The organism is Niastella sp. sgz303648 (genome assembly GCF_059587045.1).
This window is the reverse complement of the sequence record NZ_JCAPSW010000024.1, coordinates 1-57,671: the sequence shown is the minus strand read 5'-3', so window position 1 is coordinate 57,671 and position 57,671 is coordinate 1. Positions and strand designations below refer to the sequence as shown.

Below are 57,671 nucleotides of genomic sequence, written 5' to 3'. Positions count from 1 at the left end.
AAGGCATTGAATCGGCGTGTTTCAGAAACTGGTTGTAATCATTGTGCAACGTACCGGTAACAGCCGTTTCTCCTTTTTCGGTGATATTTTGTTCTTGTGCCCTTAAATTTTCCTCAAATGATTTCCGGGCCGAATCGCGTTGCTTTTCCCAGGTGGTAAGTGCATCGAGCATCTTACGGCCGTATTCAACGCTTTTATAGTTATCTTTCAAAACATCCTGCGATTCGATGCTGATTTTGTTAAAATAATAAAATCCTACGCCGCCAACAAGCAGCAGCAATGCAAACAAAAAAACAACACCCAGGGCTACTTTCGATTTAAGCTTTAATGCCATTACGATAAAATAATAATATCAATATCTTTTTCAGACAAAGTTTTTAACAGCTGATTAAACAAATTGGTACTCAATATAACCTGAAATAAGTTCAGATGCGGCTTGCCAATACAAATAGTGGTGATCTTTTTTTCGATAGCCGTTTGAATGATTTCCTGTGAAATGCTTTTGCTTTTCACCTGCAACACTTCGGCCCCCAATTCGGTAGCCAGCTTCAGGTTATTGATAAGATGGCGTTGTGCAGCCAGCGGAATTTTATCCAGCTCTTCTTTGGGGGTTTGCACATACAACACATACCAGTCGGCATTATAATACGATGCCAGCCGGCCCGTTTTTCGAATAATGCGCTGCGCCGCTTCGTGCGACGATGAAATGCAGGCCAGAAACCGTTCGTGCTGCCAGGTTTTGTTTTTAGTTACCGTGTAATCAACTTTTCGCTCAACCTGGCCAGCTACTTCTTTTAAAGCCAGCTCGCGCAACTGCAAAATTTTCTCGGGCTGAAAAAAGTTGGTCAGCGCCTGCTGCACTTTATTGTGGTCGTAAATTTTTCCTTCCTGTAAGCGGGTGATCAGCTCCTTGGCAGTAAGGTCGATATTCACCACTTCATCGGCCATTTGCAACAACTTATCGGGCACCCGTTCTTTTACTTCTACACCGGTGATCTGCTTTACATCTTCGTTAATGCTTTCAATATGCTGAATGTTTACGGCAGTGATCACATCTATGCCCGCATCAAGAATATCCACCACATCCTGCCAGCGTTTTTCATTTTTACTGCCGGGTATATTGCTATGCGCCAGTTCATCAACAATAACTACTTCGGGGTGCAACAATAAAATCGCCTGCACATCCAGTTCATCCAGCTGCTTGCCTTTATAAAACACCTGGCGGCGCGGGATCAGCGGCAATCCCTCAATAAGCGCATGTGTTTCTTTTCGGTTATGGGTTTCAACATACCCAACTTTAATATTTATGCCTTTGCGAAGCATATCATGCGCTTCCTGCAACATGCGGTATGTTTTTCCCACACCGGCGCTCATGCCAATGTAGATCTTCAGCTTTCCGCGAACCGACTTATTAGCCAGATCAAGGAAATGCTGCACCTGTTCATCTTTATCGTTGGGCGTGCTCATATGAATTTTAAAAACTCACTGCTGCTGAAAAAGTAACAGCGGTATTATTGGCGGTAAAGTTTTCGTTATTCTTTACAAAAATTTCGTCTTTACTGTTCAGCATTCTTCCTTCGAGGCGGAATGCGACGTTCTTTGCCGGCAGGTAATCAATGTTGGCTGAAAAACCTGAAGTTTTAAAACCATTTGGTGTGCCGGTGCTGATGATTACTCCATGTTCATCGCTGTAATATTCACCTCTTACTGCAATAGCCCAATGATCGGCCGGCGTATACCGCAAAATAGCCACGGGTGAATACCAAACATTATAGTCACTGCTGCCTTTGTGTTTTTGCTCCTGTCCGATATCAAAACCAAGGGTCAGTCCAAACCGGTCGGTCAACTGAAGGATCCCATATAAGTTATGAAAATATCTCCAAAGTCTTGCCGTATCCGGTTTATCACTACCTAAAAAGGTGCTGTAATTCAAAGAAACTTTATCTGATGGTTTAAACTGAATTTGCGTACCCCAGCTCATTAATGAATTACCGGCCACCCGCTGAATGCGTTGCCAGCCATTCAATGCCATAGCGCTGAACACCCATTTATTGTTATCGGTTGAATAAGTGAGTTTGGCGCCGCTTTCAAAGTAAGGCGAATTTTCGGCCAGTATGCTTCTGGTTACGTTCCAGCAATCTTTGCTGATGGCGCTTTCAAAACCTATATGCGATGGCATAATACCCATATCGATCCATATATTCTTTTTGCTGCTTAATTTATAGCCTACGTTTGCTTCAAACACATTTTTCAAAACACCAGGTTCAGCCGCATAGTTTGCATTTATATACGTTCCTGCAGCCAAAGCAATATTGGCCCGTACCCGTTCTGCCGTGTAACTGCCTTTTACATAAGCAAGGTTTACATTGAACTCATTGCTGCGGTTATGACTATAAATAAAACCGGGTCTGTTGTTCTTCTGTGGTTTGTTAAAATCATAGCTGTAATACCCTTCTGCATATCCGCTAACAGTTAATTGTCCTTTATCTTTCTGTTGTTCTGTAGTGTCCTGTGCCATACAGGTAGCTGCCAATAACACAGCTATGCCTGTTATAATTTTTTTCATCGTTGTTACTTATGTCAGTTGTTATCAGAATATTCGCAGTAGCCGTGCCACGGTTTAAAACCGTAGCACGGCTTGCCAATTGTCAATTGCCTACTGCCTATTTCAACGCATCCAGCGCCACATTCAATTTCAATACATTTATTTTTGAAGGTCCTAATATGCCCAGCAGGGGTTTATCAGTATGTTCTTCCACCAGTGATTTTACTTTTTCTTCCGGTAAACTGCGTATGGCGGCAACACGCTTTACCTGTATGTAAGCCGATGCCGGTGATATATCAGGATCTAAGCCACTACCCGAAGCGGTAACCAGTTCTGCCGGTATCTGTTCTTTTTTAATACCGGGATTATGCACCAGAAAGGTATCAATTCTATCCTGAACTGTTTTTAAATAATCAGGATTCGAAGGCCCTTTGTTCGAACCGGCCGAACCGGCTGCATTATAATCCACCGCCGATGGACGGCTCCAGAAATATTTGTCATCGGTAAATTTTTGTCCAACGTTGGCATAACCAACCACTTTACCATTTACTGCAATGGTTTCGCCTTTGCCGCCACCCGGCGCCAGTTTTGCCACCAGGGCAATGAATAAGGGAAATATGCCGGCACAAATTACCAGCAATATCAGGGTAAGCTTCAGCGATATAGAAAAGTTCTTCATTGTAAAAATCATTTAATGCAATTACATAAATAATGCTAACAGCATATCGATCAGTTTTATACCAATAAACGGAACAACAACGCCCCCAACTCCATATATCAGCAGGTTCCTTCGCAGCAGCGCGCTGGCGCCGATTGGTTTATACGCTACCCCTTTTAATGCAAGCGGAATAAGCATCGGAATAATAATAGCGTTGAATATGATGGCAGATAGTATAGCCGATTCAGGGCTTTTCAATCCCATTATATTCAAATGCTGCAAAGCAGGTATAGAAGCAATAAACAGGGCCGGAACAATAGCAAAATATTTGGCCACATCATTCGCAATAGAAAATGTGGTGAGGGTTCCGCGGGTAATCAGCAACTGCTTGCCTATTTCCACTACTTCGATCAGCTTGGTAGGATCGTTATCGAGGTCAACCATGTTGCCGGCCTCTTTGGCCGCCTGTGTGCCGCTGTTCATGGCCACGCCTACATCGGCTTGTGCAAGGGCCGGCGCATCGTTGGTACCATCGCCCATCATGGCAACCAGTTTACCGGTAGCCTGCTCCTTACGGATGTAGTTCATTTTATCTTCGGGCTTTGCTTCGGCAATAAAATCATCTACTCCGGCTTTGTTGGCAATATATTTCGCCGTGAGCGGATTATCACCGGTGACCATAACCGTTTTTACACCCATTTTACGCAAACGTTCAAAACGTTCCTGTATACCGGGTTTGATGATATCCTGCAACTCAATCACTCCTTTCACTTCATTATTGCGGGCCACTACTAAGGGGGTACCGCCATCGTTGGCGATTATTGTTACCCGTTCTTCTGTTTCTTTGGGAACTATGTTGCCGGCGGTTTTTGCCATAGTGCGAATGGCATCAAAAGCGCCTTTGCGGATCTTTGTACCATCGGCCAGGTTTACGCCGCTGCTTCTTGTTTCGGCAGTGAACTTTACAAAAGTGGTCCCACTGTCTGACCCCAATTTTGGAATTTTAGCCCCTTTTGTTTGTGACAGTTCAATAATTGATTTTCCTTCCGGGGTATCATCGGCCAGCGAGCCGTACACGACCAGGTCGATGAATTCTTTTTCACCAACACCGGGAGCAGGGTAAAAATTGGTGGCCTTACGGTTGCCGATTGTAATGGTACCTGTTTTATCGAGCAGCAACACATCCACATCACCGGCTGTTTCAACGGCTTTACCACTTTTTGAAATTACATTGGCCCGTAGCGCTCTGTCCATACCCGCAATACCAATGGCTGATAATAAACCACCGATTGTAGTTGGAATGAGACATACAAACAGCGATATGAATGCCGCAATGGTGATGGGTGTATTAGCATAGTCTGCAAAAGGTTTCAGCGTTACGCACACGATAATAAATATGAGTGTAAAAGCAGCCAGCAGAATGGTAAGCGCAATTTCATTGGGCGTTTTTTGCCGGCTGGCGCCTTCTACCAGTGCGATCATTTTATCTAAAAACGTTTCACCGGGTTGTGTGGTTACCTGTACCACAATACGGTCGCTCAATACTTTTGTACCACCTGTTACCGACGATTTATCACCGCCTGCTTCCCGTATCACAGGGGCCGATTCACCGGTAATGGCCGATTCATCGATGGTGGCGATACCTTCTGTAATTTCACCATCCATTGGTATTACATCGCCGGGTTCGCATACAAAGTGATCGCCTAAACGCAGTTGGGAAGAGGGCACAACCCTGATTTCCTGTGTAAAGATTTCACCGGGCGCAATCACTTTTTTTGCAGGTGTTTCTTCTCTGGTTTTACGTAGGCTTTCAGCCTGCGCCTTTCCTCTTGCTTCTGCAAGGGCTTCGGCAAAGTTTGCAAACAGCACAGTGATCAGCAGAATGGCAAATACCACTATATTATACCACAAAGCGCCCTGTGTTGCATCGTGCGTAATAAGCTGGTATAATACCACGGCCAGCATTACAAAAGTGCCGATCTCGACTGTAAACATCACCGGGTTCTTTACCATCAACCGGGGACTCAACTTTACAAATGATTGTTTGATGGCTGTGTTCACCAAAGCCGGTTCAAACAATTTTATTTCGCGTTTTCTTTTTGACATATAAATTATTTTTTACCTATTCACCATTCACCATTGACTAAAATACTCTGCCAGCGGGCCTAATGCCAGTGCCGGAAAATAGGATAAGGCATTTACGATAATGATTACCGCCAGCGTCATGCCGCCGAATGTGAGCGAATCGGTGCGTAACGTACCGGCCGATTCGGGTATGTATTTTTTATTGGCCAGCAGGCCGGCAATTGCAATGGGACCGATGATTGGTAAAAATCTTCCAAGGATCAATACAATGCCGGTGGTTACATTCCAGAAAATATTGTTATCGCCCAGGCCTTCAAACCCGCTACCATTGTTGGCATTGGATGAAGTGAATTCGTACAGCATTTCAGAAAAACCATGGTACGAAGGATTGTTTAACCAGGCAGAAGGTTTAACTGACCACGCAAGGTCGGGATGGTGCGCCACAAAATAAGCTGCGAGCGCGGTACCGCTTTTTATTAAGAAAGCAGATAACAATGTAATCAATGCTGCTATTTTTACTTCGCGCGCTTCAACTTTATGCCCCATAAATTCGGGTGTACGGCCTACCATCAATCCCGAAATAAAAACAGCGATGATGATAAAAATATAATAGTTCAGCAAGCCCACTCCTACTCCACCATACAATGCATTGATCATCATATCGAGGATGGCCACACCGCCTGATATGAGTGTAAGACTATCATGCATACCATTTACCGAACCGTTCGAAGTAGAAGTGGTGGCAATACTCCAGTATGCAGTAGCCGCAGATCCCAGGCGCACTTCCTTGCCTTCCATACTTCCGATATGTTGTGCAATGCCCATTTGATCGATAGCCGGGTTGCCCTTTGTTTCAAAATACAGGTTGATGCATACAAACGTTACAAACAAAAAGGTCATTACACCGAAGATCACATACGCCAGTTTTTTACGGTTGATGTAATAGCCCAGTGTAAATATTAATGCTATCGGAATAAGGGCAATGGCAATGGATTCGATTATATTGGTAAAGTAATTAGGGTTCTCCAGCGGATGCGCCGAATTGGCGCCAAACCATCCGCCTCCGTTTGTACCTAACTGTTTAATGGCGATCATGCCTGCAGCCGGACCGCGCGATACCTGAACCGTATCGCCCTGCAGCGTGGTGATGGTGTCTTTGCCATCAAAGCTTGCAGGCGAACCATTAAAAGCCAGTACAATGCCCATTACTATTGAAAATGGCAATAAAATTCGGGTAATTGATTTCACCATGATGCTCCAGAAATTGCCGAGGTTGCTGGTTGTTTTTTCTTTTAATCCGTTAAACAAAGCAACCAGTGCAGCAATACCTGTTGCAGCACTTACAAATTGTAAAAAGGTAACAACAAACAACTGGGTGAAATAGGTTAAGCCCGATTCTCCTGAATAGTGCTGCAAATTACAGTTCACCAAAAAGCTGATGGCTGTATTAAAAGCGAGGTCGGGTGTTTGACCAGGGTTGCCATCGGGGTTCATGGGCAATTTATCCTGAAATATCAGTACAAAAAAAGCATAAACGAACCACAGCAGGTTAATGCTGAGCATAGCTTTTAAAAACTGCTTCCAGTTCATGCTTTCTTTGGGATCAACTCCACTAATGCGGAAAATCAGCCGCTCAAGCGGGTTCATAAAATCGGTGATGGTGCGTTCACCCTTAAATACTTTGGCCATGTATTTACCCAGCGGAACTGCTAATAGTACCGTAAGCAGAAACATAACCAATACACCAAATAATTCTGTATTCATGTTAGTAATGTTGCCGGTTAAAATTTTTCGGGTTTAATTAATACGTATATCAAGTATCCAAAAACCCCTATCGATAAAATGAATAATGCGTTTATCATGCTTATATATTTTCAAAAAAGTCAATTGATTTAAAGAACAGGTAAAAACAAACGAGTCCGGATACGAAGAGAATCAGCGTTAGCATTGTTTTATGTTTTGTTTTAATGATGGGTTACTCAAAAATTTTTCTTTTGAAATGGCCAACTGTATGCCGGTAAACAAGGCGAACTATAACAAGAGAGCAAGTTGTTAATTAACACAGAGTTATGATTTCGTAGCGAACAGATGCCTGGCGCTTGAAAAAATGAAACCCTTCCATTTTGGAAGGGTTGTTTATCAGAATGAAAGCCTTACGTGGTTAAACTGATTTTATTTTTATGTCAAACTCAATATTCAATACCTGTTTTACCGGCTTTTTAGCAGGAACCATATTAAAATAAGATTGAGGTGTTTCCTGTTATTTATTAAAGCTATTCACAGAATACACGTGCGCTTTATATAGCACATAAGACAAAGCCATTAGCAATAAAATCACCAGAAACACCATAGCCACATTTTTGAGTGTTGGCTTCATAGTAAATTATTATCAGATTAATGTAATCGCAAACCAGCTAAAAATGCTGCGCCTCACCCTTGTGACAACGCAGCTCCAACTAAAACTTAAAATCTATAAAAAGTTCGAACAGGTTTGTTGCTACCAAACAATATCAAACAGCATGCCCCCGGTTTTTACGGTTCATTGCACTCATCATAACCTGCTGACAGAAAATATTTTGAAGCCGGATTGTAATTAATTGCCTGAAAAATCAACTAATGAAAAGCCTTTCAAAATGAAAAGATGCATATCAAAATGAAATTAATAGCCTATGTATTAATGAAAGGAATAATTTAGCATCTTTATTAACAGGCTTTGATTTTTACTTCTGATTTATAAAAAAGAATCAAATGAGTTCATCATCACCGGCTCTGTTTCATAAACGGATTACAGCAGCAGGAATTTTAATTGCCACCGGTATTGTATTTGGCGACATTGGTACTTCTCCATTATATACGCTCAATGCGGTTTTTCATGGAAGAGTGATAACTAAGGATGTGGCATTGGGCGCATTGTCGGCCATCTTCTGGACCTTATTTTTTCAAACCACGCTTAAATATGTGATCATCACCCTGCAGGCCGATAACAAAGGCGAAGGGGGCATATTTTCATTATATGCATTGATACGAAGATTCTGGGGGCCCTGGTTACTGATACCAGCCATGGCCGGCGGCGCTTTTTTAATGGCAGATGGAATTATTACTCCACCCATTTCCGTAGCATCGGCTATTGAAGGCCTTGAAAAAGTAGCGCCGCACATCAACACGGTTCCCATTGTTATTGCCATTCTTATTCTGTTGTTCATTTTTCAGCAATTTGGTACCGATAAAATCGGAAAGGTGTTTGGTCCGGTTATGGTCATCTGGTTTACGTTCATTGGCGTACTGGGAATAATGGCCATGAGCCATGAACCCGGTGTATTAAAAGCCCTGAACCCCTGGTATGCCTATGTAATGTTGAAACAAGTACCGGGCGGCTTCTGGTTGCTGGGAAGTATCTTTTTGTGTACTACCGGTGCCGAAGCACTGTACAGCGATATGGGTCACTGCGGAAGAAATAACATTCGCGTTAGCTGGATTTATATTAAGATAATGCTGATCTTAAGTTACGCAGGACAAACCGCGTGGTTGTTACAACATACCGGTGAAAAGATCGGTAATATCAGTCCGTTTTATCATATTGTTCCCGATGCTATTTATATACCGTCATTGGTTATATCAACCCTTGCAACTATCATAGCCAGCCAGGCATTGATCAGCGGTTGCTTTACGCTGGTAAATGAAGCCATCAGATTGGATATATGGCCACGACACCGCGTGTTGTTTCCCGGAAATATAAAGGGACAAATTTATATCCCCTTTGTAAACTGGTTACTGATGGCCGGTTGCATTGGCATGGTATTGTATTTTAGAGAATCAACCAAAATGGAAGCGGCCTTTGGATTAAGCGTTACGCTAACCATGTTAATGAGTACGGTGCTCATTAATTTTTACCTGCATGCCAAACGCGTACCCGCAGTATGGATAGCGCTGGCTACCGGTTTGTTCCTGATCATTGAGGTGTCGTTTTTGACGGCCAATTTGCAAAAGATAAAGGAAGGCGGCTGGATTACCCTGCTGATCGGTTCTATATTATTTGCCATTATGTTCGTGTGGCGTAAAGGCCGTGCCATATTGATCTCGCTTAAAAAGCTGGTGCCCATCGGGGAATATATACCTTTATTAAAAAGGCTGAGTATCGACGAAAAAATTCCAAAGTACGCTACCAATCTCGTATTCCTTACAAGCTCAGGGTCGCCGCGTAAAGTTGAAAGAACAGCCATTGATTCAATTTTATCACGGTCGCCGAAGCGGGCCGACATCTATTGGTTTGTGCATGTAAATGTTTTGGACGAGCCCTATGCCATGAGCTATCACGTAGATACGATTGTAAAGAACGATGTGTATTTTGTTGAATTCAATCTTGGCTTTCGCATTGAGCCGCGCATCGGTTATTATTTTAAACAGGTAGCGAATGACCTGGTGAAATCAAATGAAGTTGATGTTTCGGAAAGATGTGAACAATATTACCAGGAAAGTAAAATAGGTGATTTCCGTTTTCTGGTGATGGACTCGTTTCTTTCGTTCGAAAACGATATGCCTTTCTGGAAAAACGTTCTGATGAAAAGTTATTTCAACCTGAAATATTTGAGTGTAAAAGAAACTGTGAATTTTGGTTTAGACCCGAGCAATGTTACTGTTGAAAAATATCCCATTATTGTAAACCCCGTCACCCATCCGCCGCTGACGAGGCAGTAGTTAACTAATTTTATATTCCTCCATTTTTCTATACAGTGTAGTAAGACCAATGCCCAGCATTACAGCGGCTTTGGTCTTATTACCTTTTGTATACAGTAACACTTTTTGAATATGATTTTTTTCAACGCTGGCCAATGTAAGGCTGGCAGATTGTTTATCCTGTTTTTGAATTTCATAAGGCAAATGTTCAGGCAATACAACATCTTCGGCTAAGATGGTAGCCCGTTCCATCACATTCCGCAACTCACGGATATTACCCTTCCATACATGTTGCTGCAGTAGTTGCAATGCCTCTTTACTTATATGCAAAGCCTGTTTATTTTCTCTGGCTGCATAAGTCGCCAGAAAATGTTTGGCCAGAACAGGAATATCTTCAACATGATCGCGCAAAGCCGGCAACTGAATGGCAAATACATTTAAGCGATAATAAAGGTCTTCTCTGAAACTCCCTTCTTCCGCCGCTTTGGCCAGGTTTCTGTTGGTGGCGGCAATTATGCGCACGTTTACCTTTGTGGTTTTAACATCGCCCAGTTTAATGAATTCACCGTTTTCGATTACCCGTAATAATTTTGCTTGCAGGTCGATATTCATTTCACCAATCTCATCAAGAAATAAGGTGCCCCCATCGGCCAGTTCAACAAGGCCTTTTTTATCTTTTACCGCACCGGTATAGGCGCCTGCTTTATGACCAAACAATTCGCCTTCGAGCAGTTCTTTGGCAAAGGCGCTGCAGTTAATGGCAATGATCGGCTGATTGCTTCTTTTGCTATGGGCATGAATAGCGTTGGCAAACACTTCTTTTCCGGTTCCTGTTTCGCCTAAAAGCAATACGTTGGCCTCGGTGGGAGCAATCTTTTGCGCCAGCTGAACAGCCGTTTTGATCAAAGCGCTATCGCCAATTATATCTGAAAAGTTGTAGGCGCCTTTATCTTTTATTTTTATAGCAGATCTTTTTTGGGCAACAGCCTTTTCCATGGCCTGGTACAAGAGGGGAACAATGCGATCGTTGTCGTTACCCTTGGTTATATAATCAAAGGCTCCGTTTTTTATGGCCTGAACGCCATCAGGGATGTTTCCAAATGCCGTTAACAGAATGATCTCGATCAGTGGGAATCTTTCCTTTACTTCCTTTACAAACTTAACACCATCGCCATCGGGCAATTTTACATCGCACAAAACCACATCAATTTCTTTTTGTATAAGGACTGTCAGTGCACTTTTAAGCGTACCCGCCTGCTCTACCCTAAACCCCTCCAGTGAAATAATACGGCTTATTAATTTCCGAAGTTGTTCTTCATCATCTATAATTAAAATATTGCCTGGCATAGTATGGTTTGATAAAGCAAAGGTAACATGCTATTCCAAACATACAATCTTTTACCTTTTCCTATTTAACCTTAGCCTTTGCCACCATTTCGACCAGCTTTTCAAAATCATCCTGGTCTAAAAAAATATAAGAGTCGTTATCATACTTTTCCAGTTTCAAAAAATAGTTCCATTCATCTTTGTTCTGATAGGCGCCGGCCTGAAAACCATCTCTGCTGGTAAACTGGTATTCTACATAATTGTCGGATGGTTTTAACGATTTCAATAAATACTTTCCCGATTTCAAAAATCCATCTATTTCATCGGCATCCAAAAAGCAAACTTTCTCTGAGTGTCCGGAAGTTTTTAACTTAATCCCCGAAATGGTTACCCCGGTAAGTACATCGGTCAGCTTTAAAGTTTGTACCTCTACTTTTTTTACAAATCCCAGCGTAGCGAAATCTTTCTTTATGAGACTGCCTTTTTTCAGTGAAAAATTTTCAATCTTCGATTTTTCCTGAATTTGTTTTGTTTCTTTGGAAGCCTGTGCATAGGTGAAAGCAGGAACGAGGAAAAAGAAAAGCAATTTTGAAATGGTGTACATGAAAGGGATACAACAATTAGCTTTCATACGTGAAAGGTTTTAAGAGTTAACAATAAACTAAGAGGAATCCCTTATGATGAGGTTGGAGAGGCGAAAGGTACGAAAGAGTTTTATCATACACAATAAATGATAACATGTGTGATCGTACAATCACAAACGCATATGTATGCTTAACAGCATTGAAATCAGCAGTGAAATAAAATTAGTTGGCAGACGAATGGAGATGTCTCTAACTGATAACAAAACACGTGAAATTGTGGCCAGTCCTAAATAACAGCCTGCTTACATGCATCCATAATAAACGCAGCAATTTCTTCGGGGAAAGACACCATAGGCGCATGGCCGGATGACAGCGTAATTATATTCCTTGCATTTATTCTTTCGGCCATGATCTGTTGCAATCCGGGATCAATCATCCTGTCATTTATTGATAACTGGTACCAGCAGGGCAAATTCTTCCAGCCTGCATTCGTAATTTTATCAGAAAAGCACTTGATAGTGATCGGTTTTTGTACTGCAGCCATAACAGTTGCCTTTTTAGGATCAACATCCTGACAAAAATTAGCAGCAAATTTTTCTTTATCAAACCACAGCGTGCCATATTTATCGGGGTGTATGGCCATAAATCCGGGTGCAGGCTTTGTTCGCTGCGACAGGTCGGTTAAACTTTCCCCTTCATCCGGTGCAAAAGCAGCTATATAAACAAGCGCCACCACATTGGGGCATTTGCCGGCTGCTTCTGTAATAACAGCGCCGCCATACGAATGTCCAACCAAAATTACAGCTCCCTCCTGCCCTTCCACGAGGCGCCTTGTTACTTCCACATCTTCGGCCAAACCTGTTAGCGGATGTTGAGTAGCTGAAGTATTAAAATTTGCGTTGTTCAATATACTTATCACTTCAGCCCATGATGAGCCATCGGCCCAGGCGCCATGCACCAAAACCACATTAATTTTGTTTGCCATAAAGGTTATTATACAATTTGAATACTTTTTTGGTTTCAATAAAACTTTAAACTTTACCCGAAAACAAGTTTCATCATTTCAACGTATTTTGCAACCGGTATGTTAATACAAAGTTGATTGCCTCAATCAACCGCTTCAATAGATAAACTATAGATAAAGCTGTTTGTATTATCAGTATTTACCCTTATAACATGCATTACTAAAAAATATATTTTGTTAAGCATGCATGTGCCGGGTTCGATTTTCAGTAATTTTAGTAAAAGTCCTACCCTCCGTTTCGTTCGCTTGCCTGAATGAGAAACCTATTTTCATCGTTTTTTATTTATTAGATAATTTTTTTGTGCATGGCAAAAGCAACCACTTTCTGCTTATTCCTATTGCTTTTTTTTATTGCAAAATCACAGGAGCAACAGGCCCTATCTGCACAGGAAATTAAACAGGCATTAGCCGGAAAATTAACCGACACCAAACGTTGTTTTCTTTTGCTTGACCTGGCGTTGAACTATGTATACAAACCGGGCGACGCCACCAATGATCTCGACAGCGCTTTGCTGCTGACAAAAAATGCAGAAACGATCAACTTAACATTGCATGACAGGCATATTGAAGCCAAAACTTATTTTGTTTATTCCAATGCGTTGCGCGAGAAAGGTGATACGCTGAATGGTCACAAATACATCAACAGATCGGTAGAGATTTATAAAAAGTTAGCTATTCCGGCCGAACTGGCCGAGGCATATCTTGAATCAGCCGGTTATGTTCCAACAACAACCATTGAAGATATAAGTAATAAAAAGCCATTTTACGAAAACGCCCTTCCGCTTTTTAAACAGGCCGGTAACAAACAAAGACAAGCAGATGTTTTGAAAGACATTGCCGATTTTAACCAGTTACTGGGAAATTATGGGTTGGCCATTGTTCAGCTAAACGAGGCCCTGGCTTTATATAGCGCCATTGGCCATAAATCACTGCATGGCGTATACGATCTTATGGGCATCGTATCAACCGCTATGGGCGATTTTCCCAATGCTGTAAAATATGGATTATTAGCCGTAAGAACAGCCGAAAACCAGGGAGATACCTCCATGCAGTTATGCACCATTTACAGCCGGCTGGCAGTGGCCTACAGAAACTGGGACAAACCGGTTGAAGCGGACCTTTATCAGAAAAAAGCTTTTGACATAGCTGTTAAATATCGCAATTCAGATGGCATTCTGGTTACCATGATCAACCTGTGCAGTTCATTGTGCAAACAAAAAAAGTGGAAAGCCTCGCTTGAATTGTTGCAACAGGCTGCACCTTATATCAGGTTAACCAATGCATACGACAGCATATACCTGTTTGTAACCTATCATTTTACCTATGTGGCTGCACAAAATTACCAGCAGGCAAAAGAATATACCAACAGGCTAACAGCCATTATCCCAACCATTTCCCCCAATGCCCCCATACTTGCATCTGTATATGGATCACTGATAAGGTATTTTATAGGCACTCATGAATATGAAACAGCCAAAAAGTATGCAATATCCTACACAAAATTCGCGGCTCAAAGCAAAAGCTCCCGGATTATTGCGACTGCCTATGAAAGCAGTTCCAGGGTCGATTCGGCCATGGGCAATTTTAGTGCTGCCCTCAGAAATTACCAGCAATTCAAACGAATAACCGATTCATCCTTTAACGAAACCAAAGCATTTCAGCTATCGCAAATGCAGGTGGCTTTTGAAACAGAAAAAAAGGACAATGACATTAAGCTGCTTAAACAAAAAGATGAACTCCAAAAAGCACAGCTACATCAGTCAAAGCTTACCAATAACATAATTATTGCAGGCATTTTTATGCTGGCAACGCTGCTCGCGCTGCTTTTTAACCGGTACCGCATCAAACAACGCAGTAATAAGCAACTCGAAACAAAGCAGCAGGAAATAAATGAAAAAAATAACGCACTGGAAAACCTGGTAAAAGACAAAGACGAACTGATCGGTGAAAAAGATATTTTACTCGAAGAAAAAGAATGGCTGCTGAAAGAAATTCATCACCGGGTAAAAAACAATTTGCAGATCGTGATCAGTTTGCTGAATACCCAATCGAAGTATTTAGACAGCCGGGAGGCCGTAGAAGCCATCAGCGAAAGCAGGCACCGGATGCAGGCCATGTCGCTCATTCACCAAAAGCTTTATCAAAGCGAGCAAACAGCCTTTGTAAATATGCCAATATATATCAGGGAACTGGCCGATTACCTCGAAGCCAGCTTCAACATCGGCCAAAAAATTCATTTTGAACTGGCCATTGATAATATTGACCTTGATATTGCCCAGTCTATTCCCGCAGGATTGATCTTAAATGAAGCCATTACGAACTCAATCAAATATGCATTTTCGAATGGCTCCGCCGGCACCATTACTATTTCTATGAAAATGAAGGGAGATGATATTTTACTCACCATTAGTGATAATGGTAAAGGCCTGCCTCCCGAATTTGATATAATGGCAGCCAATACCATGGGCATGCGCCTGATGAAAGGACTGGCAAAGCAGGTTAACGGAACTTTGCATATTGAAAACAAACAGGGCGTAGTTATTACCATCGCCTTTAAAACCGACAACCACCTGAAATCAATATCGGCCAAACAATCACACAAACAGATTGAAGCAGTATCGTAACATGAATAAGAATATTTTAATAGTAGAAGATGAATTTATAGTAGCCGACGACCTGCAATTAACTCTGCAACAGGCGGGGTATAATGTGTGCGGCATTGCCGCTTCGGTAATCGAAGCAAGGGAAATCATTCAGGACAAAAAACCCGAACTGGTACTGCTGGATATACATTTAAAAGGAAAGTTGAATGGCATTGAGCTTGCCAAAGAACTGAAAGAACAAAATATTGCATTCGTATACCTGTCGGCCAATTCAAACCAGCCCATACTCGAAGCAGCCAAAGCAACGGAGCCTTACGGATTTCTGGTAAAACCATTCAGGGAAAAAGATCTGCTGGTAGCCATTGACATTGCCTTTTATCGCCATGAACATAGTCTTGAAGCAAAGTGGCGCAGAGAAATGCAGCTGCAGAAAGAGCTGGCCGATATTCCCGATAGCGGAACTGATAGCCGGCAAACATTTTTAAATATGGCCAGGGTATTACAACGCTATATACCTTTTGACCTTATTGCAGGTCATTGCAAAACAGCCAATAACCCGGGCACGCGTTTTATTGCTTTATTAAGGATCGGCTTCGACGAATACCAGCCTGTAGGATTTCAGGAACTGGCTGTAATTTCAAACAAAAAAAAGGAAGAGATCCAATCAATCTGTATGCATACGCCCATGGCTGTTGCAGCAGGCCGGTACAACGAAAATGATTTTCAGCAATTGACTGTTACCCATCCGTTGCATGCTTTACTGGCAAAGGCATTTGGCACTGCAAGCGCCATGGAGCTTCCCCTGTTAACATCAAACAGTACTGTTACTTCATTAAGCATTTACGGAAAAAAGGCAAACGGCTATAGTACCGAACAATTCGACTGGCTTTCGCGGTTACACAGGCCTTTAACCGCCATTGCCAACAGCATCAGCGCAGCGCTTCATGAAACGGATTCAGACAAATATTCGACACTTTATAAAGAACCTAAAACCGATAAGTGTTTTGAAGGTATCATAGGTAACAGCTCTTCTTTACTAAACATACTTAACCTCGCATCGCAGGTAGCCCCTTTGGATACATCGGTACTAATACTCGGCGAAAGCGGCACCGGTAAAGAAAAGATCGCGGAATGCATTCATAACTTATCGCCCCGAAAAAATAAACCACTGGTTAAAATAAATTGCGCCGCATTTCCGCCTTCCTTAATTGAAAGCGAATTGTTCGGTCACGAAAAAGGCGCCTTCACCGGTGCAACTGAAAAAAGAGCCGGCCGGTTTGAACAGGCCGACGGCGGCACTATTTTTTTAGATGAGATCGGCGACATGCTGGCCGACCTTCAGGTAAAACTGTTACGGGTATTACAGGAAAAAGAAATAGAACGTATCGGCGGTACCCAAACAATAAAAGTAAATGTTCGGGTTATAGCTGCCACCAATCGAAATCTGGAAAGTCAGATGGCAGAAGGCCGGTTCAGGCTCGATTTGTATTACCGCCTGAATGTTTTTCCCATTACCCTGCCCCCATTGCGAAACCGTAAAGAAGATATTGAACAACTCGCAACCACCTTTGCCGACCGGTTTAGTAAAAAATTCAATAAATCATTTCAGGGCATCAGTGAGCAAATGCTTGCACAACTCGAAACGTATCACTGGCCCGGTAATATTCGTGAATTGGAAAATATTATTGAACAATCAGTAATTTTAAATGATTCGCGTTCAAAATTACATCTCAGGCAACCGCTGATTGCACCAGGCACCCAAATTACAAGAACTGAACCCAACAGCGTTAAAACCATCGAAGACATAAAACGGGTTCAACGCGAAACTGAAATAGCTTATATTTCACAGATACTGGTAAAAACGAATGGCCGTATCCGTGGTAAAAACGGTGCAGCAGAATTATTAAACGAAAAACCAACAACCCTGGAATCAAGGCTGACCAAACTGGGAATCAGGAAAGAAGATTTCAGATAAGATGGCCGCCTCCGAATTTTTAATAGTTTTTTTGAACTATGCTCCGAAATTTTCGGAGCCTGTTATATACCTTTTTCGCCGTACACCTGTACAGCACCCCGCAACCTTTTGATTATCAACAACCGATAGGCCTGACTTTTCTTTTGTTACCTGTTGCCGTTTACTGGCACAGCAATAGTATGCTTATATGAAACAAAGAACCATTATAAACCATCCAATTGCACACACATGAACACAATTACTAAGGTTAAGCCGGCAAAGTTCAACAGCGGGACATCTTCTTCTTTCGAAATACAAATTATTTCAGTAACAGATCAGGAAAAACAGCTATTAAACGAACCTCGCAGCAATATGTACCGGATTTTATGGATTGAAAGCGGCACCGGCGTTCATTGGATCGACTTAAACAAATATCTCTTTGAGAACAACCAGGTTATTTGCATAAAGCCCGGCCAGATGCACCGCGTATATGCCGACAACAACATAGAAGGCTACCTGCTTTCTTTTTCAGAATCCTTTCTGAGTTTGGGTGAACTGGCTTACGACCTGGCCTGTAACACCAATTTATTGCACCTGTTTTCTACATCACAGGGAATAATACTTAAAGAAGATACGCTGCAGGACATGAGGGAAGTAGTGCAAAAGCTGATAAAGGAATTCAAAAACATTCATCTTTTTAAAACAGAAATATTAAAGCGCTACTTCAAAATTTTTCTCCTTTACCTTGCCCGTCAGGTCGAAGCATCCTTTCATCCGGTAACACAAACAAGGAACATGGAGCTGGTGCAAAGTTTTATGAAACTGCTTGAAAAAAATTTCAGGCAAAAGAAAATGGTAGCGGAATATGCCAACGACCTGCACATCAACCCCAATTACTTAAATGAAATTATTAAAAAAAATACAGGCTTTCCGGCAAGTCATCACATCAGGCAACGCGTTGCGCTCGAAGCAAAGCGGCTTGCGTTGTATTCAGGCATCAACATGAAGGAAATCGCTTACGATCTTGGGTTTAACGATCCCTGCAACTTCAGCAAATTTTTCAAAACGGTAACCGGTATCAATTTTTCTGAGTTCAAAAAAGAAAAGCTGGTGGCAGTAGCAGTGTAAAAATACAGTTCCTAAATTTTGTGCAGTTTGGTAACCACCCATGTACAGGACGCCATCATTAAAGGACCCGGCCATTGGTTGGTTCAGCAAAATACAGCACAGGTACAGCAGGAGTTACCTGATTTCTTTACGAAATAGAAAGTAGATGACCACCATCGCCCAATTATAACCGCATACACAGAGGCGCAGAGAAAATAAATAGAAATCGCTGTGTCTTTGTTTTCACCACTGCCTACTGCCTATTGCCTATTCACTTTTTCTGCTCTTCACCACCTCAAAGCTGCTTTCATAATCTTCGCGAATAGTACCCATCCAGCGGTCCCACCAAAGAAAATACAAACCATAATTGCCTTTGAAGTACTGATGATGTTGATTATGGTTAACCGAAGTATTGATCCACCTGCCCAGCCAGTGTCGGCTAAACCGTTTGGGATATAATTCCCATCCCAGATGCCCGTACACGTTATATACCAGCATCAGTATAAAAAATACCGGAAAATGCTCAGTGGTAAGCGGCATAATCAGCAGCAGCACCGGAAAAATACCCGCTTCAACAAACGCTTCGGTGGGGTGAAAAGCCAATGCCGCCCAGGGCGAAGGATTGGTTGAACGATGATGCACCAGGTGGAATATTTTAAAAATGGGCGGATAATGCATCAACCGGTGCGTCCAGTAAAAGTAAGCGTCGTGCACAATAAACATCAGTGGAAAAGCGGCGATATACCATATAATACCATACTGTTTCATATCGGTATATAACATGGTAATGTTCCGCAACGGGGTAAATAAAAAAAGAATAGTAACCAGCGCAAATATTACAATCGTAATGCATGAATACCCGATCTCGCGCCGGTAATCGGCATTTTTCGGAAAACGTAATTGTATTTTGCGCCAGGCCAGGCGCGGGCGAAGCCATTTGTAATAAATGAAAAAAAGCGCCCCCGCAATTATGAAATAGCGCAAGGTGAGTATCAGCATCAATAACGACAAACCTTCAAACCAGGTCATATGATAAGATTATAAAATACGCTGATCAAATCTAACAAAAAAACATCTTAAGTATTCCTGAAAATTTCCACCGCCCCCATCCCCTGAAGATGTGAGGTTTTATTGTTTCCTGTGCCTTGTATTTTGCTTGCCTGCCCGTCATTTGCATGTTGCTGAAGCTTCAGCCTTCTGCACATAAGTTTCGGCGCCGGAGCACGGAGGTGCAACCTCAGCGACTGAGCACGGAGGTGTAAGCATTAGCAACGACGGGTTTCCGGCCCCTTGCGCTTTGCCTGCCCACCGAAGCTTTAGGTGCCTGCTCCGAAGCTTCGGCGCCGGAGCAAGAAGGTGGGTTTCTTGTTCCTTGTGCCTTATTCATTATTTTTGATCATTAATAAAAAACAATGACTATAACCCTGATCATCATTATTATAACGGTATTGGTTTCAATTGCGGCTTTTACGAACGACAAAGTTTACAATGATTTCATTTTTTATCCTCCGGCTGTTACCTATAATAAACAGTGGTATCGTTTTATAACGTGTGGTCTTATACATGCCGATATTGCGCATCTGGTGTTCAATATGTATGCGTTTTTCCTTTTTGGAAAAATAGTAGAGGATTATTTTATTATGATATTTCAGGAAAAAGGCAAACTGCTGTACCTGGTATTGTATCTCACGTCGTTGTTTGTTTGCCTGCTGCCAACCTATACAAAACATAAGGATGATGGTTCTTACAGGAGTCTGGGCGCTTCAGGCGCGGTATCTGCCGTGATCTTCGCATATATCATGCTGGAACCGCTGACCGGCATCGGTATTATTTTTATACCCGGTATCAGAATACCCGGTTTCATTTTTGGCATTTTGTATCTCGCTTTTTCGACGTACCTCGATAAACGTGGAGGCGGCAATATCAACCACTCTGCCCACCTGTGGGGCGCACTGTACGGCATCGCATTTCTGATTGCCACCGGCTATTTGTTTTCTGATTACCAGGTTTTGCCTGAGTTTATACAAAAGGTGCAGGCTTATATTAGCAATTTCTGAGTCCGAAAGACCGAAAGTCGGAAAGTCCGGAAGATACCTGTTGAAAATGTCGGAAAGACCGGAAGTCCGAAAGATGCCTGTTGATTATATATTTTTTCTTTCGGACTTTCCGACTTACCGACTTCCGGACTTAATGGGACTTCCTGACTTAATCCGACTTTCGGACTTACTCACGCTCTAATTTAACTCGTAGCACCTGCTTCGTAGCCTCAGTAATTTTAAATCTGTCATCGATACGCAAACCAACTACCCAAACGATCTTCTTGTTGCTTTCAAGCACCCATACTTTTTCCTTATCGGTAAGCGATAATTTCAGATCGATAAAAAACCGTGCAAGTTTTTTCTTTTTATTCAGTCCGAGCGGATAAAAATAATCACCCTTTTTCCATTTGCGTAGAATGAGGGGGAACTGTACTTCTTTTAGATCGAGATGCGCAGCAGATGAATCTTTTGTCAATTGCTGCCGCCATTGGGCGATGCCGGTTGCCGGTTGCCGGTTACCTGTTGCCTGTTGCTTATTGCCAATTGCCTGTTGCTTATTATCCGGTGCCAGTTGATCTATCACCAGTTGTCCTTCTTCAAACAAAATGTTTTCATCATCCTCTTCAATCACCAGCGTTTGTGCATGTTCCGATTGAACGGGTGCAATGATCAGCCAGCGGCGGTTTTTTATAATGCGGTGAGTGGCCGATTGTACAAACCTGCCCGATTCACTATCGAGCAAATGGATCACTTCGTCGGTTTGTGCCGGTGTAAAACCAAACTCCTTTATAATTTCATAAACGATGGTATGCAGGGGAACCGATTTCTTTAATTTCAGCACCGGAATATGCACTTCTTCACCTTTATATTCCAGCAGCTTTTTTTTATGCAGGTCAAGCGCCTGATCGTACAACAACTCCATATCGGTAAAGCGGCGCAGGTTTGCGGCAAGGTTATTTTCGGCTTCGGGATAAATTTTCTGCACAAAAGGGATCAGCTGGTTACGAAAATAGTTACGCGAATATTTATCCATGGCATTCGAGCTGTCTTCAACCCAATGCAACTTATTTTCTTCGGCAAACTGTTTTAATTCCTGCTTACGGGCAAACAGCAAGGGGCGCACGATATTGCCCTGCTTTGGCAACATGCCTCTTAAACCATGTATGCCCGTTCCTCTGAAAAAATGCATCAGCATGGTTTCTATGTTGTCATCGAGGTGATGCGCGGTAATAATACAGTTTATGGTTTGTTGTTTGTGCCCGCCCGGATGACCCGGTCGGACGGGGTTTGTGGTTGGGTCTCCGATTTTCCCGAATTCCTTTACATCTTCAGCAGCCTGTACTTCATACTTCTTATTGCCTGTTCCCGCTTGCAGTTTCATCCCGCCTTGCGGGACCGATCCACGACTTTCAATCAACTCTTCAAACCAACCATACCTCAATTCCCTTGCCGCTTCCTGAATCGATAATTTATGGCTGGTAGCATAGCCTTTGGTATCGAATGCCCTCATCAAAAACGGAACGTTATACGCAAGCGCCAGTTGTTGTACAAAAGCGGCATCGCGTTCACTCTCCTCCCCTCTCAACTTAAAATTACAATGCGCGATTACAAAGGAATAGCCTGCCTGTTTGCATAATTCACACAACACCACCGAATCAATACCACCGCTTGCGGCCAGTAATAAAGTATCATTACGTGTGAAAAGCTGATGTTCACTGATATAACCCTGAAATCGCTGAAGTAAATTCATGCAGAAAATTGAAGTTAAGTCTTTACGCCCGTTATAAGTATACTGGTTATTTTGTTTTCTATATGTGCGGATTTTGCTGGTTGTGTTAGAACACCGGTTCGAATCCGGTCACCTCCACGTTTTCGTGAAGCAACAACAAATCAGCTATCTCTTTCTACTCTTTAAGCTCTTAGCTCATTCTTCGGCTACGCTCACTCTTCGACTACGCTCATTCTTCGACTACGCTCAGAATGTCAGTTCCTCATACGCACTTCTCAACTCGCCAAACGCATGGTTATCACCGGCCTTTTTGGCTTCGGCCATCCCCTTTTCGTACCATTCAATGGCCATATCGGTGTCGCCGGTACGCTCAAGCAATTTGGCCAGGTGATAATAGGATCCAATATAACCGGGGTCGGCGGTGAGAATTTCCTCAAAAATGGTTTTGGCAGTAGCATCATCGCCCACTTTTATATATTCCAGCGCCAGTGCGTGTTTTAAAAAATTATCGCCCGGGTTGGCCTGCAAAAATTCTTTTAGTTTGGTAATTCTGTCCATTGGTTTGGTAATTCTGTCCTTACTACCTCAATTAAAAAATACATAAAATGTCAAAATGTATCTTTGCGGCACTTATATTTGTATACACAATGGTTGCATAAACAACCAATAAACATTTAAATAATTGCCAATGAAGATATTAGTCTGCATCAGCAAAACGCCGGATACCACGGCAAAAATAGCTTTCACCGATAACAATACGAAATTTGCCCAGGATGGTGTTCAGTGGATCCTCAATCCATACGACGAATGGTACGCATTGGTTCGTGCCATTGAGCTGAAAGAAAAAGATCCTTCTACCGTGTTACATCTTATAAATGTTGGCGGCGCCGATACGGAACCGGTTATTCGCAAAGCGCTTGCCCTTGGCGGCGATGAGGCCATTCGCGTTAACGCTACCAGCAGCGACAGTTTTTATATCGCTTCGCAAATTGCGGAGGTAGCCAAACAGGGCGCTTACGACCTCGTTTTTACCGGTAAAGAAACCATCGACTACAATGGCTCGTCTATTGGCGGTTTGGTGGCCGAATTGATCGATATGCCTTATGTGTCGCTCGCCACTCAATTCGAGCTGAACGGCACTACGGCTACTATTACCCGTGAAATTGAGGGGGGCGAAGAAGTTTGCGAGGTAAGTCTGCCCGTAGTGGTAAGCTGCCAAAAGGGAATGGCTGAGCAACGCATCCCCAATATGAAAGGCATTATGGGCGCCCGCACCAAACCATTGAAAGTGGTTGAACCTGCAGCCGCAGAAGAATTAACGGCTGTGGCCAGTTTCGAATTGCCGCCGGCCAAAGCAGGTGTAAAACTCATTCCTGCCGATAATGCAGCCGAGCTGGTGCGTTTGTTGCATGAAGAAGCCAAAATAATTTAATGTGCTGATGTGCTAATTAGCCAATTTGCTAATGATGTACCCGGCAGGTGAAGTACTATTAAGCTTCCGTTGCGTCGTCCCGCAAGGCGGGAAACGTTTAGTTCTTTAATCAACAATTAAATACAACCTGGCAATGTGCATAGAATTTTGAGAAGAGGGGTTTTTCCATTAGCAAATTATCACATTAGCTAATTAGCACATTATCACATTAGCCAATTAACAAATTAAAAAGTCATGTCAGTATTAATATTCATCGATCAGGCCGATGGCCATGTAAAAAAAGCTTCTTTCGAAGTATTAAGTTATGGAGCCGCAGTGGCTGAACAGCTTGGCACAACTGCCGAGGGCGTTGTATTGGGTGCAGTGAGCGACGATTTGTCGGCCCTTGGCAAATACGGAGTGAAAAAAATTCATCATGTTGCCAATGATACATTGAACCATTTTGATGCTCAGGTGTTCACTAAGGTTATTGCCCAGGTGGCACAGGCTGCCCAGGCACAGGTAGTCATCTTTTCGAATAATGTTGATGGCAAAGCCATTGCGCCCCGGCTGTCGGCCCGCCTTAAAGCAGGACTGGTGCCAGGTGCTGTAGCACTGCCCGAAACCGGCAATGGTTTTACGGTGAAGAAAAACGTTTTTTCGGGTAAAGCCTTTGCGAATTATTCTATCAAATCGGCTGTAAAAATTATTTCGCTGAACCCCAATTCATACCCTGTAAAAGAGGGTACGGGAACAGCTGAAGTAGCGCCGTCTTCGGCAACGGTCGATGCGCCTAAAGTAAAAATAAAGGCAGTTAATAAAGCTACCGGCGAAGTGCCGTTGAGCGAGGCCGAAGTGGTGGTAAGCGGCGGACGCGGATTGAAAGGCCCCGATAACTGGAATCTGATCACAGACCTGGCCCATGCGCTGGGAGCAGCCACTGCCTGCAGCCGGCCTGTGGCAGACGAACACTGGCGCCCGCACCATGAACACGTAGGACAAACAGGCCTTACCATAGCGCCTAATTTATATATTGCGGTAGGCATTTCCGGGGCCATTCAGCACCTGGCGGGCGTAAACCGCAGCAAGGTAATTGTTGTAATAAATAAAGATCCCGAAGCACCATTCTTTAAAGCGGCCGATTATGGTATTGTGGGCGACGCATTCGATGTGGTTCCCAAAATAACGGAAGCAGTGAAAAAGCTAAAAGGAATAGCATAAATTGTCAGTGTTGAACAGGCAGGGAGTGATATAAGTCAAAAAATGTTACATTTTTCTTTATGAACCTGATACACATTTGACAAGATTGATCAATAGAATGAGGCTAAATGTTTTGGGTGCATTTTTTGAATAAAATCCTTAGTTTCGTGCTTTCGTTATGAAGAAAATAGAGTTGGAAATAGTTGCCCTATCACACAGCATTACCCAAACTCATTCATATGCTGTTGTTTTAGGAGAGGTAAACGGTTTGAGACGTCTGCCGATAGTTATTGGCGGGTTCGAAGCCCAGGCTATAGCCGTGGCACTGGAAAAGATGCATCCAAGCCGTCCGCTTACACATGATCTGATGAAGAATTTCATGAATGCTTTTAGCATTGATCTGCAGGAGATCGTGATATGCGACCTGCAGGAAGGAATTTTTTATTCGAAGCTCGTGTGTGTAAGCGAACACGATACTGTTGAAATTGATTCACGAACATCCGATGCGCTGGCTCTGGCCGTGCGCTTCGGATGTCCTATTTATACCTACGATAATATTCTCGAAAGCGCCGGCATTTTAATGGAAGACCCATCGGGCAAAAAGAAGCAGCCGCGTGAAGCAGTGGCAGCCGAATCTGCTGCCGGCAGCGACGACCTGAAAACAATGACCCTCGATGAGCTTAATACCCTGTTAAACGAGGTGCTTGAGTCGGAAGACTACATCAGGGCCATCGCCATTCGCGACGAAATAAACAGCCGTAAAAGAGGCAGAGGATGATTTTGAGATTTCGGGGTTTTGAGATTTTGAGATTTCTTTAATTTCCGGCTTCAAACCAAATCACAAAATCGCTAAATCTATAAATCAGAAATTTCTTCAGGGGTTTTGAAATTCGGGTTCGAATTAAATCGCTAAATCACAAAATCTCCAAATCAGAAATTCTTCCCTGTGGTTGTTTTCCCCAATTGTAAAATCAATCTTGGTCTGCATATTACCCGTAAACGCGATGACGGATACCATGATCTTGAAACGGTATTCTATCCGCTGCCATTGCGCGATGTGCTGGAGGTACTGAAGTCGGAAGCCGGAAGTCAGAAGTCCGATACAGGAAGCGGGGATGTTCGTTTTCATATGAGTGGTCTTTTAGTAAATGGCAGGCCCGAAGACAATCTTTGTATAAAAGCATACGATTTACTTAAGAAAGATTTCCCGCAGCTTACTGCCATCGAAATGTACCTGCACAAGGCAATTCCCATGGGCGCCGGATTAGGCGGCGGTTCGTCTGATGGCGCTTTCACCCTGCAGTTACTGAACGAAAAATTTCAACTGAACCTGTCGCACGAACAACTGCTCGATTATGCGCTTCGGCTGGGCAGTGATTGTCCGTTCTTTATCATCAATAAGCCCTGCTATGCCACAGGCCGCGGCGAATTGTTACAGGCCGTTCAGATTGACCTATCGGGTTATTCATTTATGCTGGTGCATCCCGGCGTTCACATCAATACAGGATGGGCTTTTTCACAGCTCACCCCTGCCCCATCGCCTCTGCCTTTACAGGAAATCATTCAGCAACCGGTTACCGCCTGGTCATTAGCCCTCAGCAATGATTTTGAAGCTCCGGTATTTCGACATCATCCTGCATTAAAAGCCATCAAAGACAAATTATACGAAGCCGGCGCCATATATGCATCTATGACCGGCAGCGGATCATGTTTTTATGGAATTTTTCCAAAAGGTCTGTGGCCCGAAATTGAATGGCCGAAGGAGTATAAGGTGTTTAAGTGCTGATTGCTCTATAGCTATTCCGTTTTGCTTCCTGTTTCGAAGTTCCCCCGAAAAAAGTTATCTTTGCCTAAACACACCGGTTATTATCAATAAAGCATACATATTCCACTTTCTTCATCGCAACCTCGATTTCCTCAATCATCGAGGATAAACTATATGTACTGGTTCGTTACCCCGCGAACCAGCATTAAACGCATTTTTTTACTGATTTTTTATTTTTCATTTCTAATATATCATTCCTCATTTCCATGATCTCTACAACCATGCTGTCCGACAAAACAAAATATTACCTGAACCTCGAGGAAAAATACAGCGCCCATAATTACCATCCCCTGCCCGTAGTATTGCAAAAAGGCGAAGGTGTGTATGTATGGGATGTTGATGGCAAACGCTATTATGATTTTCTGAGTGGTTATTCGGCCGTTAACCAGGGCCATTGTCATCCGAAAATCATTGCGGCCTTTATGTTGCAGGCGCAACAGCTTACACTCACCTCAAGGGCTTTTTACAGTGATGCACTGGGTGAATTTGCTCAGTACATTACCCGTTATTTCGGATACGATAAAGTGTTACCCATGAACACGGGTGTTGAGGCCGTGGAAACCGCCATCAAACTGTGCCGGCGCTGGGGCTATGCTGTAAAAGGCATTCCTGAAAATAAGGCTACCATAATAGTTTGCGGCGATAATTTTCATGGAAGAACAAGCACGGTTATTTCTTTCAGCACCGATCCCGCATCCCGTAACCAGTTCGGCCCTTATATGCCCGGATTTAAGGTTATTCCATACAACGATTTGCCGGCGCTTGAAAAAGCCCTGCAGGACCCCACAGTAGCAGGCTTTTTGGTTGAACCTATACAGGGCGAAGCCGGCGTGGTTGTTCCCGATGACAGCTACCTGAGCCAGGCGAAACAATATTGCGAAGCGGCCAATGCATTGTTTATAGCCGATGAAATACAAACCGGTTTATGCAGAACCGGTAAGCTGCTGGCCTGCGATCATGAAAATGTGCAACCCGATATACTTATTCTGGGCAAGGCATTGAGCGGTGGCACCATGCCGGTATCGGCTGTATTGGCCAATGATAACATTATGCTCACCATTCACCCCGGCGAACATGGTTCAACGTATGGCGGCAATCCGCTTGCCTGCCGGGTAGCCATTGCTGCATTAACCGTATTGAAAGAAGAAAATATGGCCGCCAATGCCGTTACCATGGGCGAATTATTGCGCAGGGAATTACAGGCATTGCAATCGCCGTTTATTGCTGTTGTGCGCGGTAAAGGATTATTAAACGCTATTGTAATCGATCACCCCGACACGAATGCAGCCTCAAGCCTTTGCCTTACCCTGAAAGAAAACGGATTACTGGCCAAGCCCACGCATGGCGATAAAATAAGACTCGCACCCCCGTTGATCATTTCAAGGGACCAGGTGTTCGACTGTGTGCAGATCATTAAAAGAAGTCTTGATGTGCTTAATCTCTAAGTACACTTAAAACTTATAACTTAGTACTTAAAACTCAACAATGGACCATCAGGAACAGCACTTACAAAGCGCAGCATGGTTAACTGATATGGTGATTGGCATGAGCGACGGTTTAACAGTGCCTTTTGCGCTGGCAGCGGGTTTAAGCGGCGCTGTTAGTTCAACCGGCATTATTGTTATTGCCGGTATTGCCGAAATCGCCGCCGGTTCTATTGCCATGGGACTGGGCGGTTATCTGGCCGGCAAAACCGAAATAGATCATTATAACAGCGAGCTGAAACGTGAATACGACGAAGTTGAGCGGGTGCCTGAAAAAGAAAAAGAAGAAGTGCGTGAGTTTTTTGAACACCTTGGTTTAAGCGAAGAAGTACAGCACAAAGCCGTGGAAGAAATTGCGAAAGACAAAAAAAAGTGGGTTGACTTTATGATGAAATATGAGTTGGGATTAGATACCCCCGATCCCAAACGCGCCACCAAATCGGCTTTGAATATCGGTTTGTCGTATGTCGCCGGCGGACTGGTGCCTTTGAGTCCGTATTTTTTTATTGATATTCCCGTAAACGCCTTAAAGGTTTCGGTAATTGTTACGCTTATCTGTTTATTTATATTCGGCTACTTCAAAAGCCGCATGACGGGCATTCGTCCCTGGGCCGGCGCATTGCGTGTAACCCTCATCGGCGCCCTCGCTGCCGCGGCCGCGTTTGGGGTGGCTAAGTTGTTCCAGAGCTAAGAGAATATTGTTACCGGTTACCTGTTCCCAGTTACCCGTAACCGGCACCCGGTAACAGGCAGCTGCCTACTTACTACTCCCTTCCTCCTTCAGCTTAATATCAGGAAACAGCGTCATCAGCAACATCACGATCGACGACAGCAGCATGATCCACAAGCCGGCTTTCTTATCAGGACAAATACCGCGATAGCAACCCGAATAAACAATAAAGCTTTTTATGGCGTAGGAAAGAACAATGGCGCAAAAAAATATGTTCCAGCGTTTTGACCAGATGCGTGGAATCAGAAAAAATATAATGGCAATAGCAGAAAGCACGATAAACACATTGCCCGGCTTACCGTAAATATTATTTTCAGAAAAGAACCCGGTAAAATTCTTATTCAGATCGGGATGATAAGTCCAGGGCAAAAAACAGGCAATAACCAGAATAATGGCTGCTGCAATTCCAATCCATTGGGAATATTTCATACCGGTTTATCAGTTTAAAATTTAAGACCGCAAACATACTACATTGCCGATCGATATTCAACAATCTTCGTACCTTAATAGCATGGAAGTAAATGAGCCTGCCGTGGCTTATGGCAAACAAAAATATACCATTGAAGAATACCTTCAGATGGAGCGGGCTTCCGATGAGAAGCATGAGTATTTTGAGGGGCAGGTACTTGCAAGAGCTTTATGCAGCATTCGTCATAATATTATTTGTTCAAACCTTATTGGTCAGATAGGCCTTGGATTAAAAAATATCACATACCAAATTTTTGGTAGCGATATGAGATTACACACCACAAAATACGTTCTTTACCTATCCTGATATTTCAATTTATTCCAAAAGCATACCTTTTTTTGAAAAAAACGAGGATATCGCCACTCAGCCCATCGTAATCATCGAAATACAATGTGTGGATTGAAATTTCTATGAGAAATCTGAAATAAAAAATTTAAAATGAAGAATGAAAAAGTCCCGGACTTCGCCTTTCTCATTTTTCATTTTTCATTCTTAATTCTTAATTTCTTGTGTTGCTGCCGCCTTAATAAAGCAGATTCTGAACAGCCACCCGGTGGGCATGCAAACACAGGATGCATACATTAAAAACTTCATAGGTAACAGTTTTAAAGTTGGCACACCAAAATAACTATGCTGCTTAAACGCGTTTAGTCCGTAAGCGGGTTACTACACCAAAAGGCATACCGGATTAGCTGTATTTTTATGCGTTTTTTTGCGGGCGATCAGTAAAAACAGGAGGTTCTCTGATATTTAGTTTATTGATTACAGTTATAATTTAAACAACCAAAAACCATCAGTATAACGGATTCCTAACGAACAAGATTATGTTCAACATGTACACGCCTCGGGAACGATTGCATAAATAAATAATCTGTTATGGCTTTACATACCATAAAATTTCAAAAAATTTGATGTTGCTAACGATGTGCAGCCAAACTATCGCAGGTATCCCTTCTGTACTTATACCTTCCGGGTGAGGTTGTATCATTCCATTACTAAACGATTTGCACGAAAACTAACAATCAAATGAAAAAATCCGGATTCTTGCCATTTGTACTTGGCACCGCCATGTGCCTTATTCATTTATTTGCCAATGCACAATGTACCGTTGTTGGCTGGGCCAGCCAGAACGGTAGCGTAACAGGCGGCGGATCTGCCACAGCCACCGTTGTTACCAATTACACCGATCTTAAAGCAGCCATTACTTCTTCTTCGGTAAAAGTGGTTCAAATTTCAGGAACCATAACCATTCCTTCGGGTGGCCGCATCAGCTTTCAGGATCAATCAGCAAAAACGATCGCCGGTTTACCTGGTTCAAAACTGGTTTCAACCGATCTTACTAAAGACAATTCGGGTATACTGTACGTTAAGAGATGCTCGAATATCATTTTCCGCAACCTTACTTTCGAAGGCCCGGGCGCTTATGACGTCGACGGCTGGGATAACATGACGTTAGACGCCAGCACCAACATCTGGATAGATCATTGCGAATTTCAGGATGGTATGGATGGCAACCTCGATATTAAAAATGCCTCCGACTATGTTACCGTAACCTGGTGTAAGTTCATTTACAACAAAGCGCCCATACCCGGCGGATCAGGCGGTTCTGATGATCACCGCTTTTCGAACCTGTTCGGTTCAAGCGATGGCGCTACCGGCGACAGAGGCCATCTGCGTGTTACCCTGCAAAATTGCTGGTGGGCACAGGGCTGCAAAGCACGTATGCCGCGTGTACGTTTTGGTAAGGTACATGTGGTCAACAACCTGTTCAACAGCACGGTGGCAGCACAATGCGTTATGGCCGGCTTTGAAGCAGACCTGCTGGTTGAAAGCAACGTGTTTGAAAATGTTACCAAACCCATCGACCTGATGGATAACACATTTACTGCTATTACCTCAAGAGACAATATTTTTACCAATACAACCGGCAACACAGCAGGCAGTGGTACAGCATTCACACCGCCTTATTCATTAACGATAACACCTGCTGCCAATGTAAAAAGTCAGGTTATGGCTGGTGCCGGAGCAACATTATCGAACCCTTCGTGCGATGGCGGCTCTACTACCGTAACATATACGCTCAACACTACCGCTTCGCCAACGGCCGGCGGCACTGTAACAGGAGCAGGTACTTATAACTCAGGAAGTACAGCAACGATTACTGCTACTCCCGCTTCGGGATATACTTTCACAGGATGGAGCGGCGATGCCTCGGGCACTGCTACGTCGGCAACTGTAACTATGAACGGCAATAAATCGGTTACCGCCAACTTCCAGGCAAGCAGCGGCGGCAGCTCTTCAACGATCCGAATAGAAGATGATGCCAGCACCACTGCGGGACTTTGCAGTTATGATGGTTCTATAAGCAGCAACAGCGGCGCCAGCAACGGCAAAGTGATCAACCTTACCAATTCAACCGGCAAAGGGGTGAACTGGAATGTGAACGCAGCAGCAGCCGGCACCTACACACTTACCTGGCGTTATGTAAACAGCAGCAGCAGCAACACCTATACCATGGCATTGATCGTAAACGGCACTACGGTAAACAGCGCCCAGTCATTTGCCAAAACAAGCAGCAGCACAACGTTTGCCACGGCTACTGCATCGGTTTCATTAAACGCCGGCGGTAATACCATTCGTCTGCAATCGGTATCATCTTCGGCTACAGCAGATATTGATTATATTGAAATCACCGGCAATGCACCAACGGCAGGCAATTGCACTTCGGCCCGGCAAATCACTACCGATCAAAGCGCAACGCTTACCCAACCAATCACCGGCGTTTATCCCAATCCGGCCAAAGGCAAAACCATGATCACTGTAGCTCTGGCAAACAATGAACAGGCTTTTGTGAGAGTATACGACGCTTTGGGTCGACTGGTAGATAATCTGGGAACCATCCGTTCACTAACAGCAGGCACGCAACAGGTGCCCTGTAACCTGAACAACAAAAAGCCCGGCGTATATCATGTGGTTATCACCAGCAACAAGGGAGTAAAAACCACCACCAAACTGATTGTACTGTAAATAATCATTCCTATACTAACCCCTAAGCAGGAGCCTCCCGGCATGCCGGAAGGCTCCTGTGTTTTTATGAAGCAGGTATGTTCTTATTCAAAAAAAGGTATTCCGGGTATGGCATATTTTTTCATCGCCGCTTCATTTATTTCAACCCCAATACCCGGTTTTTCAGAAAGTGTGATGAAGCTGTTTTTTACCCATTCGCCGTCGTACTGAACAATTTCTTTAAACATCGGGTCGGTATGAAAATACGACTGCCATTCCAGTATCAGAAAATTGGGAACAGCAGCACATACATGGCACGAAGCCATACAGCCTAAGAAAGAAGCAACCATATGCGGCGCAAACGGTATGTAATATAAGTTGGCCAGATTGGCAATTCGCTGCCCCTCGCCCAGCCCACCTGTTTTTTGCAGATCGGGCATCACAATATCAACACCACCGGTTTCGAGCAATCGCCTGAAGCCCCAGGCCAGGTAATGATTTTCGCCGGCAGCTATTGGGGTGCTGGTCGATTGGGTTATAAGCTGATAGGCTTCTACATTTTCAGCAGGAATGGGCTCTTCGAGCCACAGCAGGTTCAATGGCTCCAGCCGTTTGGCTACTGCCTGCGCAGTAACCGCATCGTAACGGCCATGCATATCTACCAGTATATCAATTTTAGGCCCCACGGCCTCGCGGGCTGCCGTAATCTGATCAACCATGCGTTGCAATTCGGCAGGACTGGCCGTCCAGTTATAAAAATCATATTTATTCGGATCATTCGCCTGATCAAGGTCGAATTTCATAGCATTAAAACCCATGCTCTTTGCTTTCAGAGCAGCATCGGCAAAATCTTTTGGCTGTGGCAAATTGCGCTGATACAAGGCCGTATCACAATACACCCGTATTTTATCGCGAAACTTTCCGCCCAGCAATTGATACACCGGTACATTCAGCGCTTTACCGGCTATATCCCACAGCGCAGTTTCAATGGCCGACAACACAGCTACATACATGCCCGATTGCGCTCCCTGAAAAAAACCCGACTTGCGTATGTCTTCGAACAGACGGTGTACATTCAAAGGGTTTTTGCCTTTTAACCGGTTCTCAAAATTCTTCACAAGATAATATGTACCGGGAATGGCATCTACCCCTTCGCCACAACCCCATATATCCTGGTTGGTAAAAATCTTTACAAACAAACTGCCTTTTATATAACCGCATTTTACCGATGTAATTTTTAAATCAGATGGCGGTGATGCCATCGGTCTTCGTTCTATTGCTTTTTCGTACCCTTCACCAAACGACGTTAAAGATGCAAATGGGCTCATAGCGGCGGCTATGGTTGCTTTGGTTATAAATGATCTGCGAGAGTTTAGATTTGTCATTGTATTATGTTTTTAAGCTGAACGCTTAATGCTCAATGCTCAATGCTCAACGCTCAACGCTCAACGCTTAACGCAAAGGCCGAATACATAAGAAAGACATGGTTTTTGGGTTTGCGTTTTGCATTTTGCGTTACGCGTTTTGCGTTACGCGTTCTGCATTTTGCGTTTTGCGTTCTGCGTTCTGCGTTTTGCATTTTGCGTTCTGCATTTTGCGTTCTGCGTTCTGCATTTTGCTTACCATGTGCGGCCCTTCAAAAATTCCTGTATCTGACTTTTAGGCACCGGCAATTCATTCATGTGATCATTCAGCCATTTTGAAAAATCCTTTTCTATTTCATCGCTCCACTTTGAATCGATTTGACCCGGTGTATATTTTTGTTCACGCAGCCGCTGATGTCCGAACAGGTCGCGCAAGCGTACGATCTCTGAAGTTTTTACCACTTTTTCGGCCAGGTGTGGAGGAATAAATATTACGCCGCCATCACGGCCCAGTACCACATCACCCGGTAATACAGTAGCCTTACCAATGCGGGTAGGTGTATTGATGCCAACAAGCGTAGTGTTTAATTCTGCTGCCGGATTATTTAAATGATGTGAAGGATGATAACTTCTAAAGAAGGATGTGAACGATCCGATCTCTTTCAAACCTTTTATATCCCTGATGGCGCCATCATACACAATGCCGTTACCTGTTTTGGTATAAATTGAATTGCCAAGGTTATCGCCGATCGTAGGGCCATCTTCATAAGCGCCAAACTGATCAACCACATAAACATCCCGCTTCACCAGCAGATCGATGGCCCATGAATTTTGTGATTTAACGCGTTTGTCCCTTCTACCAAAACTATCTATTACGCGATGTATGTCGGGCCTGCCCGGCATAAACACAGCGGTTACCGCCCTGCCCACCAAAACGCTATCGGGATTGATGGTTTGCCACTCTCCATCGTACTGGTGTTTATAGTTCTCATTTCGCAACACCGCCCATGCTTCTTCGAGGGTTACCAGTTTCATACGGTCGAGTATACTGTCGGGTACTTTCGGCCGTCCGTCGACAAAACGGTCGCCTTTCCATTCAGGTGTTAATGCCATCAGCTGGTCTTTGGTGATCTGCTGACATTGTACAGGCCTGCCGGCAAACAGCAACAGCACCAGCGGCAGCCAGTATCGCTTTGCGGTATTTATATTCATTGGATTGGTTTATTCTTTTTTTTATTATTTTCTGCTTCCTGCTCAGCTCCACAGCCTGTCGTGCGAACGAACATCATTCCACTCAGGCGTAGGCGCGAAATAAGTTTTATTCGATGGTATCAGGTGTTTCTTCACTTCTTCCTCAACCAGTTCAATACCCAAACCGGGCGCGGTTAGCGGCACATTGGCAAATCCTTTTTCAAACAGTTTGCGGCCATCGGTAGTTTTTACAAGACTGTCCCACCAGGGGCTGTCGAGCGAGTGGTGTTCCAGCGCCAGAAAGTTTTGGGTGGCCGCTGCGCAATGCACATTCGCCATAAACGAAACAGGACTTCCTGCAAAATGCATGGCCATGGCAACGCCGTTTTCTTCGGCATAATCACCAATTCTTTTTGTTTCGAGTAAACCGCCCGAAGTGGCCAGATCAGGATGAACAATATCCACGGCGCCTGCGTCGATCAATGGTTTAAATCCTTTCAGTAAATAGATATCTTCGCCGGTAAGTACCGGTGTTTCGAGTGCGTCGCTCATTTTTTTATATTGATCGGTATACTCCCAGGGAACCATGTCTTCGAGCCAGGCAAGACGGAAAGGTTCTACCTTTTTACCCCAGCGAATGGCGTTGTTCAGGTCGAAGTGACCGTAATGGTCACTCGATAACGGAATTTCGTACCCGATCACCGAACGCACATCATTAACGATCTGCGCCATGCCATCGAGTCCTTTTTCGGTGATCTGTATCGCCGTAAAAGGATGTTTGGTGTTGGCATAGTCCATATAGCCGCCATTCCATTGGGCTAAATTGCTGCCCCAGAATTTGCTGTTCACCAATGCGTCTTTATCGTTCTTTACTTCGCCAATTGAAATATCCATCTTCAGCCAGGTCATGCCCTGGTCTTCGAGCCGGTGTTTGATCTTTGCTTTGAACTCATCGAACGTAGGCGCTTCGGGTGTATCGGCATACATTCTTATTTTATCGCGGTAGCGGCCGCCGAGCAATTGCCACACCGGCACATTGTATGCCTTTCCGCAAAGGTCCCACAGCGCCATTTCAACGGCACATACGCCACCGCCCTGCCGGGCATGACCACCAAACTGCCTGATCATTTTGAAGATCATTTCAACATTGCAGGGGTTTTGGTTCAGGATGCGGCTTTTTAACATCAGGGCATATCTTTCATCGGCGCCATCCCGCACTTCACCCAACCCATAAATACCCTGATTGGTATCGATACGTATAATGGGTGTGCGGCCAACATTTTGAATAATGCAATACCGCATGTCGGTTATTTTTAAATCAGAAGGGTTCGAATAGCGGTTAACCTTTTGGGTGGTTTGCGCAATGATATCTTCAACAGGCGAAAATACAGAGGCTGCTCCCAGTGCTATTCCGCCTAAGGCCGATTTTTTTAAGAATGAGCGACGGCTGTTCTCCGGTAATTCATTTGTATTATTGGTATCAGGCATCGTATCCTGATCTTTTAATCCAAGTTTGGAAAGGAATCTTTGTGATGGTGTCATGGCAATCGTATTTAATAGTTAATGGTTTATTTCATTTTGGGCATAGATTTTAGTAAGAGGCACAGTTACCGGGTACCGGGTACCAGTTACCGGATACCAGTTACCGGTTACCAGGTACCAGGAAACCGGTAACTGGTAACGGGAAATGCTCATCCAGCTCCTGCCGTGTCAAGGTTTGTTCTGGCAGCAGCGGCATGCTTTTGCTGTAACTGCACAATGGCCTCAAACTCATCGAACAATTTGGTGCTCAGCTTTTCAAATATTTCGAAATAAGCCGTGTAAACCGGGTGATTTTGTTGCTGTGGCAAATATTCATCTGGCAACACCACGGTTTGCGCCGCCTCATCGAGCGATTTATAGATGCCCATTTCGGTTGCGCTCAACAGAAAGGTGCCATAGCTTACACTATGAAAATTTTGTCGCAGCTGCACCGGCTTGTTAAACATATCGGCGATCATTTGTGTACAAAGCGGAATGGTGCCAAAGCTGCCGTTCACCGAAAGACTGGTAATATTCCTGTGTTCTTCGAGGGTTTTGCCAATACTGTATATTTCATATAAAATACCTTCAATGGTAGCCCGTACAAGATGGCTCTTTTCGTGTTTGATGTTCAGGCCAAAATACATGCCTCTTGCATTGGCATTCCATATAGGCGCGCGCTCGCCCAACAGGTAAGGCAAAAACAATAAACCATCTGATCCAACGGAAACTTTCGAAGCGTCGTTGATCAGGTCCTGCATGCTGTTCTCGATATCGAACGGACCTTTGAAATCACCAAACTGGCGGGCAAACCATTCAAAAATGTTTCCGCCATTATTGGTGGGACCGCCCGATACATAACAATTTTCGGTGATCAGATAATTAAAGAAGCGTCCTTTTTCGTCCTGCAAAACTTTATCACCCATAACCCGTACAGCACCGCTGTCTTCGATCGTTATGTTCGCCTTGCCTTCGCCCCGCACGCCATCACCCAATATGGCCATGCATCCGTCGCTTGAACCGATGATGATTTTGGTATCGGCCGGTAAACCCAATGAATTCTGATAGGCTTTTTTCAAGGTGCCGGCTGAGGCAAATACAGGCACCGGCTGCGCGAGCATATCGGCAGTAATTCCGGCGTAGCGCAATGCATCATCTTCCCATTTCACGGTATGAATATTCAGCATACCGGTAGCCGATGCAATACTGTAATCGGTCATGTATTCACCGGTGAGCTGGTGAATGATATAACTTTTGATAGATAAAAACTTACTGGTTTCATTAAACCGCTCCGGATCATTATTTCTGAGCCATGTTATTTTCAGCAAGGGGCTCATCGGATGTATGGGCGTGCCTGTTGCTGTATAAATTTTTCTACCGGCTTCGCCACTTTTCAGTTCCTGCGCTTCTTTGCGCGCTCTTGTGTCGGACCAGGTAATGGCATTACCAATGGGGTTGCTGTTTTTATCAACCGCAAGAACACTGTGCATCGAAGCGCTGAAACAAATACAGGCCACTTTGTATTTTTTGGGATGGATCATTTCATTGAGCAGGTTCTTGAGCACAAACAGCATGGTGATAAATATCTGCTCGGGGTCCTGTTCGCTGTAGTCGGGCTCGGTATGAAAGGTGGGATAATATCCTTTCATTGAACCGATCACATGGCCGCTGAGGTCAAATGCAAATACCCGTACGGCATTTGTTCCTAATTCAATGGTGATAATACTTTTCATTGTATATAGAATTACTTATCAGGCAAATGATTTTTTCTGAATTCACTCGGACTATATCCTGTTAATTTTTTAAATGTTGTTGAAAAATGTTGCGACGAATAAAATCCTGTATCCAGCGCTATATCGGTAATATTGATATCGGGCCGTTTTAATAATTTAATAGCTTCGGAAATACGAATATTGATAAGGTAGTTGATAGGCGAAAAGCCCGAATAGCTTTTTACTCTTTCGGTAAATAAAGTAGTACCCAAACTAACCAACGCTGCCATTTCTTCTACCGTCCACTGATGCGACAGGTTTTGGCGAAGCACCTGCTCCAGCTGCATAAATGATTTGGGAAAATCGCGACCTGTATTCACCTGCTGTGTAAGCTTTCGGGTTACCTTTATCAGCATTTCATCGAGCAAATGATTTACCCGGGCATGGTAACCAATTTCCTGACCCAATAATTCATCCTGTATACATTTGAGAATTTTACCGGCTTCGGTAAATTTTAATAAGGCGGGTGAATTGTTTAACGATAATATTTTGCCGATCGCAATACTTTCATTTTCCGATAAACCACTCCAGGGACCAGGTATTATGCTGCCGTTTTCAGATTTGTGCATGCAGATATGTATCCATGCCAGGGCGCCGATCTCAAGCACGCCCTGATCGTTGCCGAATGGCTGGCCCGGTAATATCAGGGCCACATCGCCCGGAAAAAAAACATGTTGCTGCCCGTGAATGCGCCATTCATATTTTCCTTCTAATACATAGTAAATTCTTAGCGATTCGGTGGCTGATATACAAAATGAGTTCAGTTGAATAGAAACATTCTTTTTACTGCCCAGTTCATGAATATGCGGAAATAACCGCAATTCGGCTGAACCTTGTTGTTGCAATAAAAATTGATTCATACAGCAGCATTAATCGTTTTGACCTCTCAGAACCTGTTCTCTTTTACTCGTTAAAGGGCGCCAGCGCACAAATGTCCCGCCTTGCGGGACGCTAAGAGTATAATATCTCCTTTTTCTTTTTTTTACTCTTATACCCTCTTAGCTAAAAAAGAGAAAGCGCGAAGCGCTAAGAGTAAAAAAGAGAATTTAAACAGTTTCTTAGAATATCCCCAATCACAATAGCATATAAAGAAAGGAAATTTTTCAGCTACGCATGTACAAAATTCAACAGTGTTTTATTTTGGAAGTTTTTGAAAGTAATACCGGCTACTTTGTTGAATCAAATGCCTAATGGCATGTCGGTAAGGCATGCCTTAAACTAACGATTTGTTCACAAAACAACCTGCTATTATGAAAGAACATGCCAAAACGGGCATATGCCCCGGCATTCCCCGGCTACTGCTTTTATGCTTTCTTCTTACTTTATTTTTCCATGCTGCCAAAGCCCAAACGGTAACAGGCACTATAACCGACCAAACCGGAGCAAAATTGTCGCATGTTTCGGTGGTTATAAAAGGAGCTAAACAGGGTACCACTTCCGACAATGAAGGTAAATACAAAATCAGTGTGCCCGGTAATGCTACGCTTGTATTTAGTTCTATTGGTTATAAAAATACAGAAGTGGCCGTATCGGGTCGGTCGGTGGTTGATGTGGAACTGGCGCCCGACAACCGCAATCTTGGCGAAGTGGTGGTAACTGCGCTGGGTATTACCAAAGAATCACGGCGGATCGGATATGCGGCCACCAACGTAAAACCCGAAGACCTTACGGTAAACCGCAGCTCCAATGTAATGAATGCCTTGCAGGGCAAGGTGGCCGGTGTTAATATTTCTTCGCTGGGCACCGGGCCGGGCGGCACCTCCAAGATCCGCATCAGAGGACAGTCATCTATATCAGGACAAAACAATCCGCTGATCGTTATCAACGGAGTTCCTGTTGACAATACAAATTTCAATGACAATACTATTTCGGTCAAGGGCGGTGGTGTGTTTGCCGATGGCGGCGACGGTTTATCGAGCATCAATCCCGACGATATCGAAAGCATGACCATTTTAAAAGGAGCGCCGGCTTCGGCCCTGTATGGTTCACGCGCAAAGGATGGTGTAATAATGATCACTACAAAAACAAAAGGCAAGGGAAAAGGCATCGGCGTTAGCTATAATGTGAATTACACGAACGAAACACCGCTCGACTACACCGATTATCAGAAAGAATACGGCCAGGGCGAAAATGGCGTTCGTCCAACTGCCATTAACCCCACGTCGGGCGAATGGTCGTTCGGTGAAAAGTTTGCGCCCGGCATGACGCAGATATTGTTCAACAACCTTACGGTGCCGTATGAACCACAGGGCAGCCGCATAAAAGCATTTTACCGGCACGGACAAAACCTGTCGAATACGGTTAGCCTCGAAAGCGGCAGCGAAAAAGGCGGTATTCATCTTTCATTAAACAATACCGATAACAAGGGCATCATGCCCAACAACACGTTTAACCGAAAAACAATGAACCTCGGGTTCAGTTATAATTTATCGGAGAAATTCAATTTCTCGGGTAATGTGAATTATTCAAGAGAAAATAATAAGAACCCGCCCAATATCGCCAACCAGGATAATTCAATTCCCACCACGCTCATGGCCTTGTCGACCTCCATGCCGTTAAAAGTGCTTGATGAAAACAAGTACAATGCGGCAGGCAATGAATACGTTTGGAGCCGTTTCATGAACCGCACCAATCCCTACTGGGTACTGGCAGAGCAATTTCATAATATTCGTCGCGATCGCATATTCGGCAACGTGGCCGTAAAATACAACCTGCTTTCGTGGTTGTTTGTGCAGGGGCGGTTTGGGCAAGACTATTGGTCGCGCGATGAAGATGTAAATAACTTTCCCACCGGGCAGGCATCGCGTGCTGCCGCTGCAACAGGTTTTGTAAATGGTATTTACACCCAGGAGTCGCGCAGGTTCAGAGAAACCAACCTCGACTTTTTGATCAATGCAAATAAATCATTTGGCAATTTTGATGCAACCCTTACCGCCGGCGGCAACCAGATGCGGCGACGATCAGACATCAACAATGTACAGGTGACAGATTTTATCATACGCGGTTTATATACCGTTCAGAACGGAAGAGCCAAAGATCCTGTTTACACCCTCGAACAAAAGGGCGTAAATTCATTATACAGCTCAGGCGAAATATCGTGGAACCGCACACTGTATCTGAATGGCACCGTTCGCAACGACTGGTTCAGCACACTCAGCGCCAGCAACAGAAGTATATTGTATCCATCTGTATCGGGCAGTTATGTTTTTTCAGAATCAATTAAAAATTTGCCCTGGCTCAATTTCGGTAAAGTGAGGTTAGGCTATGCCGAAGTAGGCAGCGATGGTGATGTGGCCCCTTATTCGGATCAGTTGTTTTATACCATCAATCCCAATACCATCAACAATCCGAACGGAGCAGCCGTTCCCGTAGGCACTATCGTTGTAAATACGGGCACCACAGGAACCACCGTACCCAATCCCAATTTAAAGCCCAGTCGTGTAGCCGAAACAGAAGCCGGCCTTGAATTAAAGCTTTTCAAAAACAGGCTTAACATCGACCTGGCCGTATATAGAAAAATAACCAGCGACCAGATTATTCCCGTGCAGATTTCCGACGCTTCGGGTTTTGTAAATACCAATATCAACAGCGGAAAAAGCCGCAATGTTGGCTTTGAGGCCCTGATTACCATTGTTCCATTAAAGAGCAACGTATTTGGGTGGGAGTTCACCGCCAATACTTCGTACAACAAAACCAAAGTGCTCAGCATTATCACCAGCAAACCCGGTGAGCGCATCACCATCGGCACCCATGTGTTCAACGGTGAAACAAGGCATGTGGTGGGTGAAGAAATGGGACAGATTGCAGGTTATGGTTATGCGAGAAACGAAAAAGGACAGCGGATCTTTCAAACCAATGGACTGCCGCAGCGCACATCTGATTTTGTACTGTTTGGAAGCGCCCTGCCTAAATGGACAGGCGGCTTTTTGAACACATTTACTTATAAGGGAATAAATCTGAGTGTATTTATCGATTATAAACTCGGCAATAAAATGCTTTCAGGCACCAACTTTAACGCCATACGGCATGGATTGCATAAGATGACACTCGAAGGAAGATCAGGCGGCGTTAAAGGCGATGGCGTAGATGCCGGCGGAAACCCCAATAATGCCATTGCCGCCGTTCAAACCTATTGGGAACATTTGCGTTCACAGCAGATAATAGAACCCGTTATATACGACGGTGGTTACTGGAAACTACGCCAGATCACACTCGGCTATGATTTCACCAAATACGTTCCTGTTAAGTGGCCGCTTAAAGGCGTACGGCTCGACTTTGTTGCCAATAATGTACTGATCATTAAAAAATGGGTCGATAATATCGATCCTGAAACATTTGGCTTTGGCTCCGATAACCAGGTTGGGCTCGAATCGCCCGGGTTGCCCACCACCCGCAGTCTTGGCCTGAATGTAAATATTAAATTCTAATCTCTTTAGTCGCGCTTCGCGCTCCTTTTTTTAGCTAAGAGTATAAAGGAGTAAAAAGAGAAAAAAGAGAATTGTTATTTTTAAAAACTCCATTCATTATGCAAACAGTCGATAATTTAAAAATATCAAAAAACTCTTTTTTCTCCTTTTCTCTTTTAATCTCTTAGCGCTACTGCATGGCGCTTGCGCCCGTTAACGAAAATTTTAAACAGTTCGATCATGAAACAAATACTTAAATATAGCCTGCCGGTAGTTGTACTTTTTTTTGTGACTGCCTGTGATAAAGGTCTTGAAAGTTTAAACCGAAATACAACAAGCCCCACATCAGTTGATGCGGCCCTGCAGTTAAACTATGCGGTGATCAACACATCGTTCCCTGTTAAGTCGCTGGTTTTTGATGTAGGCATTGTACAACAAATGGTAACACCCAATGGCGGTGTACTGGCCGGCGCCAACTTCAACCAGGATAGCCGCGACGTAACCACTGCCAACATTTGGGCAACGTATTATCAAAGCGTTATTAAAAATACACATGACGCTATAGTAAACACGAAAAACGTTCCGGCCCGCAGCAACCTGTATAATATGGCGCGCATATTTCAGGCATATGTTTTTATGATACTTACCGATGAATATGGCGATATACCCTATACTGAGGGCGGCGCAGGCTGGAGTGACCGTATTAATTTTCCCAAATACGATGCACAGCAGGATATTTATCCCAAAATCATACAGGAATTAACAGATGCTGCAGCTGCACTGAATGCATCGGGCGCTATCGAAACAGCAGATGTATTGTATGCCGGCAACATCAGCAAATGGAAAAAATTCGCGTACTCCTTATTATTGCGGGCAGGCATGCGCTTAAGCAAAGCCGATCAAACAAAAGCAAAGTCAGCTGTTCAGGCAGCCTTTGCAGGTGGCGTAATAACCAGCAACGACGACAACGCTTACATGCGGCACGACGCCAATTATACACAACCTATCGGCGGCACATTGAATGGCAGCGAAGCCGCCAATTTTTATTTAGCCAAACCTTTTGTTGACCAGTTAAAAAGCACCAGTGATCCCAGGCTATCGGCCATAGCCATTCGTTATGTAGGCGCCACCTCGGGCAACGGACAAACCGTAGCAGCAGGTTCAATCGATCCATCCAAACAAATTGGCATGCCCATGGGATACGACAACGGCACTATTGGCGCCAAAGCTACTGCCGACGGACTCGCCAGCTTTTACGACTACAGTCAGGTCGACAGAAGAAGGATGGTGAAAATAGCTGCACCTGTATTTTTCGTAACCGCCGCCCAAACCAATTTATTATTGGCCGAAGCTGTGTTCAGGGGATGGATACCAACCGGCAGTGCTGCCCAGTATTTTGCCGATGGCATCAAAGCACATATGGACCAGATGGCGACCTACGATGTCAATTCAGCCATAGCTGCCACAGCAAGAGATACCTACGTTGCAGCCAACCCGCTGACAGCAGGCACTGAACTACAGCAAATAAATACCCAATACTGGATCGCATCTTTTTTAAATGGTCCCGAAGCTTTTGCTAACTTTAGGAGAAGCGGCTTTCCTGCTTTAACCCCCAATCCGTACGGACAGCCCAATAATCCTGATGTTCCCAATGGCACATTTATCAGACGGCTTACCTACCCTACATCAGAATTAAGTGTGAATACCGGCAACGTAAATGAAGCCATTGCACGACAGGGAGCTGATAAGTTGAGTACGAGAGTTTGGTGGGACAAGTAATAACTGATTTTTTGATTTTGAGATTTTTTGATTTCCGGATTTTAAATCAATAAATCTCTAAATCTCAAAATCCCGAAATTTTAAAATATAAAGTACATGCTAAGAAGCGAAGAATGGTTTGCCCAGCCGGGCAAGATGGGATTTGTACATCGTTCATGGTTGCGAAACCAGGGTTATCCCGATGATTACTTTAATGGAAAACCGGTTATTGGTATCTGTAATACATGGAGCGACCTGACCCCCTGCAACGGGCACCTGCGCGATTTTGCCGAAATAGTAAAACGCGGTGTGATTGAAGCCGGCGGATTTCCACTTGAGTTTCCGGTTACTTCGCTGGGCGAAACCATCATGCGGCCAACCACCATGTTATTTCGCAACCTCGCCAGTATGGATGTGGAAGAAAGCATCAGGGCCAACCCCATAGATGGTGTGGTGCTGTTAACCGGGTGCGACAAAACAACTCCATCAACGGTAATGGGCGCCTGCAGTGTGGGACTTCCTACCATTGTAGTACCGGGCGGCCCCATGCTCAATGGCCGCTTCAGAGGTGAATGCATCGGCTCAGGATCCTTTAACTGGCTGATCAAGGAAAAGCAGTCTGTTGAAAATTATACTGAGGAAGAAATACACGAAGTAGAGATCGGCGTGGCGCGCAGCCAGGGACATTGCATGACCATGGGCACTGCAAGTACCATGGCCTGCATGGTTGAAGCACTGGGTTTAACACTGCCGGGCGCCGCCGCTATTCCTGCCGTTGATTCAAGAAAAAAAGTATTGGCGCAATTGTCGGGCAGAAGAATTGTAGACATGGTAAAGGAAGATCTTACCATTTCAAAAATATTAACCCGGCAGGCATTTGAAAACGCCATTGTGGTGAATGCCGGCATTGGCGGTTCTACCAATTTTATCATACACCTGTTAGCTATTGCCGGACGAATAGGCATTGACCTGAAGCTCGAAGATTTTGATGCCATCGGTCGCCATATTCCCCTGCTGGTAAACCTGAAGCCTTCAGGCAAATACCTGATGGAAGATTTTTATTATGCCGGCGGCTTACCGGTAGTGATCAATGAACTGAAAAAATACCTGCATACCGGCTCTATTACAGTGAACGGAAAAACCATTGGAGAAAACAATGCACAGCCACCCTGTTATAACCGCGAAGTAATTGCTTCTATAGACAAACCGTTGCAACAACACGCAGGCATAGCCGTATTAAAAGGCAATCTGTGCGAAAACGGCGCCATCATCAAACCATCGGCCGCCTCCCCTGCGTTGATGAAACACCGCGGCCGCGCAGTTGTATTTGAAACGATAGAAGATTATCACCGGCGCATCGATGACCCCGAACTTGATATCGACGAAAACTGCATACTTGTTTTAAAACACGTAGGCCCTGTGGGCTATCCCGGTATGGCAGAGGTCGGCAATGTTGACCTGCCCGAAAAATTATTAAAGAAAGGCATCAGAGATATGGTACGAATCTCTGATGGCAGAATGAGCGGCACGGCGGCAGGCACCGTTGTATTGCATGTGTCGCCCGAAGCAGCCATTGGCGGCGCCCTGGCGCTGGTGAAAAACGGCGATATGATTGAGCTGGATGTTGAGAACAGAAAACTGCATCTCGACATCAGCGATGAAGAACTGACAAGAAGAAAAGCGGCGTGGAAGGCAGCCGAACCAGCCACCACAAGAGGGTATGTAAAATTTTATATCGATCATGTGCAACAGGCGCATCTGGGCGCTGATCTTGATTTGCTGAGAGGCAGTTCGGGATCAAATGTTACAAGGGATTTGCATTGATAAATATCGAATGTTGAATATTAAATGCAGAATGTTGAAATAGAAACAACTTCAACATTCGAAATTGGACATTTGATATTCGATATTTCATAAGCGCCTTCGCGAGAAACTTAAAACTACCAAACGGCTTCATATGAAAAAACATTTTCTATTTCTCGCTCTTATCGCCCTCGCTGGCTGCAACAACCCCAACACCCACACGGCGGCGCCGCCCAAACAAACCTATGCCACCATCGGTTCGCTTGAAAAACTCGATCCTGCATTAGACAGTATAATTTCGCCCCGTGCAAAGGCCGAGATCATTGCGCAGGATTTTGACTGGAGCGAAGGACCGCTTTGGATTGAAAGCGAAAAAATGTTGCTGATTTCAGATGTACCGCGTGATACCATTTTTAAATGGACCGAAGAAAAAGGCAAGGAAGTATACCTTACGCCATCGGGCTATACCGATACGGTGAAACGCGGCGGCGAAATGGGCTCAAACGGATTGCTGCGCGATGCCAATGGCCGCCTGGTACTGTGCCAGTGCGGCAACCGGCAAATGGCCCGCATGAATGGCGCCATCAATAATCCGCTGCCTGAATATGTTACGCTGGCCAATTCATTTAAAGGAAAAAAATTCAACAGTCCCAATGACGCGGTATATAACGGTCAGGGAGAAATGTTTTTTACCGATCCGCCATACGGACTTGAAAAAGGCATGCAGGACCCCAACAAAGAGATCACTTTTCAGGGCGTGTACAAAGTTCGTACAAATGGAGAAGTAGAGTTAATGGTCGATACCCTCACACGTCCCAATGGCATTGCCTTTATGCCGGGCGATAAAACAATTATCGTAGCCAATTCAGATGCCGCCAAACCTAACTGGTATGCATTTGACCTCGATAATAACAACCGGTTCATCAATGCCCGTATATTTTATAGCGCTGCAGGGTTCAACAAAACGTTGAGCGGATTACCCGATGGAATGAAGATCGACAAAAAAGGCAATGTGTTTGCCACCGGCCCCGGTGGCTTATGGATATTTAATAAAGAAGGTAAAGTGCTGGGCAAATACAAGGTACCCGGCCCCACATCGAACTGCGCTTTTTCGGCCGATGAAAAAATCCTGTACATAACAAACGATATGAATGTACTTCGATTAAAGCTGCGATAAACGGCTGTTTAAAAACCGATGCTATTGCCGCCATCAACAGGCAGCACCACGCCGGTAATAAACTTCGAAGCACCGCTTGCCAGAAAGTAAGCGGCTTCGCCGATATCATCGGGCTGGCCCATGATGCCCATGGGTGTACGGCCGAATACTTTTGCTTTTCGCTCAGGATCGGTGTTCAATGCCTTTGCAGTCATTTCAGAATAAATAAATCCCGGCGCTATCGCATTCACCCGGATGCCTTTGGGCGACAGCTCTACGGCCATTGCCCGGGTCATTCCATCAATAGCGGTTTTGCTGGCGCTGTAGGCAATCACCTTTGGTATGCCATACTGCGCCGCCATGGAGCTGATGTTGATAATGCAACCCGATTTTTGCAGCAGCATATGTTTTACCACTTCACGGCTCATGGCAAATACGGCCGAAACGTTGGTCGTGATCACGCTTTGAAAATCCTCGTCTGTTACCTCGGTAAAATCTTTCTTCATATTGATGCCCGCATTGTTCACCAGCACATCGATACGGCCATACTGTTCTGCTACTGTATTTATGAAACCGGGGATAGACGACAGATTGCTTACGTCGCACTCCATCGCCTGGCAAAGAGGACCCAGCTTTTCTTTGGCGGCGTGTAACTTTTGCATATCTCTTCCGGCAATAATGGTTTGAATACCGTTTTGCGTAAATTTTTCAGCAATGGCAAAACCAAGTCCTGAACCACCACCGGTAACAATAGCTACTTTACCGGTTGCATTTTCGACCAGGCGATTAGTTGAATTCATAATTATTCGGTTCCTTTTTGGGTATGCGGATTATCGGATGATTGTTTGTGAAAAGGATTCATAGTGACCAGAGAAGTAGGCTTGCATTTTAATCGGTTGCAATTTATCAGGGTCTGTAATGTCAACGATCATATGCTGAAAAAGCCATCGTTTTCGTCCATAAACAGGGATTGATACCAGCTCCAAAGCCAGCCTCACCCCAACAAATTATCCAGGGCTGTGAGTTCCTTCTTTTTTCTGTATCAGTTTCCTGGTGAAAGGTTGTAAACAATTGATATTTATTCTTATTTACAGCTAATCAGGATAAGTTAAAAGACCCGCACAAGCGTCATCCTACTATTATAAAATGATATTTCGCAGTACGCAAATGCACCACTAAATCTACCTCCGGTATGCTTTACCTCTTTTATTTGTCAATAATACCCTTATAATACCTTTTCGTGATCATGTTAATCACGCAGGAAAAATAGTGAATATTTTTGTAATCGGTTACATTTTATTTCAAAAAGACATAATTTCGTTATCCCGCCCCGGCGGGGACGATTGCCAACAATTGCGTATTGTATAACCAAACTGCTGTATGAAAATCCCGGAATGTTTTTCTTTTGCTTATGTGCGGCCACGCTCATCTGCTATGGCCATTTCTCCCGGATTCATTTCCTGTTTACCATCCCCCCTAACAACATCAGACAGCTTTTTCACAGGAACAGCATCGGTAACCGGTTGTGTGTACCAGTTAGCAACTTCAATTCACTTTATTTCTAACGCCTTAAAATCAAACTATGCTTATGCAAAAGTCTAAGAAACAAAAAAGAGTAGCCAGCATCTTCCGGCCGTTCTGTTGCCGGTTGTTGTTTGTTGTTCTTACAGTTTGTGTGTTCACCGGGCCAATGCCGGCAATGGCCCAGCAAAAAACCATTCACGGTAAAGTAACAGGCGAAAAGGGTTTGCCTGTAAATGGCGCAACCGTATCGGTAAAAGGAACTACCAGGGGTACAACCACCGACGAAAAAGGTGAATTTACCATATCAGTTTCCAAAGGAGCTATTTTGCTTATATCAAACGTAGGTTTTGCTGAAAAGGAAATACCTGTAGGAGACGAACAACATATAAATGTTCAGTTGAAAGCAGCTGTTCAGAATATTGATGAAGTGGTGGTAATCGGCTATGGAACCCGGCGTAAAAAAGACCTCACCGGTTCTGTTTCGAGTGTTAACCTCGAAGCATTTGAAAATTCGCCCAATACCAATATTGGTCAGTTTATGCAGGGCACTATACCCGGGTTAAACGTTGGGTTGAGCACCTATGCCGGTGGTACGCCGCCTATTTCAGTACGCGGACAAAATACGATCAGCGGCAACCGGAACGTTTTAATTATTCTCGATGGTGTTCAATATACAGCCTCTTTATCGTCGATAAATCCTGTTGATATTGCGTCGATAGATGTATTGAAAGATGCAAGCTCCACCGCTGTATATGGCGCACAGGCTGCCAACGGCGTATTGCTGATTACCTCAAGAAAAGGACATTACAACCAAAAACCACGCATAGCCTTTACCAGCTCATACTCTACACAACGCCCTACTGAGGATATGCGCCCGAAGAACCGCGAAGAATACCTGCAGGGCATTAAAGATGCCTGGTACAAAGATGCTTATACAGGCCCCGATTATACACAACCGAACCCCGCTTTTGATGTAGCCACTAAAGTAGATGCTACTATGCGCGACGCAAGCGGTAAGCTGCTGCCCAATGATTTTAACTGGTGGGACGCAGGTACCAGCACCGGTAATATCATTGAAAATAACCTCAGCCTGTCGGGCGGTGGTGAAAGGGTCACTTATCATTTATCGGGTGGTTTGGTAAACCAAAAAGGATTTATCATAAACGACATCTTTAAAAGAAAATCAATTCGTGCCAATATCGAAACAAAGCCATTGACATGGTGGAAAGTAGGCATAGCGGCATCGGGTTCGTTTGTAAACCAGGATGGCGCCGAACCGGCCCTTGGCAGCCTGCAGCACTGGTCGCCTTTACAAAAGCCGTTTGATTCTGCCGGCAAGCTGATCCCCTTCCCTACCAATACATTGGAAGGAAATCCATTTTTGACCTATTATGTTGACGACCGGGAAAGGCATAATTATTATTTCGCCAATATTTATACTGAAATCGATTTCCCTTTTTTAAAAGGGCTCAATTACCGCATGAACTTTGGTAATAATTACAGAACCGATCAACATTATTTCGCAAGTATTTATGGCGCCGGTCAAACCGGTGAAGCATATAAGGGTAACAATAATTATTATGATTACACCTTTGATAATATTCTTACTTACACAAAAACTTTTGGACAGCATGATATCAGCGCCACTGTTTTATATGGCGCTATAGAAAGAAAATTCGACTCTACCCTGGCAAGAGCTACCGGATTTGACCGCCTCACACTTAGTTATAATAATATCGGGTTAGGCACCAGCCAGTTTACCACATCCGATTCATGGAAAGAAGCGCTGAATTACCAGATGGCGAGAATAAACTATAAGTTCAACAACAGGTACCTGCTAACGGCTACTGTTCGCCGCGATGGTTTTTCGGGCTTTGCCGAAAACTTCAAATCGGCCTGGTTCCCTACTGCCGCTTTAGGCTGGATCATGACGCAGGAAGACTTCATGCAAAATGTGAAGCTGGTAAATTTTCTCAAGCTCAGAGCAGGTTATGGTGTAAGCGGCAACCAAACACCGAGGTATTCTTCTATTGCAAGAGTAACTGCAGGCCCCTCTTACGTTTTTGGCGATGGAGGCAGTACAGTTGTTGGTCAGCAGGTAGTTGCCCTGGGTAACCCCGATCTGAAATGGGAACGTACAACAGGTTTGAATCTTGGTGTTGATTTCGCCATGTTGAATAACCGGTTGAGCGGTAGCCTTGATTTATACCGCAATAAAACCACCAACCTGATATACAGCATTTCTATTCCTGATGTTACAGGCTTCAATACAATTCAAACGAACGTAGGTCAAATGAATAATTACGGGTTTGAAGCAGTGATAACGTATAAAATATTAGAAAGTAAAGATTTCAACTGGTCAACTACCGTTAACTTTTGGGCCAACAGAAATAAGATCGTTACTATTACCGGCATCGATGCCGATAAAGACGGCGTGGAAGATGATCTTATATCGAGCAATTTATTTATCAATAAATCAAAAGGGGCCATATACGATTATAAACCGGATGGCATTTACCAGCTGACCGACCAGCCGCTTCCCGGCTTTTTTGCAGGTACTGTACGTCTTATAGACCAGAACAAAGATGGCCAGATAACACCTGAACGCGACAGAATGTTCCTCGGCCGTAGAGAACCGGCTTATAAATTCAGTGTATACAACACTTTCACGTATAAGGCTCTTTCATTCAGCTTTTTCATAAACTCCATTCAGGGTGGTAAAGATGGTTACCTCGGTAATAACAACCCGATGTACTTCCGCGATGATAATGCCATTCGTAATAACGACCTCGTAAAAATAAATTACTGGTCGCCTGCCAATCCCGGCGGCAAGTACCCCCGTAATATTTCAGGCGCGCATGCCAAAATTGAACCTAACATGTGGGAAAAGAGAAATTTTGTACGGCTGCAGGATGTATCTCTTTCCTACAATTTAGCCGGACTGTTAAAAGGTATAAAGTTCGAGGCGCTTAACGTGTATGTAAGCGGTAAAAACTTAATTACATGGACCAATTGGCAAGGTTGGGACCCTGAACCATTTGACCCGCAAACTGATAATGCGTTAGGAGGTCTGCTGATTGGCGGAAGACCGGTGATGAGAGCATTTACCGTTGGTTTAAATATTACCTATTAACAGCAATATCAATTACGGTTAAAAATAATTATATGAAAAGACTACATATATATTTACTATTGGCAACGCTTACCGCGGGAGGCTTGTCGTGTAAGAAAAATTTTCTGGATGAAGTTCCCGAATCGTTCTTAAGTACATCCAATGCATTTAAAACCGAAGCCGATTTCAATGCATCGGTGAACGATTTATACAGCATGGTAAGAAGTCATTATTATACGGTTAACGATTTCAATCCTTTCTGGTATAATTACAGAACCGACGGCTTTTGGGAAATTACAGTTAGTACGCCCAATTTACCCGGAGATATAAGTCCTACCGGCATCACTAACTTTGCATGGCAACCGCATTATAAAATCATTGCCGAAGCCAACACCGTCATAAGCCGTTTGCCATCCTCTACATTAACCAGTGCTCAGCAAACCCTGTTTGAAGCAAAAGCAAAATTTTTCAGAGCTTTCGCTTACCGGGCGCTTGCCTATTTATACGGAGGCGTACCATTGGAATTAGAGGAAGTGCAAACGCCAAAAACCGATTATACCAGAGCCACAAGACAGCAGGTTTATGCACAGGCAATAGATGACCTGAAATTTGCAGCCGCTAATTTGCCCGATATCAGCAATGTGAAAGACGGAGAAATTTCAAATGTGGCGGCATATCATTTGCTCGCCGAAGTATACAATGCCGATAAGCAATATCAGAATGCGGTGGATGCAGCTACATCGGCCATCAACAATCCTGCTATGGGCATGATGACTGCACGGTTCGGCACGCGTAAATCGGTTACTCCCGGCGATGTATATTGGGACATGTTCCAGAGAGGTAATCAAAACAGAAAGTCGGCCGGCAACAAAGAAGCCATTTGGGTAATACAAATTGAAACAGATGTGCCCGGCGGCGGCGGCAGCACCACCGGCGGATCGCAGTTCGGCGTTTATTCGCTTGAACGTGTGCATGCACCGCTGTTGCGTGATTTAAGGGTAAATGGTGTTGCCTTGTTCAACTGGCCCATGGGCGATTACACCGGCGGCAGAGGCGTTGGATTTCTGGCGCCCTCTTACTGGTTCAGCGATACAGTATGGCAAAGCGATTTCAATAATGATATCAGAAATGCCAATCACAATTTTGTAAGAGATTTTGTTGCAACCAATCCCGGCAGTCCTTATTATGGTCAAACCATTTCTTACAAAAATCCTCCTGCAGGTGCAACCGGTATTAATGGCAATATTGTAAAAGGCAAAATGGACAGGGCATTTTATCCTTATCAGTCAAAAGCCACCCAGCCATATAATCACCCCACATCGTTATACCTGAATCCCAATTCAACCGACCCCGTGCAGAAGTTCGCTCTGAAAGCAGGCGCCGGCGGTTTGTATGTTGATCAATACCTGATGCGATTGGCCGAAACTTATTTACTCAGGGCCGAGGCATATGTGGGATTGAATAACCTCGCTGCAGCAGCGGCAGACATCAACATAGTACGGGCAAGATCAAGCGCTTCAGCAGTAGCAGCCGCCAATGTGAATATCGATTATATACTCGACGAAAGGCTCAGGGAATTAGGCGTTGAAGAAAGAAGAATGCTTACGCTGATGCGTTTGGGAAAATGGGTCGACAGGGTAAGAAAGTGTAATCCGTTTTATGGCGTACAGATGAAAGACAATTACAATCTGTGGCCGATACCATTCTCAGAAATTGAAAGAAATAATAAAGCGGTGCTTACACAAAACGATGGGTATTAAAACATTTAGTTTCCCGTAAAGTCCCAAAGAAAGCGATGGTTTAATGGTTTTATGGTTTGATTGTTGGTTGTTGAAATTTAGACGCTCTAACTATTTATTGAAATTCCAAATTTCCGGTTCTTAACAATTCAACAATCAAACCATCCAGCCATTCGAAAATTTTGCGTGAAATATTCTTAACTTAACACATGCATGTTATTTCAGTAAGAACGATTTGTTTGTTAGTTTTTATAAGTATGTTCCTGTTGCCGCAGCGTATGCATGCGCAACAACGCGCCAAACAGGCCACATCTCCACTCCGGGAACACATTCTCATCAATGAAGGCTGGAAATTTATGAAATATGCATCAGCGGCAACGGCCGACAAACTGGTGTATGATATTCGTCCGGAAGTTGCCGACCGCGATGATAACGTAGTGGCCGATAGCAAACCCACCGAAGCCGTTTCAGTAACCGCATCGGCCAATGTTTTAAAAAATTATATACTGCCCACCGCCAACGATTTTATAAAAGATAAAAGCAAACATCATCAACGTGCTGATGGCAACCCCGGCAGCGATTTTCCTTTTGTGCAACATAACTTCAATGATGCAGATTGGGAATCAGTTAACCTGCCGCACGACTGGGCCATCAAAGGACCGTTTTATGAAGGCGATCATGCCGAAGTAGGCGGCGGTATGGGCCGGTTACCCAGTCCCGGTGTAGCGTGGTATCGCAAAAAACTGAACATCCCAGCAGCTGATAAAGGCAAATTTATTTATCTGGATATAGATGGCGCTATGTCGTATGCAATGGTTTGGATAAACGGACATCTCGCAGGCGGCTGGCCTTATGGATATAATTCTTTTCGTATCGATCTTACACCTTACCTGCAACCCGGCGGTGACAACCAGTTAGCCATACGACTCGATAATCCCGCTAACTCTGCACGCTGGTATCCCGGCGGCGGCATCTATCGCAATGTATGGCTTACCAAAGTAAACCCCGTACAGGTGGCGCAATATGGAACGATTATTCGTACCCGAAATGTGAATGCATCATCGGCTACCGTTGATCTTACGCTTAGTGTCGATAACAAATCAAACACAAGTCAAAATATTGAAGCCGTTACAGAAGTATATGCATTGAATAATCAATTTGAAAGAACCGGCAATAAAGTAGCCACCTTTCCCCGTTCGACCATCACTATACCCGCAGCAGAAAAAGCAACGCTTAACAATACAGTCGTTATAAAAAATCCATTACTATGGGAACCGCTCCCATCGCAAAAACCCAATTGTTATGTGGCCATTACCCGTTTATATGTAAACAACAAACCGGCAGATGAATATGAAACCCGCTTTGGTATCCGTTCTTTGCAATTTGATGCCGAAAAAGGGTTGCTGGTAAATGGAAAGCCTATACGATTTCAGGGTGTGAACCAGCATCATGATCTGGGCGCATTGGGCGCTGCCTTCAATGTACGTGCAGCCCAACGACAACTCGAAATTTTGCGTGATCTCGGATGCAATGCCATTCGTTTATCGCACAATCCACCTGCTCCCGAATTGCTCGACCTCACCGACAAAATGGGCTTTTTAGTAATTGATGAAATTTTCGATTGCTGGGACCGGAAAAAAACACCACATGATTTTCATCTGATATTTCCCGACTGGCATGAGCCCGATACCAGGGCTTTTGTACAACGAGACAGAAACCATCCTTCCATCATAGCCTGGAGTTTTGGCAATGAAGTGGGTGAACAATATACAGGAGAAGAAGGTGCGGTGCGGGCAAGGGAATTGCACAATATTGTTTGGGAAGAAGACAGCACACGACCTTCAACCGCCTCGATGAATTACGCCAAACCCGATATGCCATTTCCCGCAGCACTGGATATTTTAAGTTTAAATTACCAGGGCGAAGGCATACGCGACGCGCCTGCCTATGCGCACCTGAAAGGCATCAGAACATCGCCATTGTATCCGGCATTCCATAGTAAGTTTCCAAACAAAATGATCGTAAGCAGCGAAACAGCATCCGCCCTCAGCTCGCGCGGCACTTATATATTCCCGGTACATGAAGGCAACAGCGCTCCTGTGAGCGACAGCACCGGCGGCGATCCTCAACATAAATATGTAAGCGCTTATGAATTATATACGGCCGCTTTTGGCGCATCGCCCGATAAAGTTTTTGCTTCGCAGGATAAGCATCCGTATGTGGCCGGTGAATTTGTATGGTCGGGCTGGGATTATATCGGAGAACCTACTCCTTACTATACTGCCCGCAGCTCCTTTTCGGGCATCATCGATCTGGCCGGATTTAAGAAAGACCGCTTTTACCTGTATCAGTCGCGCTGGCGGCCCGATCTTCGCATGGCGCATATCCTTCCACACTGGACATGGCCCGACCGCACCGGAAAAATTACCCCCGTGCATGTGTTTTCATCGGGCGATGAAGCTGAGTTGTTTTTGAATAACCGGTCGTTAGGCCGCAAAAAGAAAGGACAATATGAATACCGTTTCCGTTGGGATAGTGTAGTGTATCAGCCCGGCGTGCTACGCGTAGTAACCTATAAAAATGGTAAAGTATGGGCAAGAGATACGATGCAAACCGCAGGCGATGCAGCAAAGCTTGAGTTAAAAGCCGACAGAAATATGATCAGCGCCAACGGAAATGATTTGTCATTTATCACCCTGCGCATCGTCGACAGCAAAGGCATAACTGTACCACAGGCCAATAACCAAATAACATTTTCTATTGCCGGACCTGGTGAAATAGTAGCTACCGATAACGGCGATGCCGCCGACATGACCCCATTTCCATCAAAAGAAAGAAAGGCTTTTAGCGGTCTGGCGCTTGTTATTGTGCGCGCCAACACAAAATCACCGGGCGTTATAACGGTAACAGCAACTGCAAATGGATTGATACCGGCGAAGGTGGTGGTTACGGTGCGGTGAGCGGCATGAATTTATATTCCCGCAAAGGCGTCCCGCCATAGCGGGATTGATCGCTTCGAGATCTATAAGGACGCTAAGAAAGGCATTGCTCCTTTGCACCTTCGCACGAAACCTTCTTAACTTAACGATATTGAATGTACAATAACAAATGTTGAAATTTGTTTTTACTTCAACATTCTACATTTAATATTCAACATTCAATATTTATTACCCGGCATCTCAAATTTGAAATTGCAAAAAGTAAAAATTTGGCGGCCACAACATAAAATGTGGTGGCCATCACAACGAACAAAATGGTCGCCACCAATTTTGATGATGGCCATTACCATTTATACAATGAGCATCACAACACCAATCATGATCATCCCATTTTATGAAATGGCCATAAACAAACAGGTAATGACCATGTCTGTTTCATACATGCCTGTAACCGGCATTGGTGGCGCTCCCTGATAATTCTTCAATGAGCATTGCAAACCCGGTAACCCGCATTATCTGATTGAAATTGCCAATAATAAATTAGCTGCGGCCATCACATTCGCTTCGATGGCCACCACAAAACCTTTTTTGACCATTACATTTTTGGTTATGGACGCAGCCAAACAGGTACACGCCCATCTTCTGTTTTGTTATGGCCGTTGCAAAACAGGTTATGGCCTTTGCATTAACAACAATGATCAAAGTCGAAAATGTAATGCCCATTGCATTTACTGTAACTGGCGTTGTATGTACTACAATGAACGCTGCCAATATGGGTAGCGGGCATTTTTAATGCAGAGTAGAGCATTATTAAAAATGTTACAAGCATCCCGTTTTATTTAACGCTTCATGCAGAACACGGAAGGCCCGAAACGACTTTGCGTCAAATTTACCACCTGTATAGTTACTTCAGGATTATTTAAAAACCTGTAT

The 57,671-nt window shown here is 44.2% G+C and carries 41 protein-coding genes (1 of these 41 running past the window's edge); 21 read left to right on the top strand and 20 right to left on the bottom strand.

Features of this window, described 5'->3' with window-relative positions:
• The 7 genes from AC59IL_RS36305 to kdpF form a co-directional block, all read right to left on the bottom strand.
• A protein-coding gene (locus AC59IL_RS36305; protein ID WP_496557151.1) for an ATP-binding protein crosses the window boundary here: on the bottom strand, positions 1–334 show its 5' portion. The gene continues 1,373 nt to the left of window position 1, outside the view; 334 of the gene's 1,707 nt are visible here — the first part of the coding sequence; its start codon is at positions 332–334; the stop codon falls past the left edge of the window.
• Positions 334–1,467: a sensor protein KdpD gene (locus AC59IL_RS36300; protein WP_496557150.1), complete on the bottom strand. Its 1,134-nt coding sequence runs from the start codon at positions 1,465–1,467 to the stop codon at positions 334–336. Before AC59IL_RS36300 ends, AC59IL_RS36305 begins: the two co-directional genes overlap by 1 nt.
• A 7-nt stretch (positions 1,468–1,474) precedes the next feature.
• A complete protein-coding gene (locus AC59IL_RS36295; protein ID WP_496557149.1) occupies positions 1,475–2,566 on the bottom strand; it encodes a porin in 1,092 nt (363 codons plus the stop codon).
• Positions 2,567–2,663: 97 nt separating this feature from the next.
• A complete protein-coding gene (locus AC59IL_RS36290; protein WP_496557148.1) occupies positions 2,664–3,224 on the bottom strand; it encodes a K(+)-transporting ATPase subunit C in 561 nt (186 codons plus the stop codon).
• A gap of 21 nt (positions 3,225–3,245) precedes the next feature.
• Positions 3,246–5,309, bottom strand: a complete 2,064-nt coding sequence (kdpB, locus tag AC59IL_RS36285) for a potassium-transporting ATPase subunit KdpB (protein WP_496557147.1) — start codon at positions 5,307–5,309, stop codon at positions 3,246–3,248.
• A gap of 27 nt (positions 5,310–5,336) precedes the next feature.
• The gene (gene kdpA / locus AC59IL_RS36280; protein WP_496557146.1) at positions 5,337–7,052 is read right to left on the bottom strand and encodes a potassium-transporting ATPase subunit KdpA; all 1,716 of its coding nucleotides are present in this window, start codon (positions 7,050–7,052) and stop codon (positions 5,337–5,339) included.
• 17 nt (positions 7,053–7,069) lie between these two features.
• Positions 7,070–7,150 carry a K(+)-transporting ATPase subunit F gene (gene kdpF, locus AC59IL_RS36275; protein ID WP_496557189.1) on the bottom strand — a complete coding sequence of 27 codons (81 nt, stop codon included), beginning with the start codon at positions 7,148–7,150 and terminating at the stop codon, positions 7,070–7,072.
• Between the two features lie 886 nt (positions 7,151–8,036).
• Here kdpF and AC59IL_RS36270 point away from each other — a divergent pair.
• Positions 8,037–9,983 (top strand): KUP/HAK/KT family potassium transporter, encoded by a 1,947-nt coding sequence (locus AC59IL_RS36270; protein WP_496557145.1) that lies wholly within the window; start codon positions 8,037–8,039, stop codon positions 9,981–9,983.
• On the opposite strand, the gene AC59IL_RS36265 is transcribed toward AC59IL_RS36270, so the two are convergent.
• From AC59IL_RS36265 to AC59IL_RS36255, 3 genes are all read right to left on the bottom strand, one after another.
• A complete protein-coding gene (locus AC59IL_RS36265) occupies positions 9,984–11,309 on the bottom strand; it encodes a sigma-54-dependent transcriptional regulator (protein WP_496557144.1) in 1,326 nt (441 codons plus the stop codon).
• Between the two features lie 61 nt (positions 11,310–11,370).
• Entirely contained in the window at positions 11,371–11,919 is a 549-nt protein-coding gene (locus AC59IL_RS36260) for a hypothetical protein (protein ID WP_496557143.1), read from the bottom strand.
• Between the two features lie 239 nt (positions 11,920–12,158).
• A complete protein-coding gene (locus AC59IL_RS36255; RefSeq protein WP_496557142.1) occupies positions 12,159–12,857 on the bottom strand; it encodes an alpha/beta hydrolase in 699 nt (232 codons plus the stop codon).
• A 344-nt stretch (positions 12,858–13,201) separates the two neighbouring features.
• Between AC59IL_RS36255 and AC59IL_RS36250 the strand changes: the two genes are divergently transcribed.
• The 3 genes from AC59IL_RS36250 (at position 13,202) to AC59IL_RS36240 (ending at position 18,581) form a co-directional block, all read left to right on the top strand.
• The gene (locus tag AC59IL_RS36250) at positions 13,202–15,520 is read left to right on the top strand and encodes a histidine kinase dimerization/phosphoacceptor domain -containing protein (protein ID WP_496557141.1); all 2,319 of its coding nucleotides are present in this window, start codon (positions 13,202–13,204) and stop codon (positions 15,518–15,520) included.
• A 1-nt stretch (position 15,521) separates the two neighbouring features.
• Positions 15,522–17,474 carry a sigma 54-interacting transcriptional regulator gene (locus AC59IL_RS36245; protein ID WP_496557140.1) on the top strand — a complete coding sequence of 651 codons (1,953 nt, stop codon included), beginning with the start codon at positions 15,522–15,524 and terminating at the stop codon, positions 17,472–17,474.
• Positions 17,475–17,702: 228 nt separating this feature from the next.
• Positions 17,703–18,581, top strand: a complete 879-nt coding sequence (locus tag AC59IL_RS36240) for an AraC family transcriptional regulator (RefSeq protein ID WP_496557139.1) — start codon at positions 17,703–17,705, stop codon at positions 18,579–18,581.
• Positions 18,582–18,827: 246 nt separating this feature from the next.
• On the opposite strand, the gene AC59IL_RS36235 is transcribed toward AC59IL_RS36240, so the two are convergent.
• Entirely contained in the window at positions 18,828–19,589 is a 762-nt protein-coding gene (locus tag AC59IL_RS36235; RefSeq protein WP_496557138.1) for a sterol desaturase family protein, read from the bottom strand.
• 383 nt (positions 19,590–19,972) lie between these two features.
• Here AC59IL_RS36235 and AC59IL_RS36230 point away from each other — a divergent pair, with 383 nt between their 5' ends.
• Positions 19,973–20,617, top strand: a complete 645-nt coding sequence (locus tag AC59IL_RS36230) for a rhomboid family intramembrane serine protease (protein ID WP_496557137.1) — start codon at positions 19,973–19,975, stop codon at positions 20,615–20,617.
• A 166-nt stretch (positions 20,618–20,783) separates the two neighbouring features.
• Here AC59IL_RS36230 and tilS read toward each other — a convergent pair whose 3' ends face one another.
• Together tilS and AC59IL_RS36220 are read right to left on the bottom strand one after the other, a co-directional pair.
• Complete coding sequence (tilS, locus tag AC59IL_RS36225; protein WP_496557136.1) at positions 20,784–22,349, bottom strand: tRNA lysidine(34) synthetase TilS; 1,566 nt, start codon at positions 22,347–22,349, stop codon at positions 20,784–20,786.
• 225 nt (positions 22,350–22,574) lie between these two features.
• Positions 22,575–22,886 carry a tetratricopeptide repeat protein gene (locus tag AC59IL_RS36220; protein WP_496557135.1) on the bottom strand — a complete coding sequence of 104 codons (312 nt, stop codon included), beginning with the start codon at positions 22,884–22,886 and terminating at the stop codon, positions 22,575–22,577.
• Positions 22,887–23,016: 130 nt separating this feature from the next.
• On the opposite strand from AC59IL_RS36220, the gene AC59IL_RS36215 reads away from it, so the two are divergent.
• The 6 genes from AC59IL_RS36215 (at position 23,017) to AC59IL_RS36190 (ending at position 28,939) form a co-directional block, all read left to right on the top strand.
• On the top strand, positions 23,017–23,760 hold the full coding sequence (locus AC59IL_RS36215) for an electron transfer flavoprotein subunit beta/FixA family protein (protein WP_496557134.1): 744 nt from the start codon (positions 23,017–23,019) through the stop codon (positions 23,758–23,760).
• Positions 23,761–23,994: 234 nt separating this feature from the next.
• Positions 23,995–24,960 carry an electron transfer flavoprotein subunit alpha/FixB family protein gene (locus tag AC59IL_RS36210; protein ID WP_496557133.1) on the top strand — a complete coding sequence of 322 codons (966 nt, stop codon included), beginning with the start codon at positions 23,995–23,997 and terminating at the stop codon, positions 24,958–24,960.
• Positions 24,961–25,117: 157 nt separating this feature from the next.
• Positions 25,118–25,717: a bifunctional nuclease family protein gene (locus AC59IL_RS36205; RefSeq protein ID WP_496557132.1), complete on the top strand. Its 600-nt coding sequence runs from the start codon at positions 25,118–25,120 to the stop codon at positions 25,715–25,717.
• 168 nt (positions 25,718–25,885) lie between these two features.
• Positions 25,886–26,725: a 4-(cytidine 5'-diphospho)-2-C-methyl-D-erythritol kinase gene (gene ispE, locus AC59IL_RS36200; RefSeq protein WP_496557131.1), complete on the top strand. Its 840-nt coding sequence runs from the start codon at positions 25,886–25,888 to the stop codon at positions 26,723–26,725.
• A 245-nt stretch (positions 26,726–26,970) separates the two neighbouring features.
• A complete protein-coding gene (gene rocD / locus AC59IL_RS36195) occupies positions 26,971–28,209 on the top strand; it encodes an ornithine--oxo-acid transaminase (RefSeq protein ID WP_496557130.1) in 1,239 nt (412 codons plus the stop codon).
• Positions 28,210–28,249: 40 nt separating this feature from the next.
• Positions 28,250–28,939, top strand: a complete 690-nt coding sequence (locus tag AC59IL_RS36190) for a VIT1/CCC1 transporter family protein (RefSeq protein ID WP_496557129.1) — start codon at positions 28,250–28,252, stop codon at positions 28,937–28,939.
• Between the two features lie 66 nt (positions 28,940–29,005).
• On the opposite strand, the gene AC59IL_RS36185 is transcribed toward AC59IL_RS36190, so the two are convergent.
• Positions 29,006–29,407, bottom strand: coding sequence for a hypothetical protein (locus tag AC59IL_RS36185; RefSeq protein WP_496557128.1), 402 nt, complete (start codon positions 29,405–29,407; stop codon positions 29,006–29,008).
• Between the two features lie 82 nt (positions 29,408–29,489).
• Here AC59IL_RS36185 and AC59IL_RS36180 point away from each other — a divergent pair, with 82 nt between their 5' ends.
• Both AC59IL_RS36180 and AC59IL_RS36175 read left to right on the top strand, forming a co-directional pair.
• Positions 29,490–29,753 (top strand): Uma2 family endonuclease, encoded by a 264-nt coding sequence (locus AC59IL_RS36180; protein WP_496557127.1) that lies wholly within the window; start codon positions 29,490–29,492, stop codon positions 29,751–29,753.
• Between the two features lie 720 nt (positions 29,754–30,473).
• On the top strand, positions 30,474–32,474 hold the full coding sequence (locus AC59IL_RS36175) for a pectate lyase family protein (protein WP_496557126.1): 2,001 nt from the start codon (positions 30,474–30,476) through the stop codon (positions 32,472–32,474).
• An 83-nt stretch (positions 32,475–32,557) separates the two neighbouring features.
• Here AC59IL_RS36175 and AC59IL_RS36170 read toward each other — a convergent pair whose 3' ends face one another.
• From AC59IL_RS36170 to AC59IL_RS36150, 5 genes are all read right to left on the bottom strand, one after another.
• On the bottom strand, positions 32,558–33,838 hold the full coding sequence (locus tag AC59IL_RS36170) for a mandelate racemase/muconate lactonizing enzyme family protein (protein WP_496557125.1): 1,281 nt from the start codon (positions 33,836–33,838) through the stop codon (positions 32,558–32,560).
• Between the two features lie 234 nt (positions 33,839–34,072).
• On the bottom strand, positions 34,073–35,029 hold the full coding sequence (locus AC59IL_RS36165) for an RraA family protein (RefSeq protein WP_496557124.1): 957 nt from the start codon (positions 35,027–35,029) through the stop codon (positions 34,073–34,075).
• Positions 35,030–35,071: 42 nt separating this feature from the next.
• On the bottom strand, positions 35,072–36,550 hold the full coding sequence (locus AC59IL_RS36160; RefSeq protein WP_496557123.1) for an enolase C-terminal domain-like protein: 1,479 nt from the start codon (positions 36,548–36,550) through the stop codon (positions 35,072–35,074).
• A 149-nt stretch (positions 36,551–36,699) separates the two neighbouring features.
• Positions 36,700–38,262 carry a gluconokinase gene (locus tag AC59IL_RS36155; protein ID WP_496557122.1) on the bottom strand — a complete coding sequence of 521 codons (1,563 nt, stop codon included), beginning with the start codon at positions 38,260–38,262 and terminating at the stop codon, positions 36,700–36,702.
• Positions 38,263–38,273: 11 nt separating this feature from the next.
• On the bottom strand, positions 38,274–39,161 hold the full coding sequence (locus AC59IL_RS36150; protein ID WP_496557121.1) for a helix-turn-helix transcriptional regulator: 888 nt from the start codon (positions 39,159–39,161) through the stop codon (positions 38,274–38,276).
• 366 nt (positions 39,162–39,527) lie between these two features.
• Between AC59IL_RS36150 and AC59IL_RS36145 the strand changes: the two genes are divergently transcribed.
• From AC59IL_RS36145 to AC59IL_RS36130, 4 genes are all read left to right on the top strand, one after another.
• Complete coding sequence (locus AC59IL_RS36145) at positions 39,528–42,728, top strand: SusC/RagA family TonB-linked outer membrane protein (protein WP_496557120.1); 3,201 nt, start codon at positions 39,528–39,530, stop codon at positions 42,726–42,728.
• A gap of 219 nt (positions 42,729–42,947) precedes the next feature.
• Positions 42,948–44,486: a SusD/RagB family nutrient-binding outer membrane lipoprotein gene (locus AC59IL_RS36140; protein ID WP_496557119.1), complete on the top strand. Its 1,539-nt coding sequence runs from the start codon at positions 42,948–42,950 to the stop codon at positions 44,484–44,486.
• A gap of 96 nt (positions 44,487–44,582) precedes the next feature.
• Complete coding sequence (locus AC59IL_RS36135) at positions 44,583–46,289, top strand: IlvD/Edd family dehydratase (RefSeq protein ID WP_496557118.1); 1,707 nt, start codon at positions 44,583–44,585, stop codon at positions 46,287–46,289.
• 133 nt (positions 46,290–46,422) lie between these two features.
• Positions 46,423–47,445: an SMP-30/gluconolactonase/LRE family protein gene (locus tag AC59IL_RS36130; protein ID WP_496557117.1), complete on the top strand. Its 1,023-nt coding sequence runs from the start codon at positions 46,423–46,425 to the stop codon at positions 47,443–47,445.
• Positions 47,446–47,453: 8 nt separating this feature from the next.
• On the opposite strand, the gene AC59IL_RS36125 is transcribed toward AC59IL_RS36130, so the two are convergent.
• Positions 47,454–48,224, bottom strand: coding sequence for an SDR family NAD(P)-dependent oxidoreductase (locus tag AC59IL_RS36125; RefSeq protein ID WP_496557116.1), 771 nt, complete (start codon positions 48,222–48,224; stop codon positions 47,454–47,456).
• A gap of 788 nt (positions 48,225–49,012) precedes the next feature.
• On the opposite strand from AC59IL_RS36125, the gene AC59IL_RS36120 reads away from it, so the two are divergent.
• The 4 genes from AC59IL_RS36120 to AC59IL_RS36105 all read left to right on the top strand — a co-directional run bounded on the left by AC59IL_RS36120 (position 49,013) and on the right by AC59IL_RS36105 (position 57,212).
• Complete coding sequence (locus AC59IL_RS36120; RefSeq protein WP_496557115.1) at positions 49,013–52,081, top strand: SusC/RagA family TonB-linked outer membrane protein; 3,069 nt, start codon at positions 49,013–49,015, stop codon at positions 52,079–52,081.
• A 32-nt stretch (positions 52,082–52,113) separates the two neighbouring features.
• Entirely contained in the window at positions 52,114–53,820 is a 1,707-nt protein-coding gene (locus AC59IL_RS36115; protein ID WP_496557114.1) for a RagB/SusD family nutrient uptake outer membrane protein, read from the top strand.
• Positions 53,821–54,008: 188 nt separating this feature from the next.
• Complete coding sequence (gene galB, locus AC59IL_RS36110; protein WP_496557113.1) at positions 54,009–56,759, top strand: beta-galactosidase GalB; 2,751 nt, start codon at positions 54,009–54,011, stop codon at positions 56,757–56,759.
• A 267-nt stretch (positions 56,760–57,026) separates the two neighbouring features.
• Positions 57,027–57,212 carry a hypothetical protein gene (locus tag AC59IL_RS36105; protein ID WP_496557112.1) on the top strand — a complete coding sequence of 62 codons (186 nt, stop codon included), beginning with the start codon at positions 57,027–57,029 and terminating at the stop codon, positions 57,210–57,212.
• Positions 57,213–57,671: the final 459 nt, after the last annotated feature.

Excerpts from the sequence above, each read along its gene's own strand:
- AC59IL_RS36300 (WP_496557150.1), bottom strand. The coding sequence starts at position 1,467 with ATGAGCACGCCCAACGATAAAGATGAACAGGTGCAGCATTTCCTTGAT.
- AC59IL_RS36295 (WP_496557149.1), bottom strand. The coding sequence starts at position 2,566 with ATGAAAAAAATTATAACAGGCATAGCTGTGTTATTGGCAGCTACCTGT.
- AC59IL_RS36290 (WP_496557148.1), bottom strand. The coding sequence starts at position 3,224 with ATGAAGAACTTTTCTATATCGCTGAAGCTTACCCTGATATTGCTGGTA.
- kdpB (WP_496557147.1), bottom strand. The coding sequence starts at position 5,309 with ATGTCAAAAAGAAAACGCGAAATAAAATTGTTTGAACCGGCTTTGGTG.
- kdpA (WP_496557146.1), bottom strand. The coding sequence starts at position 7,052 with ATGAATACAGAATTATTTGGTGTATTGGTTATGTTTCTGCTTACGGTA.
- kdpF (WP_496557189.1), bottom strand. The coding sequence starts at position 7,150 with ATGATAAACGCATTATTCATTTTATCGATAGGGGTTTTTGGATACTTG.
- AC59IL_RS36270 (WP_496557145.1), top strand. The coding sequence starts at position 8,037 with ATGAGTTCATCATCACCGGCTCTGTTTCATAAACGGATTACAGCAGCA.
- AC59IL_RS36265 (WP_496557144.1), bottom strand. The coding sequence starts at position 11,309 with ATGCCAGGCAATATTTTAATTATAGATGATGAAGAACAACTTCGGAAA.
- AC59IL_RS36260 (WP_496557143.1), bottom strand. The coding sequence starts at position 11,919 with ATGAAAGCTAATTGTTGTATCCCTTTCATGTACACCATTTCAAAATTG.
- AC59IL_RS36255 (WP_496557142.1), bottom strand. The coding sequence starts at position 12,857 with ATGGCAAACAAAATTAATGTGGTTTTGGTGCATGGCGCCTGGGCCGAT.
- AC59IL_RS36250 (WP_496557141.1), top strand. The coding sequence starts at position 13,202 with ATGGCAAAAGCAACCACTTTCTGCTTATTCCTATTGCTTTTTTTTATT.
- AC59IL_RS36245 (WP_496557140.1), top strand. The coding sequence starts at position 15,522 with ATGAATAAGAATATTTTAATAGTAGAAGATGAATTTATAGTAGCCGAC.
- AC59IL_RS36240 (WP_496557139.1), top strand. The coding sequence starts at position 17,703 with ATGAACACAATTACTAAGGTTAAGCCGGCAAAGTTCAACAGCGGGACA.
- AC59IL_RS36235 (WP_496557138.1), bottom strand. The coding sequence starts at position 19,589 with ATGACCTGGTTTGAAGGTTTGTCGTTATTGATGCTGATACTCACCTTG.
- AC59IL_RS36230 (WP_496557137.1), top strand. The coding sequence starts at position 19,973 with ATGACTATAACCCTGATCATCATTATTATAACGGTATTGGTTTCAATT.
- tilS (WP_496557136.1), bottom strand. The coding sequence starts at position 22,349 with ATGAATTTACTTCAGCGATTTCAGGGTTATATCAGTGAACATCAGCTT.
- AC59IL_RS36220 (WP_496557135.1), bottom strand. The coding sequence starts at position 22,886 with ATGGACAGAATTACCAAACTAAAAGAATTTTTGCAGGCCAACCCGGGC.
- AC59IL_RS36215 (WP_496557134.1), top strand. The coding sequence starts at position 23,017 with ATGAAGATATTAGTCTGCATCAGCAAAACGCCGGATACCACGGCAAAA.
- AC59IL_RS36210 (WP_496557133.1), top strand. The coding sequence starts at position 23,995 with ATGTCAGTATTAATATTCATCGATCAGGCCGATGGCCATGTAAAAAAA.
- AC59IL_RS36205 (WP_496557132.1), top strand. The coding sequence starts at position 25,118 with ATGAAGAAAATAGAGTTGGAAATAGTTGCCCTATCACACAGCATTACC.
- rocD (WP_496557130.1), top strand. The coding sequence starts at position 26,971 with ATGATCTCTACAACCATGCTGTCCGACAAAACAAAATATTACCTGAAC.
- AC59IL_RS36190 (WP_496557129.1), top strand. The coding sequence starts at position 28,250 with ATGGACCATCAGGAACAGCACTTACAAAGCGCAGCATGGTTAACTGAT.
- AC59IL_RS36185 (WP_496557128.1), bottom strand. The coding sequence starts at position 29,407 with ATGAAATATTCCCAATGGATTGGAATTGCAGCAGCCATTATTCTGGTT.
- AC59IL_RS36180 (WP_496557127.1), top strand. The coding sequence starts at position 29,490 with ATGGAAGTAAATGAGCCTGCCGTGGCTTATGGCAAACAAAAATATACC.
- AC59IL_RS36175 (WP_496557126.1), top strand. The coding sequence starts at position 30,474 with ATGAAAAAATCCGGATTCTTGCCATTTGTACTTGGCACCGCCATGTGC.
- AC59IL_RS36170 (WP_496557125.1), bottom strand. The coding sequence starts at position 33,838 with ATGACAAATCTAAACTCTCGCAGATCATTTATAACCAAAGCAACCATA.
- AC59IL_RS36165 (WP_496557124.1), bottom strand. The coding sequence starts at position 35,029 with ATGAATATAAATACCGCAAAGCGATACTGGCTGCCGCTGGTGCTGTTG.
- AC59IL_RS36160 (WP_496557123.1), bottom strand. The coding sequence starts at position 36,550 with ATGACACCATCACAAAGATTCCTTTCCAAACTTGGATTAAAAGATCAG.
- AC59IL_RS36155 (WP_496557122.1), bottom strand. The coding sequence starts at position 38,262 with ATGAAAAGTATTATCACCATTGAATTAGGAACAAATGCCGTACGGGTA.
- AC59IL_RS36150 (WP_496557121.1), bottom strand. The coding sequence starts at position 39,161 with ATGAATCAATTTTTATTGCAACAACAAGGTTCAGCCGAATTGCGGTTA.
- AC59IL_RS36140 (WP_496557119.1), top strand. The coding sequence starts at position 42,948 with ATGAAACAAATACTTAAATATAGCCTGCCGGTAGTTGTACTTTTTTTT.
- AC59IL_RS36135 (WP_496557118.1), top strand. The coding sequence starts at position 44,583 with ATGCTAAGAAGCGAAGAATGGTTTGCCCAGCCGGGCAAGATGGGATTT.
- AC59IL_RS36130 (WP_496557117.1), top strand. The coding sequence starts at position 46,423 with ATGAAAAAACATTTTCTATTTCTCGCTCTTATCGCCCTCGCTGGCTGC.
- AC59IL_RS36125 (WP_496557116.1), bottom strand. The coding sequence starts at position 48,224 with ATGAATTCAACTAATCGCCTGGTCGAAAATGCAACCGGTAAAGTAGCT.
- AC59IL_RS36120 (WP_496557115.1), top strand. The coding sequence starts at position 49,013 with ATGCAAAAGTCTAAGAAACAAAAAAGAGTAGCCAGCATCTTCCGGCCG.
- AC59IL_RS36115 (WP_496557114.1), top strand. The coding sequence starts at position 52,114 with ATGAAAAGACTACATATATATTTACTATTGGCAACGCTTACCGCGGGA.
- galB (WP_496557113.1), top strand. The coding sequence starts at position 54,009 with ATGCATGTTATTTCAGTAAGAACGATTTGTTTGTTAGTTTTTATAAGT.
- AC59IL_RS36105 (WP_496557112.1), top strand. The coding sequence starts at position 57,027 with ATGTGGTGGCCATCACAACGAACAAAATGGTCGCCACCAATTTTGATG.